Source organism: Nocardia sp. NPDC059236, assembly GCF_042754085.1.
Taxonomy (GTDB): Bacteria; Actinomycetota; Actinomycetes; order Mycobacteriales; family Mycobacteriaceae; genus Nocardia.
In genome coordinates, this window is sequence record NZ_JBHZAF010000001.1 from 224,891 (window position 1) to 280,151 (window position 55,261).

The 55,261-nt window shown below is 67.4% G+C and carries 54 protein-coding genes, 3 tRNA genes and 1 riboswitch (1 of these 58 only partly in view); of the genes, 18 read left to right on the forward strand and 39 right to left on the reverse strand.

Annotated elements, in window-relative coordinates; genetic code table 11:
• Nucleotides 1-93 precede the first annotated feature (93 nt).
• The 7 genes from ACFXIV_RS01205 to ACFXIV_RS01235 form a co-directional block, all read right to left on the reverse strand.
• A tRNA-Gly gene (locus ACFXIV_RS01205) sits at nucleotides 94-166 on the reverse strand.
• Nucleotides 167-316: 150 nt separating this feature from the next.
• Nucleotides 317-1,510 carry a hypothetical protein gene (locus ACFXIV_RS01210; RefSeq protein WP_379395563.1) on the reverse strand — a complete coding sequence of 398 codons (1,194 nt, stop codon included), beginning with the start codon at nucleotides 1,508-1,510 and terminating at the stop codon, nucleotides 317-319.
• The gene (locus ACFXIV_RS01215; RefSeq protein ID WP_379395561.1) at nucleotides 1,507-3,189 is read right to left on the reverse strand and encodes a cutinase family protein; all 1,683 of its coding nucleotides are present in this window, start codon (nucleotides 3,187-3,189) and stop codon (nucleotides 1,507-1,509) included. Before ACFXIV_RS01215 ends, ACFXIV_RS01210 begins: the two co-directional genes overlap by 4 nt.
• A gap of 17 nt (nucleotides 3,190-3,206) precedes the next feature.
• A complete protein-coding gene (locus ACFXIV_RS01220) occupies nucleotides 3,207-4,103 on the reverse strand; it encodes a hypothetical protein (protein ID WP_379395559.1) in 897 nt (298 codons plus the stop codon).
• Nucleotides 4,100-5,077 (reverse strand): MinD/ParA family protein, encoded by a 978-nt coding sequence (locus ACFXIV_RS01225; protein ID WP_379395557.1) that lies wholly within the window; start codon nucleotides 5,075-5,077, stop codon nucleotides 4,100-4,102. The genes ACFXIV_RS01220 and ACFXIV_RS01225 overlap by 4 nt, the downstream gene beginning before the upstream one ends.
• A 3-nt stretch (nucleotides 5,078-5,080) precedes the next feature.
• The gene (locus ACFXIV_RS01230; protein WP_379395555.1) at nucleotides 5,081-5,746 is read right to left on the reverse strand and encodes a hypothetical protein; all 666 of its coding nucleotides are present in this window, start codon (nucleotides 5,744-5,746) and stop codon (nucleotides 5,081-5,083) included.
• Between the two features lie 1,177 nt (nucleotides 5,747-6,923).
• Nucleotides 6,924-8,255: a hypothetical protein gene (locus ACFXIV_RS01235; protein WP_379395553.1), complete on the reverse strand. Its 1,332-nt coding sequence runs from the start codon at nucleotides 8,253-8,255 to the stop codon at nucleotides 6,924-6,926.
• 362 nt (nucleotides 8,256-8,617) lie between these two features.
• On the opposite strand from ACFXIV_RS01235, the gene ACFXIV_RS01240 reads away from it, so the two are divergent.
• Nucleotides 8,618-9,274 carry a hypothetical protein gene (locus tag ACFXIV_RS01240; RefSeq protein WP_379395552.1) on the forward strand — a complete coding sequence of 219 codons (657 nt, stop codon included), beginning with the start codon at nucleotides 8,618-8,620 and terminating at the stop codon, nucleotides 9,272-9,274.
• Between the two features lie 3 nt (nucleotides 9,275-9,277).
• Here the strand turns inward: ACFXIV_RS01240 and ACFXIV_RS01245 are convergent, their stop codons facing one another.
• From ACFXIV_RS01245 to ACFXIV_RS01255, 3 genes are all read right to left on the reverse strand, one after another.
• A complete protein-coding gene (locus ACFXIV_RS01245) occupies nucleotides 9,278-9,592 on the reverse strand; it encodes a DMT family transporter (RefSeq protein WP_379385777.1) in 315 nt (104 codons plus the stop codon).
• A 9-nt stretch (nucleotides 9,593-9,601) separates the two neighbouring features.
• A riboswitch (guanidine-III (ykkC-III) riboswitch) is annotated at nucleotides 9,602-9,664 on the reverse strand.
• A gap of 85 nt (nucleotides 9,665-9,749) precedes the next feature.
• Nucleotides 9,750-9,944: a DUF397 domain-containing protein gene (locus tag ACFXIV_RS01250; protein ID WP_379395550.1), complete on the reverse strand. Its 195-nt coding sequence runs from the start codon at nucleotides 9,942-9,944 to the stop codon at nucleotides 9,750-9,752.
• Entirely contained in the window at nucleotides 9,941-11,071 is a 1,131-nt protein-coding gene (locus ACFXIV_RS01255) for a helix-turn-helix domain-containing protein (RefSeq protein WP_379421196.1), read from the reverse strand. Before ACFXIV_RS01255 ends, ACFXIV_RS01250 begins: the two co-directional genes overlap by 4 nt.
• On the opposite strand from ACFXIV_RS01255, the gene ACFXIV_RS01260 reads away from it, so the two are divergent.
• The 3 genes from ACFXIV_RS01260 to ACFXIV_RS01270 all read left to right on the forward strand — a co-directional run bounded on the left by ACFXIV_RS01260 (nucleotide 11,019) and on the right by ACFXIV_RS01270 (nucleotide 12,519).
• Nucleotides 11,019-11,222 (forward strand): hypothetical protein, encoded by a 204-nt coding sequence (locus ACFXIV_RS01260; protein WP_379395546.1) that lies wholly within the window; start codon nucleotides 11,019-11,021, stop codon nucleotides 11,220-11,222. The genes ACFXIV_RS01255 and ACFXIV_RS01260 overlap by 53 nt on opposite strands.
• A gap of 4 nt (nucleotides 11,223-11,226) precedes the next feature.
• On the forward strand, nucleotides 11,227-11,451 hold the full coding sequence (locus ACFXIV_RS01265) for a hypothetical protein (RefSeq protein ID WP_379395545.1): 225 nt from the start codon (nucleotides 11,227-11,229) through the stop codon (nucleotides 11,449-11,451).
• A 312-nt stretch (nucleotides 11,452-11,763) separates the two neighbouring features.
• Nucleotides 11,764-12,519, forward strand: a complete 756-nt coding sequence (locus ACFXIV_RS01270; RefSeq protein WP_379395543.1) for a type 1 glutamine amidotransferase domain-containing protein — start codon at nucleotides 11,764-11,766, stop codon at nucleotides 12,517-12,519.
• Nucleotides 12,520-12,626: 107 nt separating this feature from the next.
• Here the strand turns inward: ACFXIV_RS01270 and ACFXIV_RS01275 are convergent, their stop codons facing one another.
• Genes ACFXIV_RS01275 through ACFXIV_RS01285 form a run of 3 tightly spaced genes read right to left on the reverse strand, consistent with a single transcriptional unit; the run spans nucleotide 12,627 to nucleotide 15,541 of the window.
• Nucleotides 12,627-13,640 (reverse strand): hypothetical protein, encoded by a 1,014-nt coding sequence (locus ACFXIV_RS01275; protein ID WP_379395541.1) that lies wholly within the window; start codon nucleotides 13,638-13,640, stop codon nucleotides 12,627-12,629.
• Nucleotides 13,637-14,971, reverse strand: coding sequence for a Dyp-type peroxidase (locus ACFXIV_RS01280; protein ID WP_379395539.1), 1,335 nt, complete (start codon nucleotides 14,969-14,971; stop codon nucleotides 13,637-13,639). Before ACFXIV_RS01280 ends, ACFXIV_RS01275 begins: the two co-directional genes overlap by 4 nt.
• 9 nt (nucleotides 14,972-14,980) lie before the next feature.
• Nucleotides 14,981-15,541: a hypothetical protein gene (locus ACFXIV_RS01285; RefSeq protein WP_379395537.1), complete on the reverse strand. Its 561-nt coding sequence runs from the start codon at nucleotides 15,539-15,541 to the stop codon at nucleotides 14,981-14,983.
• 199 nt (nucleotides 15,542-15,740) lie between these two features.
• Between ACFXIV_RS01285 and ACFXIV_RS01290 the strand changes: the two genes are divergently transcribed.
• Nucleotides 15,741-16,448: a hypothetical protein gene (locus tag ACFXIV_RS01290; protein ID WP_379395720.1), complete on the forward strand. Its 708-nt coding sequence runs from the start codon at nucleotides 15,741-15,743 to the stop codon at nucleotides 16,446-16,448.
• Nucleotides 16,445-16,918: a hypothetical protein gene (locus ACFXIV_RS01295; protein WP_379395535.1), complete on the forward strand. Its 474-nt coding sequence runs from the start codon at nucleotides 16,445-16,447 to the stop codon at nucleotides 16,916-16,918. The genes ACFXIV_RS01290 and ACFXIV_RS01295 overlap by 4 nt, the downstream gene beginning before the upstream one ends.
• Nucleotides 16,919-17,682: 764 nt before the next feature.
• On the opposite strand, the gene ACFXIV_RS01300 is transcribed toward ACFXIV_RS01295, so the two are convergent.
• From ACFXIV_RS01300 to ACFXIV_RS01310, 3 genes are read right to left on the reverse strand one after another with little or no spacing between them, the layout of a single operon-like run.
• Nucleotides 17,683-18,504 (reverse strand): YceI family protein, encoded by an 822-nt coding sequence (locus ACFXIV_RS01300; RefSeq protein ID WP_379395533.1) that lies wholly within the window; start codon nucleotides 18,502-18,504, stop codon nucleotides 17,683-17,685.
• Entirely contained in the window at nucleotides 18,501-21,191 is a 2,691-nt protein-coding gene (locus tag ACFXIV_RS01305; protein WP_379395531.1) for an MFS transporter, read from the reverse strand. Before ACFXIV_RS01305 ends, ACFXIV_RS01300 begins: the two co-directional genes overlap by 4 nt.
• A complete protein-coding gene (locus ACFXIV_RS01310) occupies nucleotides 21,188-21,712 on the reverse strand; it encodes a MarR family transcriptional regulator (RefSeq protein WP_364619058.1) in 525 nt (174 codons plus the stop codon). Before ACFXIV_RS01310 ends, ACFXIV_RS01305 begins: the two co-directional genes overlap by 4 nt.
• A gap of 189 nt (nucleotides 21,713-21,901) precedes the next feature.
• Here ACFXIV_RS01310 and ACFXIV_RS01315 point away from each other — a divergent pair, with 189 nt between their 5' ends.
• The gene (locus ACFXIV_RS01315; RefSeq protein WP_379395529.1) at nucleotides 21,902-22,216 is read left to right on the forward strand and encodes a hypothetical protein; all 315 of its coding nucleotides are present in this window, start codon (nucleotides 21,902-21,904) and stop codon (nucleotides 22,214-22,216) included.
• A 9-nt stretch (nucleotides 22,217-22,225) separates the two neighbouring features.
• Here ACFXIV_RS01315 and ACFXIV_RS01320 read toward each other — a convergent pair whose 3' ends face one another.
• Entirely contained in the window at nucleotides 22,226-23,350 is a 1,125-nt protein-coding gene (locus tag ACFXIV_RS01320; protein WP_379395527.1) for a PucR family transcriptional regulator, read from the reverse strand.
• Between the two features lie 141 nt (nucleotides 23,351-23,491).
• Here ACFXIV_RS01320 and ACFXIV_RS01325 point away from each other — a divergent pair, with 141 nt between their 5' ends.
• A complete protein-coding gene (locus tag ACFXIV_RS01325; RefSeq protein ID WP_379395718.1) occupies nucleotides 23,492-25,036 on the forward strand; it encodes a long-chain fatty acid--CoA ligase in 1,545 nt (514 codons plus the stop codon).
• A gap of 12 nt (nucleotides 25,037-25,048) precedes the next feature.
• Here the strand turns inward: ACFXIV_RS01325 and ACFXIV_RS01330 are convergent, their stop codons facing one another.
• From ACFXIV_RS01330 to ACFXIV_RS01345, 4 genes are all read right to left on the reverse strand, one after another.
• Nucleotides 25,049-26,560 (reverse strand): serine hydrolase domain-containing protein, encoded by a 1,512-nt coding sequence (locus tag ACFXIV_RS01330; protein ID WP_379395525.1) that lies wholly within the window; start codon nucleotides 26,558-26,560, stop codon nucleotides 25,049-25,051.
• Nucleotides 26,561-26,764: 204 nt separating this feature from the next.
• On the reverse strand, nucleotides 26,765-27,076 hold the full coding sequence (locus ACFXIV_RS01335) for a hypothetical protein (RefSeq protein ID WP_364619070.1): 312 nt from the start codon (nucleotides 27,074-27,076) through the stop codon (nucleotides 26,765-26,767).
• Nucleotides 27,077-27,144: 68 nt separating this feature from the next.
• Nucleotides 27,145-27,600, reverse strand: coding sequence for a hypothetical protein (locus tag ACFXIV_RS01340; RefSeq protein WP_379395523.1), 456 nt, complete (start codon nucleotides 27,598-27,600; stop codon nucleotides 27,145-27,147).
• A 274-nt stretch (nucleotides 27,601-27,874) separates the two neighbouring features.
• Entirely contained in the window at nucleotides 27,875-28,684 is an 810-nt protein-coding gene (locus ACFXIV_RS01345) for a PIG-L family deacetylase (protein WP_379395521.1), read from the reverse strand.
• A 291-nt stretch (nucleotides 28,685-28,975) separates the two neighbouring features.
• On the opposite strand from ACFXIV_RS01345, the gene ACFXIV_RS01350 reads away from it, so the two are divergent.
• Nucleotides 28,976-29,734 (forward strand): dienelactone hydrolase family protein, encoded by a 759-nt coding sequence (locus ACFXIV_RS01350; protein ID WP_379395519.1) that lies wholly within the window; start codon nucleotides 28,976-28,978, stop codon nucleotides 29,732-29,734.
• Nucleotides 29,735-30,075: 341 nt separating this feature from the next.
• Here ACFXIV_RS01350 and ACFXIV_RS01355 read toward each other — a convergent pair whose 3' ends face one another.
• Nucleotides 30,076-30,702, reverse strand: a complete 627-nt coding sequence (locus ACFXIV_RS01355) for a hypothetical protein (protein ID WP_379395517.1) — start codon at nucleotides 30,700-30,702, stop codon at nucleotides 30,076-30,078.
• 358 nt (nucleotides 30,703-31,060) lie between these two features.
• Nucleotides 31,061-31,597 carry a winged helix-turn-helix transcriptional regulator gene (locus ACFXIV_RS01360; RefSeq protein ID WP_379395515.1) on the reverse strand — a complete coding sequence of 179 codons (537 nt, stop codon included), beginning with the start codon at nucleotides 31,595-31,597 and terminating at the stop codon, nucleotides 31,061-31,063.
• Nucleotides 31,598-31,655: 58 nt separating this feature from the next.
• Between ACFXIV_RS01360 and ACFXIV_RS01365 the strand changes: the two genes are divergently transcribed.
• The 3 genes from ACFXIV_RS01365 (at nucleotide 31,656) to ACFXIV_RS01375 (ending at nucleotide 33,284) form a co-directional block, all read left to right on the forward strand.
• Entirely contained in the window at nucleotides 31,656-32,300 is a 645-nt protein-coding gene (locus ACFXIV_RS01365; protein WP_379395513.1) for a dihydrofolate reductase family protein, read from the forward strand.
• Nucleotides 32,301-32,377: 77 nt separating this feature from the next.
• Nucleotides 32,378-32,758: a VOC family protein gene (locus tag ACFXIV_RS01370; RefSeq protein ID WP_379395511.1), complete on the forward strand. Its 381-nt coding sequence runs from the start codon at nucleotides 32,378-32,380 to the stop codon at nucleotides 32,756-32,758.
• Between the two features lie 163 nt (nucleotides 32,759-32,921).
• Complete coding sequence (locus ACFXIV_RS01375; RefSeq protein WP_379395509.1) at nucleotides 32,922-33,284, forward strand: hypothetical protein; 363 nt, start codon at nucleotides 32,922-32,924, stop codon at nucleotides 33,282-33,284.
• A gap of 15 nt (nucleotides 33,285-33,299) precedes the next feature.
• Here ACFXIV_RS01375 and ACFXIV_RS01380 read toward each other — a convergent pair whose 3' ends face one another.
• Nucleotides 33,300-33,914 carry a TetR/AcrR family transcriptional regulator gene (locus ACFXIV_RS01380; RefSeq protein WP_379395507.1) on the reverse strand — a complete coding sequence of 205 codons (615 nt, stop codon included), beginning with the start codon at nucleotides 33,912-33,914 and terminating at the stop codon, nucleotides 33,300-33,302.
• A 52-nt stretch (nucleotides 33,915-33,966) separates the two neighbouring features.
• Between ACFXIV_RS01380 and ACFXIV_RS01385 the strand changes: the two genes are divergently transcribed.
• Nucleotides 33,967-34,905, forward strand: coding sequence for an alpha/beta hydrolase (locus ACFXIV_RS01385; RefSeq protein WP_379395506.1), 939 nt, complete (start codon nucleotides 33,967-33,969; stop codon nucleotides 34,903-34,905).
• A 90-nt stretch (nucleotides 34,906-34,995) separates the two neighbouring features.
• On the opposite strand, the gene ACFXIV_RS01390 is transcribed toward ACFXIV_RS01385, so the two are convergent.
• The 8 genes from ACFXIV_RS01390 to ACFXIV_RS01425 form a co-directional block, all read right to left on the reverse strand.
• Entirely contained in the window at nucleotides 34,996-35,721 is a 726-nt protein-coding gene (locus tag ACFXIV_RS01390; protein ID WP_379395505.1) for an esterase/lipase family protein, read from the reverse strand.
• Nucleotides 35,722-36,012: 291 nt separating this feature from the next.
• Complete coding sequence (locus ACFXIV_RS01395; RefSeq protein WP_379395735.1) at nucleotides 36,013-36,168, reverse strand: hypothetical protein; 156 nt, start codon at nucleotides 36,166-36,168, stop codon at nucleotides 36,013-36,015.
• Between the two features lie 21 nt (nucleotides 36,169-36,189).
• Nucleotides 36,190-36,672, reverse strand: coding sequence for a DUF4126 family protein (locus ACFXIV_RS01400; protein ID WP_379395504.1), 483 nt, complete (start codon nucleotides 36,670-36,672; stop codon nucleotides 36,190-36,192).
• A gap of 170 nt (nucleotides 36,673-36,842) precedes the next feature.
• Nucleotides 36,843-37,352 (reverse strand): MaoC/PaaZ C-terminal domain-containing protein, encoded by a 510-nt coding sequence (locus tag ACFXIV_RS01405; protein WP_379395502.1) that lies wholly within the window; start codon nucleotides 37,350-37,352, stop codon nucleotides 36,843-36,845.
• Between the two features lie 137 nt (nucleotides 37,353-37,489).
• Complete coding sequence (locus ACFXIV_RS01410; protein WP_379395500.1) at nucleotides 37,490-38,629, reverse strand: acyl-CoA dehydrogenase family protein; 1,140 nt, start codon at nucleotides 38,627-38,629, stop codon at nucleotides 37,490-37,492.
• A 32-nt stretch (nucleotides 38,630-38,661) separates the two neighbouring features.
• On the reverse strand, nucleotides 38,662-40,812 hold the full coding sequence (locus ACFXIV_RS01415) for a 3-hydroxyacyl-CoA dehydrogenase NAD-binding domain-containing protein (RefSeq protein WP_379395498.1): 2,151 nt from the start codon (nucleotides 40,810-40,812) through the stop codon (nucleotides 38,662-38,664).
• A 31-nt stretch (nucleotides 40,813-40,843) separates the two neighbouring features.
• Nucleotides 40,844-42,064: an acetyl-CoA C-acetyltransferase gene (locus ACFXIV_RS01420; protein ID WP_379395496.1), complete on the reverse strand. Its 1,221-nt coding sequence runs from the start codon at nucleotides 42,062-42,064 to the stop codon at nucleotides 40,844-40,846.
• A gap of 73 nt (nucleotides 42,065-42,137) precedes the next feature.
• Nucleotides 42,138-43,940: an AMP-dependent synthetase/ligase gene (locus ACFXIV_RS01425; protein ID WP_379395494.1), complete on the reverse strand. Its 1,803-nt coding sequence runs from the start codon at nucleotides 43,938-43,940 to the stop codon at nucleotides 42,138-42,140.
• Between the two features lie 141 nt (nucleotides 43,941-44,081).
• Here ACFXIV_RS01425 and ACFXIV_RS01430 point away from each other — a divergent pair, with 141 nt between their 5' ends.
• Nucleotides 44,082-45,335, forward strand: a complete 1,254-nt coding sequence (locus tag ACFXIV_RS01430) for a PucR family transcriptional regulator (protein WP_379395492.1) — start codon at nucleotides 44,082-44,084, stop codon at nucleotides 45,333-45,335.
• A gap of 287 nt (nucleotides 45,336-45,622) precedes the next feature.
• Here the strand turns inward: ACFXIV_RS01430 and ACFXIV_RS01435 are convergent.
• The 4 genes from ACFXIV_RS01435 to ACFXIV_RS01450 all read right to left on the reverse strand — a co-directional run bounded on the left by ACFXIV_RS01435 (nucleotide 45,623) and on the right by ACFXIV_RS01450 (nucleotide 47,316).
• Nucleotides 45,623-45,697: transfer RNA gene (locus ACFXIV_RS01435), tRNA-Val, on the reverse strand.
• A gap of 15 nt (nucleotides 45,698-45,712) precedes the next feature.
• A tRNA-Gly gene (locus ACFXIV_RS01440) sits at nucleotides 45,713-45,788 on the reverse strand.
• A gap of 114 nt (nucleotides 45,789-45,902) precedes the next feature.
• Nucleotides 45,903-46,775 carry a DMT family transporter gene (locus tag ACFXIV_RS01445; RefSeq protein WP_379395490.1) on the reverse strand — a complete coding sequence of 291 codons (873 nt, stop codon included), beginning with the start codon at nucleotides 46,773-46,775 and terminating at the stop codon, nucleotides 45,903-45,905.
• A gap of 91 nt (nucleotides 46,776-46,866) precedes the next feature.
• On the reverse strand, nucleotides 46,867-47,316 hold the full coding sequence (locus ACFXIV_RS01450; RefSeq protein WP_379395488.1) for a MarR family winged helix-turn-helix transcriptional regulator: 450 nt from the start codon (nucleotides 47,314-47,316) through the stop codon (nucleotides 46,867-46,869).
• Nucleotides 47,317-47,435: 119 nt separating this feature from the next.
• Here ACFXIV_RS01450 and ACFXIV_RS01455 point away from each other — a divergent pair, with 119 nt between their 5' ends.
• Nucleotides 47,436-47,972: a DUF1772 domain-containing protein gene (locus ACFXIV_RS01455; protein WP_379395486.1), complete on the forward strand. Its 537-nt coding sequence runs from the start codon at nucleotides 47,436-47,438 to the stop codon at nucleotides 47,970-47,972.
• Here ACFXIV_RS01455 and ACFXIV_RS01460 read toward each other — a convergent pair.
• Complete coding sequence (locus tag ACFXIV_RS01460) at nucleotides 47,945-48,628, reverse strand: CPBP family intramembrane glutamic endopeptidase (protein ID WP_379395484.1); 684 nt, start codon at nucleotides 48,626-48,628, stop codon at nucleotides 47,945-47,947. The two genes, ACFXIV_RS01455 and ACFXIV_RS01460, sit on opposite strands and share 28 nt — an antisense overlap.
• Nucleotides 48,629-48,755: 127 nt before the next feature.
• Here ACFXIV_RS01460 and ACFXIV_RS01465 point away from each other — a divergent pair, with 127 nt between their 5' ends.
• Entirely contained in the window at nucleotides 48,756-50,501 is a 1,746-nt protein-coding gene (locus ACFXIV_RS01465) for an amidohydrolase family protein (protein WP_379395482.1), read from the forward strand.
• A 112-nt stretch (nucleotides 50,502-50,613) separates the two neighbouring features.
• Here ACFXIV_RS01465 and ACFXIV_RS01470 read toward each other — a convergent pair whose 3' ends face one another.
• Entirely contained in the window at nucleotides 50,614-51,660 is a 1,047-nt protein-coding gene (locus ACFXIV_RS01470; protein ID WP_379395480.1) for a fused (3R)-hydroxyacyl-ACP dehydratase subunits HadA/HadB, read from the reverse strand.
• Nucleotides 51,661-52,006: 346 nt separating this feature from the next.
• Between ACFXIV_RS01470 and ACFXIV_RS01475 the strand changes: the two genes are divergently transcribed.
• Nucleotides 52,007-52,954 (forward strand): LysR family transcriptional regulator, encoded by a 948-nt coding sequence (locus ACFXIV_RS01475; protein WP_379395478.1) that lies wholly within the window; start codon nucleotides 52,007-52,009, stop codon nucleotides 52,952-52,954.
• 358 nt (nucleotides 52,955-53,312) lie between these two features.
• Nucleotides 53,313-54,380, forward strand: coding sequence for an FUSC family protein (locus ACFXIV_RS01480; RefSeq protein ID WP_379395476.1), 1,068 nt, complete (start codon nucleotides 53,313-53,315; stop codon nucleotides 54,378-54,380).
• Between the two features lie 36 nt (nucleotides 54,381-54,416).
• Here ACFXIV_RS01480 and ACFXIV_RS01485 read toward each other — a convergent pair whose 3' ends face one another.
• Nucleotides 54,417-55,261, reverse strand: the 3' portion of a protein-coding gene (locus ACFXIV_RS01485) for an FdhF/YdeP family oxidoreductase (protein ID WP_379395474.1). It continues 1,453 nt past the right edge of the window; only the last 845 of its 2,298 coding nucleotides appear in the window; the start codon falls outside the window, past its right edge; it ends in the stop codon at nucleotides 54,417-54,419.

Genomic DNA, 55,261 nt, shown 5'->3' on the forward strand with positions numbered 1-55,261 from the left:
GAAATCGGGCCGATATGGCTGCGAATGTGCTCGGGATCTACTGCGTAAGAACAACTTTCGCGGCTCGGGCGCTGCGTCTCGTTGTCTGTGTTGAGCGGATGACGGGATTCGAACCCGCGACCCTCACCTTGGCAAGGTGATGCGCTACCAGCTGCGCTACATCCGCATCGCTTCCATCCGGCCCGTTTGGGCCCGTCCGGCTGCGAGAGAGAACACTAGCCCACCCGCCCCACATTTCCAAAACGCCTGGCAAACCCTGAGTTGCCCCGACGTGCCGCCGTGGCGGGGTGGCGGTGTTCCGGTTGTGGCGCGGCGGCTATTTGGGGGTGTCCTCGTTCATGGGCACGATGGCGGAGATGAGGGTCGCGTCTCCGATCTTGGTGGTGATGACCAGCTGCGGGGACCAGGTGCGTTTGGTGGCGTCGGGGTGCTGTTCGGTGACGACCATGATGTGCTGGCCGTCGAAGGGGCCGGGCATGATCTGCACGCAGTAGGTGGTGCCCACCGGGATGCTGTCGATGCCGGCCTGGATCTGGTCGATGGTCGGCGTGGGTGCGTCGGGCGCGAACATCTCACGGACCGCCTTGCCGGAGCGGTCGACGTAGTAGCGGTTCTGCAGCGCGAGAATGGCGTCCGGGCCGGACTTGGTGCTGCCGGGCCCATTACCGCGGACATTGCCGCCCTTCACCTCATTGGGGCAGAGGTTGGCGGGCAGACCCGACGCCGGTTGGTCGGTGGGTGAGGCTGCGGCGGGCGTGGATGCGGCGGGTGCGGCCTGAGGCGTGGCGACATGGGGTTTCGCGGGTGCGTCGCCACCGGTGACCTTGGCGATCTGGACCGCGATCGCGGCCGTCACCGCGAGGACGGCGAGCAGGCCGAGCAGGGGGACGGCCCACTGGCCGCCGTTCAGCGTGGGGAGTGCGAATCTTGGTCGCTGCCTGGTCGGCCGCGCGGCCCGCTTCAAGGGGCGGCGGGCGGTCGGGTAGCCCGGCGGGGGACCGTCGGTGCCCGCGGCGTGCCGGGCGGGGTCGAAGGCCGTGAGCGCCCGTGGCGGATCGCCTGCCCGGGCGCGGCCCAGCCGGGCATGGGCCGCGCTCGCCTGCCGGGGGCCCGGCGGGTCGTCGATCGACCGAGCGTGGGACGAGCCGGAGGCCGGTCGGGTGCTCGGCCCGCTGTTTTCCGAAGCGGCGGCGGCCCAGCCGATCGACTGCTGAGGATTCGATTCCGCGGACCGCGGCTCGTAGGACTCGTCCTCGTCGAAATCGTCGTACTCGTCGTCGAATTCGTCGGCCTCGTACTCGTCACGGCCGGCCGCGTAGCTCCCGTGGCGCGCCGCGCTGACCCTGCGGTCGCCGGACTGCTCCGGGTACTCGCCGTATCCGGCGCGTCCCGGCCCGGCCGCGCCGGTGATCCAGTCCGACCAGCTGCCCGTGTACGCCTGCGCGCCCTCGTGCAGCGGGGTGGGCGGCTCCGATTCCGTTGTCCGCGAATCCGATTCGGTGGTGCTCATGGCGTCGCCCGCGGGCTGAGGTCGGGGATCAGTGGCGCCCCGCTGGTGGTGGGTGTGGTCGGGGCGGGGGAGAAGCTCAGTACCGGGACGCCGCTGCTGGGCGTGCCGGTGTCGGTGCCGCCGCCGAGCGGGAACTGCCCGTTGGGTGCGACGCTGGTGGGCGTCGTCGAGGTGCCCGCGAAATCCATTCCCAGCGTTGGTTTGTCGCTGCCACCGCTCGGGACGGCGCCCGGGGTGGCGGCCCCGGACAGGTCGTGGGCGACGGCCGCGAACCATTGGCCGACCCAGTCGGTCGGGCTCTCGCCGAATCCCGCGCCCTGGGCGTGGGTGTAGTCGTGTTTCTGAGCGGTGTCCCAGTACCGCACCCAGGTGGTGATGTCGAGCAGATCCTTGTTGTCGGTGACGTTCTGGGTGACGGCCGTGAATGCCTGGGTGGTGAGCCGGCTGATGGTGGTCGGCGGCACCAGGTTGGTGACCGCGCCGACCAGTTTGGCCCCGAACACCGCGAGCCCGGCGAGGGGGTTGGCCAGTCCGGCGGTGGCGATCTCGGTGATATTGGCCGGGGTCAGGATGTCCTTCACCACGGCCACAATGGAATTGATGGCGATGGTGCCGACCTTGAGCAGCGCCTGGAACGCGCCCGGGACGTCGACCTGGTTGTTAGGGTTGGAGGCGTCGGCGATGCGCTGCGAGATCGACTTCTGCGGCTGGTACGACAGGTCCGTCAGCGAGTTGCCGGACACGTCGTTGTTCACCACCGAGGTGGCGGTCTTGATCGAGGTGTAGGCCAGCGCCTCCGCGATGGATTTCAGTGACCCGATCGGGTCACCAGCCGAAATCTCCACCTGCCCAGCAATATTGGCGACGGTCCGCACCAGCGGCGCGCCCACCGGAGTATCGCAGGCCAGATCGCCCTCGGTGCAGAATTCGGCGACCCGCCCGACCAGGGTCCCGAAGTTCTCCAGGGTGGCGCTGTCGGGGGCGATGCCCGCCCCCGATGCGGTCTTGGTGGCGGGCGGATCCCCCAGTGCCGCCACTGATTTGCCGTCGGTGCCGGGTGCGGCGGTGGGCAGCTTCTGATCCGGCTTGCCCGGGAACAGCGGCGCGTTGGCATTGCGGTTGGGATCGCCGAAGAGCGCGACGGCCGCGATCCGGTCGGCCGGGACGGTGCCCTGGCCCGCGCCGACCTCCTGCGCGAACTGCGAGGCCACATGCGCGCCCTGCGAATAGCCGGCGATGGCGAGTTTCGTGCTGGGGCAGCGGTCGGTGACCTGTTCGGCCATGGACCGCAGCCGGTCCAGGCCGCCGGTGACGGACTGGCTGTAGGTGGTGGTGGACACCGACACCGCGCCGCCGAAGGACGCCTCGTAGGGCACGTAGGCACGGTCCACCAGACCGGTGTCGCTGGCGGCGGCCATCATGGGCCGGAAGACTTCCGACAGCATGCCGGTGTCGGTGGTGACGGCGGCGTCGGGGGAGGATTCGCCGGTGCCCTGGACGCCGAGCGCGAACAGCGCCGGGCATTTGTCGATGGGGACCGTGGTGTCCGGCGGCCCGCCCCGGGCTTCCGCCGTATTCAGCACAGCAGGCCCGACGGCGGCCGTCGCCACGATGCAGACGGCCGCGGTCAAGAGTGCCGAACTCCGAAACCCCACGCTGGGCAGCAGTTTTCGATGCACGTCGCACCTCGTTCAGGTTATGGACTGGCTGATTCCGCGCCGTGCTGCGCGCGTTCGGTGATCCGCGCCCCGGCAATGCGCGCCGCGGTGAGGATCTGCTCGGCCAGAAGCCGAACCGGTTGCGGGGGAGTGCGAGTGGGATCCCCGTCGTCCACCGGTGAGCCACCGGCGGCGGGATCCCATTCCGCCATTTCGTAGGGTTCGAGGGCGCGCCACTGTTCGAGCCAGCCCAGCCGCCAGGTGCGGGCGCCGAGCGCGACGGCCAGGCCTTCCATCTCCTCGCGCCGCTGCGCGACCGGAATCGGCAGCGGCCGAGCCGAATCCGACACGGTCACCACGCCGACCACCTGGCTGCCGGCGGGCGTGGCCCGGGCCTGATGCGCCAGCAGCGCCCGATGCAGGGCATTCACCCCGCGCAGATGACTGCGCCCGACGAGCACCACCAGCGGCGAATCCAGATCTCCCGCCAGCCCGATCCGCGCGGGCCACCGCTGCCCCGCGTCGCCTGCCCAGCTGAGACTGGCCGCGAGACTGCTGACCCCCGCGCCGCCGTGCACACCCACCAGCCACACCAGTGGCGGCCGCGGCGGCCGATTCGGCACCGCTCGATGCCACATCGGCACGGGAGGAGCCGTGGGCGCGGGCTGACTCGGTGCAGGCGCGTCGGAATATGCTGTGCCGCTGCGCCATTCGCCGCCGCCCAGTGGTTGCCATGCGGTGCTCGGCATGGAGGGCCGACCAGGGGCCGTCTCGTCGGCATCGAAGGGACTGTGGGCGGTGTGCGGTACTTGATCTGTGTTGTCGGTGGCGCGCGGTGCCGGGGTGGGGGCGTCGTGCGATGCCGGGGTGTGAGCGGCGTGCGGTGTCGGGTCTGGTGGTGGCGCGGCGCGGCGCGGGTCGTCGAGCGTGGTCATCGCAGCGCTCCGAGGAGGGTGAGGTAGGCGTCGCGGGTGGGTGCGGTGAGGTGGTGCCAGGTGATGGGGCCGCCGGTGGCGAGGTGGAGGTCGAAGGGGATCGGGACCACGGCGCGGACCCAGGAGCCGAGGTGGGTGCGTACATGGTCGAGAACCGCTGCGGCCGAGCCGGGTACCTGTTCGGTGAGGACGATGACCGCGTCGCCGACGACGAATTCGCTGAAGTTCTCGTCCAGCCAGGTGAGGGCGGGCTGAAGGCGGTTGATGGCGTCGGGGCGTGCGGCCACGGTGATCACCAGCCCGACCCGGGGGTCCGCGAGCAGCGGGGCCGCCAACCGGCTGGTGACCGGTGCGCCCGCATCGAAAACCCCCAGCAGTCCGGCATTTTCGAGATGACGCGCGACGGACACCAGGGATTCCCTGCGCGGCAACGGATCCGGCGTCCGGCCCAGCACCCGCACCCCGGTCGACGTCTGCCCCGAGCACGCGCCCACACTCGATGCCAGCCCCGGATACGGTGTGCCGAGCCAGTTCTGCAAGCTCCCCACCGGAGCCGCTGCATCACACCCGCGCAGCGCCACGTCCCCGCCCCCGAGCGTGGCGTCCACCACCACAGGCCACACCTCGCCGTCACTGTCCACGGCCGCCGCCGCGGCCAGCCCCAGCGCCGTCGTACTGGCCCCCGACGCCCCCGACCCACCCAGCACCAGCACCGGCGGCACGGCGGCCCGCACCAGCCGCCCCTGCCCACCCCGCAATGGCACGCTATCGGTGGGCGAACCGGCGGGCCCGGGCTGCATCAGCTCACTGAGCCCCGAATTCCCCTCGCCCCCAGCCGCACTCGCCCGCACGGCCTCCGCCAGCCGCGCCTCCACCTCCGGACTCGTGTTCGGGTGTTCGAGACCGGGCCGGGGTGTGGGGGTTGCGGGGGGACCGGAAGGAGTGGAGCGGAGCCGGTCGTCGATGTCGACCATGGCTCACCGGCTTCCGGCGACGATGGAGGTGATGCGGACCTGGCCGTCACGGGCGGCGGTGGTGATGACCTGCTGCCAGGAGGTCTGGGTGCCGTCGGGGTGTTTCTCGTCGACGGTGACGTTCCAGCGGTCGGCGTCCGCGCCGGTAATGGTGACGCAGTGCTTGGTGCCGGCCGGGGTGGCCGAAATCGCGTCGCGGGTGGCCTGTTCCGGGGCGACGCGGGCGTCCGGGGTGAGCAGGGCGCGCACCGCGCCCACGTCGCGCAGCACGTACCAGGCGTATTCGAGGTGCATGATGACGCCGGGCCCACTGAGGAGGTCGCCGGCGGTGTCGCCGCTCACCCGCTGCGGCGTACTGACCTCCTGGCACCAGGTGACCAGCCCCGGCTGATTCCCGCCGGACGTGCTTGTACCTGCCGCGTTGGTCGCCGGAACCGCCTGCGGCGCCTGCGAGTCACGCGGCGTGAGCGCCAGCCACCCGACCACCGCCATCAGCACCAGCGCCAGCGAAACTCCGGCAATCGCGAGCGCCCGATTGCGGATCCGCAACCGCCGCTGCGTCTGCGCCGCCCGCCGCCGCGCCTCGGACACCAGCGCCGCCATCGGATCCTCGGCCCGCAACTCGTCCGCCCGAACCGACTGCCGCCCCGCCTCACTCGCCGCCGGCACCACCCCCTCCGTCAGCCACGAGGCCCACCCCGGCGCCTCCGCCTCCACCGCCTCCGTCGGCTCCCCACCGCCTGGAGCCAGCACCGGCATCACCGGCCGCCCCCCACTCGCCCCCGAACCCCCCACGCCCCCGCCCATATTCCCGCCGTCCCCATCCCGGTCCGCCGAGAACCCTTCCCAACCTTCCGCAGCCCGATGCCGCCCCGCCCCACCTCGACCGTCCATACCTTCACTCCCAACCCGACCCAAGCCACCCTCGCCCACGCTCACGTCGCCCCCACCGGCAGTACCTCGAGCGCCCCCGCTGCCGGCCGAAACAACTCCCGAATGCCCCACGCCGATCACCCGCTCAGCCGCACCCCGCCTCGGCCGACCATCGGGTTCCCACCGACCCGTATCGGGTTCGCGTTCACCAGTGCCGGTTCGGCGCTGAGCTGTAGCGGATTCGCTTCGAGTTGTGCCGGATTCGGGCCGGGCCGTGTCGGGTCCGTTTCGAGCCGAGCCGGGTTCGTGCTGAGCCGTGCCGGGGCCGATTCGAACCGAAACGGCTCGAACCGAAACGGGTTTGCGCTGCATAGTGCCGGGCTCGAGCTGAGCCGTAGCGGTTTCGTCTTGTACTGTGCCGTGTTCGCGCGCTGTGGCGGACTCGCGCTGAGCCGTGCCGGGTCTTCGGTGCGCCGGGTCGGCTGCGCGTGGAGTGGTACTGCTTTCGGCCCTCGCTACGCCACTTTCGACCCGGGGTGTGCCGTGTTCGGTCCTGCGGGTGCCGCTTTGGGTCTGGGCTGTGGTGCCGTTGGAATGGGGTGTGGCGCTGCTGGCCGGGGCTGTGCTGCCTTCGGTTCGAGGTGCGGCGCTATCGGGCCGGGCTGTGCCGTTTTCGACTCGGGGCGCGCCCCTGTCTGGCTGCGGTGTGACGCTTTGGGTCTGGGCTGCGCCGTTCTTGCCTTGGGGCGCGCCGCTTTCGGCCTGGGCCGCGTGACCTTCGGTCCGGGCCGCGGCAGATGCCTGGACGGCGGGATCGGGGTCGAGGGCGAGGAAGTCGTGGGCGCGGTCGCTATGGGTCAGGTCGGGGTACGGGGGTGTGGAGGTGGGGTCGGGGGTGGCGGGAGGTAAGTGGCCTGGGGTGGAGTCGGCGGCGTTGGTGTCTGGAGTCACGGCGTTGCCCGTGCCGTTCCGGTCACGCACCCGGCTGGGCGGGTTGCAGGGCGGCCATGAAGGCTTCGGGGGTGAGCGGGGGCATCTGCGCCACGGCGGTGCGGAACGAGTCGACCTGCGCGTTCACGCCGTCCACCACTTGCTCGACGACGGGTGCGGCCTGCGGCGCCACCGCGGCCACCTGCTGCCCGACCCCGGTAGCCGCTTGCTCCACCGCCGGCGCAACCTGTTGCTCGACCGTGGTGGCGACCTGTTGTGTGACGGGCGCGACCTGCTGTTCAACCGTGGTGGCAACTTGCTGCGCGACCGGCGCGACTTGTTGCTCGACCGTGGTGGCAACTTGCTGCGCCACCGGCATGACCTGCTGCTCGACGGTCGTGGCGACCTGCTGCACCACGGGCGCGGCCATCTGCGCGATCGGCGCGGGCAATCCGGCGATCGCCGAAACCGACCGTACCCCGGGAAAACCCGTCACCGGATCCGAAACCGGCACCTGCGCAGCGGTATCGATCAAAGCTGGGGGAGCAGGAGGTGCTGGCTGCGTCGCATCGCCCCCGCTGAGTGCACCTGCGCCGAGGGCAGCGAGTGCGCCGCCGCCGACTACCAATGGGACGCTGACGAGTCCGCCGAGCGAGCCGCCGCCCACACAACCCGCGATGCCACCGACGATCGCGCCCGCAGGCGCTCCGACCCCGGCAGTTGGAATACCGGCGATAGCTGCACCGGCCAGCGCTCCGACTACCGCGCCAACGCCGCAGCCGATCGGCGCCAGCACTGCTGGCGCAGCCACGCCAACCGTGCCCGCACCGAGAAGCGCACCCATCGAGCTCGAGGCCGCCATTCGGTCGGAATCGTCTCGCGAGAAACCCATTCGGTCGTAAGCGGCCGCAATCTGCCACTCCGCCATATCGAGATAGGCCTGGGCCTTGTCGCGAGTTTTGGTGTCGATCCAGTCCGGCAGCTCGACGCCGCCCGTGCCCACTCGCAGCTTGTGCGGGTCCGCAGGCATCACTTCGGGCGCATTCGCGGCGGGCTGACCAGGCTGGGTGTCCTGCGGTTCAGTCGGCTGGACCTGTGGCTGGGTCTGCGGCTGAATGATGGTGTCCTGCTGCGGCGTTGTCTGCTGCTTCGGCCGGGGACGGTTCGGGGGTGCGATGGGCGGATCCGGGATGTAATCCGCAGGGCTGGGTGAGGAATTCGCGGGCGGCTGCTGCGGCTGGGTGCTCAGGCCCGGCTGCCCGTCACCGGGTACGGCGAGGCCCGGCTGGCCCGGGGCCGCGGCGGCGACGCCCTGGCCGGCCACCAGCGCGATGGGCAGCATCGACAACAGGATCGAAGTTCGTGTGGTCTTCATGTCCCCAATTCCCCTTCCCCGAATGGACAGCACCGGGCGCACGGCCCGAATCCCCCGGATGCCATGGCATTCCGCACCCCTGGCCGACTACACAGGTGGCCCACCGGAACCAGGTCCCGATGATCCCTCATGAACCCCACCACCTGCGATGATCATGTTGCGGCCCTGATCTTACCCGGATCGTGAGCCCCCACAACCGGTTCCGTTACGGGAGTGACGAATTGTTAAACCGAGCCGAGCAACACTCGTAGATCAGCGCCCGGCACTCGTAGGATCACGACACGTCGCCCGCCCGCGCGTCATCCGAACCGGCTTCACCGCAACACTTCTCGACCATCCCAGGTCCACCCGGAGGAATCCTCATGCGCGCCAAGTCAGCACACCACGCGCAAACTTTCGCCGCCGCGGCCGCGACCCTGCTCGCCTCCGCGGCCGTACTCAGCGTCGCTGCCTGCGGAGTCAGTGATCAGAGCGCCGCGAAAACGACTACCACACCGGTCGATCCGGCCCGCGCGCCCGCCGACGTGCACTGGGAGAACTACCAGGGAGTCCAACTCCCCATCGGCAGTCACGACGGTCCCAGCAAACTCGGCACCACCGCCGCGGGCTTCTCGCACACCCCGCAGGGCGCAGCGCTGGCCGCCATCAATCACAGCACCCGGCTATCACTGGCCCCGGACGGCGCATGGCCGCAGGTGGCGGCCATTTCGTTGATTCCCGGTCCGGCCAAGGACTCCTGGGTACTGGCCCGCGCGCAGGTCTCGATCACCGCCCCCGCCAATCCGGTGGTGGCCCCGCGCATCACGGCCTACAAGCTCACCGCCTACACCCCCGACCGCGCCGATCTCACCGTCTATGCCACTTACTCCGACGCCAGCATCACCGCGACCGCCGAGACCGTGCTCTGGGCGTCCGAGGATTGGCGGCTGCTCCTCGCGGACCCCGCCGCCAAAACCCAGACCGTGCAATCGGTTCCCAGCGTCCCCGCGGACGCGGTCAAGCTGGAACCTCCGAAATAGCGGCTACCCGACCAGCTTCAACCCGATCACGCACGCCACGATCCCGCCCAGGAACAGCAGCTTGACCGCACTGACCGCGTCCCCGCCGGTAGCCATGGAATAGACGACGGTCAACACCGCTCCGATCCCCACCCACACCGCGTACGCCGTCCCCACGGGCAGCCCCCGCATGGCGTAGGCCAGCCCCGCCATACTCACCACGAGCGCCACCCCGAACACCGCGGTCGGCCCGAGCCGGGTGAACCCCTCCGACTTCCCGAGCGCGGTGGCCCATACGGCTTCGAAAACCCCGGACACGACCAATACCAGCCACGACATGACAACCTCCGAAGGCCGTCTTGTCGCACACCGGGTACGGCTCCCTCGTCCGGGCCCCCAACCGGGGACTACCTACACGATGGCAAATATTCAGCGACCAGGGCAAATTCTCCGCTGGTGATCTCCGCCTCCATCCACCGAGATCACCAGCTGCATCTCATCCCCAGATCCCACTACCGAGGAATCGATCCCACTGCTCACCGGAGAAGACGAGCACCGGCCCGCCCGGATCCTTCGAGTCACGCACCCCGACGAGCCCGGCATCGTCGGCGAAGGCGATCTCGACACACTCCGAAGCGTTCGGGGACTTGCTGGACTTGAACCATTGGGCGTTGGAAAGGTCGAAGCTCACGCGGTGCACTCCTTCGCAATGCGCCACACCAGATCGCGGCTGGCGTCCTCACTCAACGCTACCTGCCGGAGAGTGTCGATGGCCCGCCGATGCCGTGCGATGACCTCCCGTTGTTCGAGATAGATCGCGCCCTCATAGCCTTCGATGTAGACGACCGGCGGTTCAACCAATCTGTTTGTGAGTGGCGGGAATTCGAGCAGCGTGAATGACCGCACCACCAGACCGCAGTTGTTTTCGGTGGCGGATGGCACCACTCGAATCGATACGTTCTCGCGCTCGCCGGCCTCGCTGAGCCGCCGCAGCTGTGCGGCCATGACGGACGGCCCGCCAGGGCGATGTCGCAGTACTGCCTCCGACAACAGGGCGTCGAGCCGGAAGTCGTCCTGTTCGAGCCGCGCCTGCCGCCGGGCGGAGAACTCGAGGCGGCGGTCGATATCGACGGCGGACAGTTCCAGCTCGGCGAAGCTGATGAGGGTTCGGCGGTACTCAGCGGTCTGCAACAGGCCCGGTACCAGCGAAAGTTGATGTGTTATCAGGTGATCCGCCTCTTCCTCCAGTCTCAGGTAGTGATCGAAGTGCGCATCCAGCTGATCGCTGTAGGCCCGCCACCAGCCGGCGGTGCCGCCCTGCGCCTTCATGATGAGATCCTGTTGCTTGACCTCCTCCCACAACCGCAGCACCTCGTCCCGTTTCGGGCTCGGATTGGGGACGCCGTAGAACTCGAGTAGGTCCCTGATCTGTGCGGTGCACATCTTGACCCGCTGGCCGTCCTCCAGTCGTCCGACGCTCTGGGGTGACATCTCGATATGCCGACCGGCCGCGAGTTGCCCCTTTCCGGCCTGAAGGCGAAAGGTTCGGAGCGCACGTCCAAATGCCCTGCGGGGCAATGTCGATCCCGCCATTTCGTTAGCCTCTCTATCTGGGAAGCTCCGTACTGGAATAGCCCTCGGTGGATGTCCAACGAATTGGAATGAATTGCACGATTCGATGGTGTCAATTCGTCCCGCGCAGTGTCTACTGAATACGGCGCGCCACACCGAATCTCGAAGAATTCCTCGCAAAAGGGAGTCCGAAATGCCCTGGGACGCATGGGCGCTGCTGTCCATCATCGTGGTCTGCACCGCCATTACCGCCCGCACCGCGTGGGACTCGTACCGCCTCGGCCGCGAGTCCCGCCACACCACCCTCCGCCTGTCCCTGACCACCGGCGGCCACCTCGACATCCCCTGCCCGCCAGGCCATTCCACCGGCCGCCATCGCCCCCAAACCCTGAGGTGACCCGATGACTCCCGCCGAAGTAGCGGTGCTTACCGCCCTCCACCCGGATCGCACTCTGACCGCCCCGCAAATCCAGCAGTCCGCCGCACTGACCAGCTGGCGCACCCGAAATGCCCTCTCCTGCCTGGAATCCCGGGGACTCATCACTCCTAGTAGCCCGCGTGGCCGCTACCGCATCACCCCGCGCGGCCGAGCTGCCCTCGTCGCCAAGGCCCGCCGCTTCGCCTGACCCGGCTCGTCTGGGGCGAGGCGGGAAGGGGTGAGTCGATTTCCCCGGGCCGAGTGGCAGCGTCGGCCCGGCGGGGCGGCCAGGGTCTGTTTGGTCACCGATCGCAGTGCTGTGAACGAACAGCGGCGGTGCCGAGGTCGAAGACCTGCGAAGCGCATAGTGGCTGTGCCGTATCGGCGATATCGAATATTGGGCTGGTCGAAAGATGCCTCGTGCCGTAGTGCACTCGGCGGCAGCCCGGCGTTGAGAGCTATCTCGGCAGCGTAGGTTGCTCGATCCGGCCACGGAGACGAAGCCTGTAATAATGCCGTCATGCGCGTACTGATGCCGCTCCCCGACAGCGATTTCGATGTCACCGAGGTGGCGGTGCCCTGGCGGATTCTCACCGACGCCGGACACCAGGTGGTATTCGCGACCGAGCGTGCCGGCACCGTTCCCCACGCCGATCCACGGCTGCTGTCCGGAGTGCTGTTCGGGCAGCTGGGGGCTGAGGACGAGCCGAAGCAGTACTACCGGCAACTCACCGAATCTCCCGAATTTCGGGCGACCGTGTCCTGGTCCGACCTCGAGGTCGAGGAATACGACGGGCTCCTTCTGCCCGGTGGCCACGCACCCCGCATGCGGCAGTACCTCGGTTCCGACCTGCTACAACAACAGGTCGCCCGGTTCTGGGCGCTGGAGCGTCCGGTCGGCGCGATCTGCCACGGAGTACTGGTGCTGGCCCGCGCCAACGACCCGTCTACCGGCCGTAGTGTGCTGGCCGACCGCAGCACCACCTGCCTGCCGAAATATATGGAACGAACCGCCTACTTTCTCACCGCTTGGCGCTTGGGCCGCTATTACCGCACCTACCCCGCCTACGTCGAGGACGAGGTTCGCGACGCCCTCGTCCATCCCGACAGCCAATTCCAAAGGGGACCAATCGAACTCGTTCGACGCGGCACTGCCACCGACGACAACCCCGCGTTCGTCGTCCTGGATGGCAACTACCTGTCCGCCCGATGGCCGGGCGACGCCTACCTTTTCGCTCGCCGCTTCCTCGACCTGCTCGCCGCGACTGCACCTTAACCAACCCGGGCGTCGTAGGCGGTGCAGATCGTGTGGTCGTCACGGCGCGGCGCTCGGGATATCGAGCATGTGGGGTCGGCGCACGACGAGTGAGGTTGTGCCCCAGGTCATTGCATGGTGGCGAGGTTGTGCCAGAGGTGTCTGAGGCTGTCGGTGCCGCCGAAGAGCGTGGTGAAGTTGGTGGAGTCGATGAGCAGGATGTCGCCCGCGCGCCGGCCGGCGGGCGGCATCCAGATCAAGGTGTTGAATTCGGTGTTTCCGGCGGTGGTGAAGGGGTGCGGTCGGTGGGGGTCGACGCGCTGGCTGGCCAGCACGCGGAGCGAGTCGCTTTCGGGCGCGGTGAGTTCGTAGTGCGGCAGATGAGGGTGGAAGTTGAATGTGGTGACCTGGTCGAGCAGCCGGGGTGTGTCCAGGTCGCGGAACGCGGTGACGGGGGCGATCTGATCGGTGCCTTCGACGACGGCCGGGCGTAGGCCCCAGATGTTGTGCACCGGTACGTCGAGCGCTTTCATCAGCGAGCGCGTGTACTGACCGAATCGCTGCTGGCGGGGCACGAGTGGATCGCCGTGATGTTCGTATTCGATCTGTCGCTGCGCGTTGTCGTCGGTGAAGCCGACGTCGTGGTGTGGCGCCAGCAGCAGGCAGGTGCCCTCCCGTTGCAGCCACTCGCGGATGGCGTCGATCTCCTCGGGGGCGGCCTGCTGTTCGGCGAGGACATGGTCGAGCCCGAACACCATCAGGGTGTCGGTGTCGGCCAGGATGCGTTCGTCGATGGGCAGGAAGTAGCCGGCCTGGTCGATGCGCTGGAAGACCGCGACGGGATGACCGGTGGCCTGCCCCGCCAGCTGTTGGAAATCCAGTGTCGAGCGGTGGAACAGCTCGAGGGTGCCGGCGATACCCTGCAGGAAATGGTCCTTGTCGTAGTCGCGGGTCTCGTAGGCCGGCCAGGTGACGTTGCGGACCTCGGTCATCGTGGAGAAGCGGTTGTAGATTTCGGCGGGGTCGCGCTGAGCTTCCCAGGGGTAGCTCCACGTCCAATAGATGCTGACCCGCCGCCGCCCGTCGGCCGTGCGCGGAATGTGGCTCTGGTTGTAGGTGCGTGCCATCGGCAGGCTGCTCATGAGGTCACCTCTCGGTTCTCGAGCGTGGCCAGGTAGCGCAGGGCGCTGATACCGGGCAGGAAGAAGTACGCTCCGCCTTTGAGAGTGGTGAAGGCGGGCAGGCCCGTGAACACCTTCCGGATCGGGCGCTTGGGGATGGTGAATTCCAGTGTGCCGTCCTGGGCGCCGCAAATGGGGTCGTGCTCATTGCCGAGTTCGTGGAATGCCTTGTCGTTGATCCAGACGTTCTGGGCGAACTCGAACTGGCGAACCAGGCTGGCGCAGATGATGAAGGCGGCGATGCCCCGGTCCGCACCGTCGTCGGGCGCATCCTCGGGCAGCGCCGGTCCATAGGTGGCGCCGCGGCGAATCATCCTGCGCCGGTTCATATTCACCGCAGTGTCGCGCGGATTGAGTCGGCGCGCATGCGAGCCGAGCGGCACCGCATAACCGTGCGGGTCCATCTCTTTGTAATTGAAGTCGTTGTTGCGCAAGGGATCTGCACCGAGCTGTGGATCGTCGTGGTCCGGTGACAGCACCAGCGGCGCGCCGCTGCGCCACCGGCCCATGAGTTTGGCGGCGAGGAGTTCCTGCCCGTCCGGAGTGTCGGCGTTCTCCCGCAGGAAGTTCCGAAATGCACCCACGTGTTCTTGCAGCCGCCGGTAGGCCATGTAGCTGCCGTTGCGGGACAAGACCTCCGGCTGTGGCAGCCCGTGGGGTGGCCCGTCCTCGTCGGGGTAGCCCATGATGAATTCACCGGGTTGCAGCGGCGCGCCCGAGCCCGGGGTCGGTTCTTCCCCGGATCCTTCGATCACCGGCTGGGACAAGCGATCTCGAAACCCGAAGTGGTCGTGGGCGTAGTTGAACGGCGGTGTCGCGTTCAAATCCAGGAACGACAACACGCGCACACCCGGACAGCCGGCCACCAGTTTCTCGTGCTCGGCCGTGCAGCGCTGACGTTCTTCCTCGGTGCGGGCGAACAGGATTGCGATGGCGTGCAGGTCGGCACCGGCCAGTCCGCCCACCCAGTTGTCGGGATGATTGGCGCCGGTGTCACCCAGGATGTCGGCCCGGGCGGCCATGCCCTCGCGGAATTCGTCGGGAAAAGTGGCAAGGGCTTCGTCTGGAACCCCGAGCGCCCGCAACCCATTCCAGGTGAAGGCCAGTGTGACCCACCGCTGCGAACTGTCCATCGTGGCGCGCACGTCCGCGGCCGACTGCACCCGGTCCACCAGCGGCGTCAACCAGGCTCGGCCCCCGGCGGGGTCGTCGAAGGACAGGAACTCATAGCGGCCGGTCACCGCTGGGGTGCGGGTCAGCAGGATGTGCTGAATATCCTCGAGTTCGAGCATGGCGGCGGGCTACTGCATCTGATCGAGCATGTCGGAGAACGCCGCCTTCACCCGCAGCGCCTTCTTGATCTCGTCGGAGGTGGCGTAGGGGTACTCGCCGTACTCGAGGAAGCTCGGAAACTGGTGTTTACGAACGAATTCCACGAATGACTCCGGATTTTCCTTCCAGTCCTCCGGGAATCCCTCGAGGTTCGTGAAAACGGTGTCGATACCGGTCTGTGAGAACAGCGTCACGGCGTCTTCGGTGTACTTGTCGAAATCGGTATCGAAGATGCCCTGGTACTGGAAGTACAGTCCGAAGCCGACGTCGAACAGCAGCCAGCGCAGATAGTGCAGCCGGAGCGGTGCCAATACGTCCGGGCTTGCTGCCACCGCGTCCTGGATCCGCTGGCCGTGGGCGCGGATGGCCTCTTCCCGGCCGGGTTTCACCTTGGCGATGATCGAGAACCCGTAACAGGCCGGGGTTCGTGGATAGGTGGCACCGTATCTGCCGCGTTGCAGTTCGAAGTAGCCCTCCTTGGGGATGGCAAGCGCTGCTGGTTTACTCCAGTCCTGATCGGCGGATGGCATGTTGTCCACACCTTTCGCAGTAAGCCACCTATTGAGACCGTGTCGTAACCTGCATTCGGCACCGAATACGGATGCCGTGAATCGGCTGAGGCCAGGGCTGAAAATTGTTGTCGATTTGTTAGGCTGCTCGACCGCGATAGGCGGTGGCGATACCGCCGAATTCCCGGGGCAGGCAACCCATTCTGGCAGGATGACCCTTATGCCGACTCCGTCGCAACAGAGCAAGCCTGCGCCACCTCTGGGTCAGCTGTCAACGCCGCGAGCCGCTGCACTGGCCGGGGTGCTCTTCGCGATATTGCTCGGTACAACGCTGGTCCTGATTCGCATCCAAATGCCCGACCACGTCGAGGATTCGGCCCAATGGCTGCAGAGCCGGCGCGCCGCGCTCACCACGGCGACCGTGCTGATGCCATTCGCCGGAATCAGCTTCCTGTGGTTCATCGGCGTCGTCCGCGACGGGTTCGGACGCCACGAAGACCGGTTCTTCCTGACGGTATTCCTGTGCAGCGGACTGCTCTTCGTCGCGATGATGTTCGTCGCGACCGCCGGTATCGCTGGTCTTGTGGCGAGTAACAACAGCGTCACCGATCCGGCCGCCCGCACCGAGGTGATCAACTTCGCCAGGATGATGGTGATCTCGGCGAGCCAAACCTACGCACTGCGGATGGCCGCGGTGTTCATGATTTCGCTCGCGACTATTTGGTTGAAGACCAGGCTGATGCCCCGCTGGCTCGTCGCGCTCAGCTACCTGGCCGCCCTGGTGCTGCTGATCGGCAGCGAGATGAGCCGGTGGCTGACCTTGGTGTTTCCGGTCTGGGTGCTTGTGGTCAGCTGCTTGCTCCTGGCCCGCGCCGGACTGATCGGCGAGCGGCGCGACGAGGGCGATCAGTCTCGGAGGCCTTCGTGAACGAGCCACCTTCGCCGCGTTCGCCTGATTTGGAGCTGGTCTACTTGGCGGTGGCGGACCGGCACCTGCAATACGAGACTCTGCTCTGGCAGGTGCCGGCGCTCAGTCTGACCGCTCAGGCCTTCCTGTTCAGTATCGCGATGGGAGCAGGCAACGACCCCGTCGCGCGGATCGCCTCCTCGCTCCTCGCATTGATCGTCTCGATCATCTCGATCATGTTGATGGCAAGCCATCGCCTCGCCGTCCGCAAGGATGAACTCTGGCTGGAGCGCTTCGAACAGAATGAACTCGACGTGGGAACCTGGGGTGCACACGGCACGGCATTCGCGAGGCAACAGGACATCGCCGACCTGGACGCGGGGCTTGCGGGCAAGCTGATACCGATGCGGCAGATGTTCAAGGTATGGGTCGTCGGACTCGGTTGCTTCGGCATAACCGCCGTCTTCATGATCCTGCGGACACTGATCTGATCGGTCTCGGCCGTTGAGCAGTCTCAGCTGGTCGGCATGCTGGACCCACGAATGAAGACTTCTGGCCCCTAGCGGATGCTGGCCGATCGCGGTTAGCCTGAATGACGTCCTTTCTCCAAAACTGTGAAAAGGACGTTGCTTCGGTCGACACAGCTACCGGAGCCGCCAGGTCGACGCGGACGTGACAGTGCCTGGCACCGGACCATTCCGCACAGGATCTGGTTCGGCAACTTCATCGTGGCTATCGCTCGTCATCTAGGACCATGACAACCGGTCGGGGTCGAGAACGGACGAAGGGCGTCATGAGCCGCTTCCGAGAGCGGCGAAGCGAGCGACAGCAGTCGTACCACTGTCTGCTTCGGCAGACTTCGCCGCTCAATCACCAGCGCAGCGGCTCGGCGGCAATCACTGAGTTGCCCGGCTGCACTGGACAAGTCACTCGACATCGAGGAACAGATATGTCCAGCAAAATGATCAAGTTCGTGGCCGCAATCGCTATTGCCCTGCCTCTGGGCGCTATCGCAGCTCCGGCAGCTTCGGCCGCGACGCCTAGTTCGACATCGACCGCGGTTACCCCCGCTGATGGATCAATTGCTATCTGCTTCCCCCTGGGCAGTGTGGTCTGGTGCATCTGAGACCACGGGGCTGACGCCTCCGCATAGTTGGAAGGAGCTGCGAGGATACTGTGGCATCCCCGGATTCCGGCTTCCCGGGGCCGGGGATGTCCCCATACTCACCGGACAGACACATTGAACGCGTCCACGCTACATCGCGGGTAACCGGTCTCCCTGGACGAGCTCTATGTCCAGTTCGATACGCACGGTGGTGCCCACCGCGGCGATGCCCGCCTGCACCATGACGTTGTAGTCGAGCGCGAAATCCTCCCGGTGCAAGAGGGTTTCGGCGTGGAAGGCCGCGCGGACGCCGCCCCACGGGTCGGGGCCGTAGCCCCCGTAGGTGACCGTGAGTTCGGTGGGGCGGGTGCGGCCGTGCAGGGTCAGGGCGCCCGGCATCGACCAGCCGGTAGGGCCGGTGCGGTGTAATCCGGTGCCACGGAAGGTGATCAGCGGATAGCGCTCGACATCGAGGAAGTCCGCCGACCGCAGGTGGTCGTCGCGCATGGCGATGCCGGTGTCGACGGTGGCGGCCTTGATTTCCGCGTATCCGGTAGTGCGCTCGAAGATCTCGGCAATGTCGAGTCGGCCGCCGACCTCGGCGAAGCGGGCCTTGATGCCGGCGATACCGAGGTGGCGAGCGGTGACCAGGACGGTGGAATGCGCCGGGTCGATGGTCCAGGGCCCCGGGGGCGGGGTGGTGACCGCGTCGGCGGAGCGTTCCAGGCGGATTTCGCCGAGAGTGCCCGCGCCGGTGGCCGAGATGCGGGCGATCAGCGCGACCGGCTGGTGGCCGGGTGCGGTGACGACCGCGGTGTGCGTGCCCGGGGGCAGCGGCGCGGTGGCCGCCGCCCCGGTCGCATCGGCGGCGGCCCGGGCGAGCTGGTGGCCGTCGAGGTCGGTGACGGTGAGTACCGCCCCTGCGACCGGCCAGCCCTCCGGATTGCGGATCTCGGCGGTCAGGCCGGTCACGACAACTCCGCGGCCGGATCGGAACTCGTTGCGTCGAGCTCGGTTTCGCCCTGTTCCGCCGGAACCCGTTCGGGCTCGGTGCTTTCCAGGTGGTAGCCGAGTTCCATGGAGTGCTCGACCTCGCCGCCGAGCACGGTCACCCGGCTGGTCACCGGCGGATAGCCGCGGGCGACGACGGTGTACGCGCCCGCGTCCAGATCGGTGAGCGTGTAGTGGCCGTCCACGTCGGTGCGGGTGGTCCCGACCGGCGTGCCCGCCGCGTCCAGCACGGTGACCTCAGCGTTCGCCACCGCCCGGCCGTCGCCCCGGACCGTGCCGGTGAGCGCCGCCGTCGGGGTCAGTTCGAGGTCGTAGCGCAGCAGGCCACCGGCGGGCACCACCAGTGCCGTGGCTGTCGGGCGCAGGCGTTCGGCCGCAGCCACCAGGGTGTACGTACCGGATCCGACGCCGTGACAGACATAAGCACCGTCGTCACCGGAGATGGCCGCGCCGACCACCTCGCCGTGCAGATCGGTCACCGTAATGGTCACGCCGGCAAGCAGTTCGCCGCCCGCGGTGCGCACGGTGCCGGACAGTTCGCCCGAACCCTCCAGCGTGAGATCCAGTTCCGGCGACCGCCCGTTGATCGACACGTTCACCGCGGTCGGCATGTGCCCGTTCGCCGAAGCGATGAGCACATAGCTGCCGGTAGCGGGCGAGTCGATGCGATAGCGGCCGTCGTCACCGCCGGTGGCGCGCGAAACCTGATGCCCGCGTTGATCGATCAGGGTGAGCGCCGCAGCGGGGACGGGGCTGCCGTCCGTCCGCTGGATCCGGCCGCCGATCGACGAGCCGTCCGCCCCGCCGAGTGCGGCGGTCGCGATCCGCTGCGCCATCGGGTCGTCGGCCGTCGCAGCCTGCTCACCGGCGAGCAGAGCGCGACCGTTCGCGATGACGCTGTGCCCATTGGCAATCGAGCTGTGCGCTGCCGCGGCCGCGGCCAGCACCGGCTCGGGCTGGGAGATCGCCTGGGCCGCACCCTCCCACACCTGGTCCTCGGCCCACTCGGCCTCGGCCTGCTGCGCCGCGATCGCCGGATCGGACTGCGCGGCCAGGGGATCGGTGGCCTGGGCCGGAGCGGCCGGGGCCTCCTGGAGCGGGATCTCCTTCATGAACAGCAGCACTATGCACGCCACCAGGGCCACTCCCGCCGCGGCCCAGAACACACCGTGCATCGAGTTGGTGAACCCGATCAGAATGGGGTCGCGCACCTGCGCCGGCAGCGCCGCGATGCCCGCGGTATTGGACTGCACGCTGGAGAGCTTGTCGGCCGAGAATCCGGGCGGCAGGTGTCCGCCGAACGCGTCGGTGATCTTGTGCGGCAACAGGTTGAACAGGATCGTCAGGAAGACCGCGACGCCCAGCGTGCCGCCGACCTGACGGAAGAAGGTCGCCGCCGCGGTCGACACACCCATATCCGAACGCGGCCCGGCATTCTGCACCGCGATGATCAGCGTCTGCATGCAGCCACCCAGGCCGAGACCGATGATGCCGCCGTAGACCAGCGGCTGCCACAGCGCGCTGTCGTACTGCACCGTCGCGTACAGCGCACCGCCGCAGGCGATGATGAACGTGCCCAGCACCGGCAGGATCTTGTACCGCCCGGTGCGCTTGGTGACCTGACCGGAGACCAGCGATCCGATCATGATGCCCGCCACCAGCGGCAGCATCAGCAGACCCGCCTTGGTGGGCGAGAAGCCGCGCACCACCTGCATGTACAGCGGGACCATGGAGATCGCGCCGAACATGGCGATACCGACGATGAAACCGCCCACGATGCACACCGTGAAGGTGGAATTCTTGAACAGCCGCAAGGGAATCAGCGCGGCGTCCGCCATCAGATGCTCGACGACGAGGAACAACACGAGGCCGACGAGCCCGATGGCGTAGCAGACCAGCGCCCTGCCCGAACCCCAGCCCCAGCCGCGGCCCTGTTCGGCGACGATGAGCAACGGCACCACACAGATGGCCAGCGCCACCGCGCCGCCCCAGTCCACCCGCAGGTCACGCCGCTGGTGCGGCACGTTCAGCACGCGCGCCACCACACCGAGCGCGAGTACGCCGATCGGCACGTTCACCAGGAACACCCAGCGCCAGCCCTCGATCCCCCACAGGTGGTCGAAGCCGGAGAACCAGCCGCCCAGCACCGGCCCGAGCACGGTGGCGATACCGAAGGTCATCATGAAATAGCCCTGGTAGCGGGCTCTTTCGCGGGGCGGAACGATATCGCCGATGATCGTCATGGCCAGCGACATGAGCCCGCCCGCGCCCAGGCCCTGGAAGGCTCGGTACCCCGCCAGCTCGTACATGGAGGTGGCGAAGGTGCAGGCCGCGGAGCCGATGACGAACAGCCCGATCGCGGTGAGGTAGAAGGACTTTCGCCCGTAGATGTCGGCCAGCTTGCCATAGAGCGGGGTGCTGATGGTGGCCGTGATCAGGTAGGCGGTGGTGGCCCAGGCCTGCTGGTCGAACCCGTGCAGGCTGTTGGCGATCTTGACGATCGCCACGCTGACGATGTTCTGGTCCAGCGCGGCCAGGAACATGCCCAGCAGCAGGCCGGACAGGATGGTGAGGATCTGCCGATGCGACAGTTGGGGTGGAGCGCCTGCCGGTGCGCCTGCGTGCGCGTCGGTCGTCGCTGTTGTCATGTGTCGATGCCCTGTTTCGAATCGATTGTTGCGGTGGTCTTTTCGATGCCGTCCACGAGCCGCGCCAGCAGACCGGTCAACGCTGCCCGGTCGGCGGTGGACCAGTCGGCCACCATTTCGGCGATCCAGAGATTGCGCAGCCGCCGGTTCTCGGCGAAGACGCGCTCCCCGTCGGCGGTGGCCTTGAGCACGCACGCGCGTCCGTCGATCGGATCGGCGCCGCGCTCGACCAGCCCGTGGCGCACCAGGTTCCGGCTCTGCCGGCTGATGGTGGAGATCTCGGCGTGCAGCAGCTCGGCGAGTTTCCCGGTGCGTTGCGGCCCGTCGTGGACCAGGGTGAACAGCATGGCGTAGGCCAGCTGTTCGAGTCCTTCGGGACCGTGTTTGATCACCCGATGCTTGGCCCGGCCGACGGCTCGGAGGAGCCGAACCAGTTGCGCCCCCAGCGCGTCGGCATCCCCCAGAGCCCCGGCGTCCGACAGGTCGGTGCTGGTATCAGGATCGTGGGTGGTGTGAGCCATTTTCGGTTCCTTCTCACACTTACTTAGCACGTGCAACTACTTGCGTGTGCCAACTATACCCACGTTCGCCCGCCGGATTCCAGTCCCGAGTTCGACTGCCATGGCTCCGGACCAGAAGCACGGCCGGGAAATTCGTGCGGTTGCAAACCCGCCAGGTGGAAACCGCCGGGTAGTGACAGACTTCCGATCATGAGTGCACAGGACGATTTCGAGCGGGTTGCGGCGGGGCTCGCCGACCGGGGCGTGACAGTCGCAAAGGTCTTCGGAAAGCCCGCCTACAAGGACGTCAACGGCAAGGCGTTCGCATGCCTTTTCCTGGATGCTCTGGCCTGCCGCCTGCTCGAAGGGACCGCCGAGCACAAGGAGGCGTTGGAGTTGCCCGGTGCCGAGCTGTTCGATCCGTCGTCGCGGCATCGGCCGATGAAGGACTGGGTGTGCGTGCCGCACGCGAACGCTGGTCGCTGGCTGGAATTCGCCGAGGCCGCCTACGGTCGTCCGCGCTGAGTAAGGCCCTCAACCGGTGGCGCGGCGGTGCTGGATCGCCCACCAGACCTGTAGTGCGGTGCCCGCGCCGCGCAGATCGGTCGCGGCGAGTTCCTCGAAACGGGACAGGCGGTAGCGAACGGTGTTGGGGTGCACGATGAGTCGCTCGGCGGTGGCGTCGACCCGCATGCCGGTGTCGAGGAAGCACTCGGCGGTGTCGATCAGGGTGCGAGCGGCCTCGCCGGAGCCGAGCGGGTCGAGGTAGCGGCGCACGAGTTCGGCGCCCAGCTCGGTGTCGGCGGCGATGGCGGGCAGCAACCCGACGCGATCGAGGTCCAGCGGGCCGGTGAGGTCGAACAGCTGGGCGGTGGCGAGGACCCGGGTGGCCAGGCGGAAGGAGCGGTCCAGGTCCGCGATGCGCGTGGCGGGGCCGTAGGCGATCAGGCGGGACCCCTCGAGCCTGCTGGAGTTTTCCACAAAGCCCGCGAGATCGCCGTCCACCGTGGTGGCGAACCCGCGTACGGTCGAAATACCTTGCAGGGCAGGAACTGTCGGTCCCTCATCCGCGCGGGACCGGTACGCGCGGTACTCACCGTCGACGTCGAGACCGAGCTGCTGGGCGCGAATCTGCAGCTCCGCGGGGCCGATCGTGCCCAGCAGCAGGGCGCGGGTGACCTCGGCGCGGAACTGCTCGTCATGGCGGGCCAGCGCGATCTCGACCTCGCGATGAGCGGAACTGAAGGCGATGGAGGCCTGGTCGACGAGGTCGAGGAGGTCGGTGATGGACTCCAGCAGCACGCGGTCGGGAACCTTGCCGGCATGGGCGGCCGCGGTCAGCTCGGCCAGGATCTCGCGCACCGCGATGCGCCAGCCGCTCTGCACATCGGCCAGTGAAACGCCCTGGCGGGCACGGGTTTCGCCGAAATCCCGCAGGGCGTCGAGATCGTCGGCCAGCAGCGGGCGGGAGTCGAGCAGTGCCCGGGCCAGCCGCTCCAGGATGGTTTCGGTGCTGCGTACCACGGTCGTCGCGGACAGGCGGGCGTAGACCGGCATCTCGGCGCGGGCGCGGGCGACCACGCGCTCGGACGCCTCGGGGACCCGGTCCAGGACTCCGGTGATCATCCGTTGTTTCGCGCTCACGCGACTCGAACTCATGGTGTCCCGACCCTACGACCGGTGTCTTGGAGAAATCAACAATCCGGCGACCTGGAATTGAACCCCATCTCCATGGCGCACGTCACAGTGCCCGCGAATACTCGTGACACCGACCACAGTTGTTCGACGAAGGGTTACCCGATGTACCTGACCCAGGGGCTGCACCGCGCCGCCCAGCAGCGGCCCGACGGCGTCATGACCATCTGCGGCGAGCGGACGCGCACCAATCGGGAGGTGCTGGATCGCGTGTCCCGGCTCGCCGGGGCCCTGCGCGGGCTGGGGGTCGCGCCGGGGGACCGGGTGGCCATGCTGTCGCTGAACTCGGACCGGTACCACGAGTACCTGCTCGCGGTGCCCTGGGCGGACGCGGTGCTCAACCCGGTCAATATCCGCTGGAGCGCCGCCGAAATCGCCTACAGCCTCGCCGATTCCGACAGCCGCGTCCTCCTGGTGGACGACGCCTTCGCGGCCCTGGTGCCCGCGCTGCGGGAGCGATACGACGGACTGGCCACGGTGATCCACTGCGGTGAGGGCGCGACGCCCGAGGGCATGGAGTCCTACGAGACGCTGATCGCCGCGGCCGAGCCCATCGCCGACGCCCGGCGCGGCGGTGACGCGCTGGCCGGAATCTTCTACACCGGCGGCACCACCGGATTCCCCAAGGGCGTCATGCTCAGCCACGCGAATCTGATGACCTCCGCGCTCGGCGGCGTCGCCACCGGCTACCTGATGTCCCAGGACACGGTGTTCCTGCACGCCGCGCCCATGTTCCACCTGGCGGATCTGGCCGGTTGGCTGGGTGTGCTCATCGTCGGCGGCACCCACGTGACGGTTCCGGCCTTCGACCCCGTGGCCGTGCTGAGTTCCATTCGGCAGCACCGGGTCACCTCGAGCGTGCTGGTGCCGGTCATGATCCAGCTGCTGGCCGATCACCCACAGGCGGCCGAATTCGACCTGTCCAGCGTCGAGCACCTCATGTACGGCGCGTCCCCGATCTCGGAGGCGGTGCTGGAACGGGCCATGCGGCTGTTCCCGCGCGCCGGATTCACCCAGGCCTACGGCCAGACCGAGGCCTCGCCCATCATCACCCTGCTCGGCCCCGGCGAGCACCGGGCCGGCCGATTGCGTTCGGCGGGAAAGGCGGTGCCGCACAGCGAAATCCGCATTGTCGACGGCGACGGGCAGGACGTGCCGGCGGGTGCGGTCGGCGAGGTGGTGACCCGCGGCGGCCACGTCATGCTCGGCTACTGGAACAAGCCCGACGAGACCGCCGCCGCCCTCCGCGCGGGCTGGCTGCACACCGGCGACGGCGGCTACCTCGACGCCGAGGGGTTCCTCCACATCGTCGACCGGTTGAAGGACATGATCGTGTCCGGCGGTGAGAACGTCTACTCCGCCGAGGTGGAGAACGCCGTCGCCGCGCACCCGGCTGTGGCCGCGGTCGCCGTCATCGGCGTCCCCGATGATGAATGGGGGGAACGAGTCCACGCGGTCATCGTCTGCAAGCCCGGCCATGCCGTGACCCCGGCCGAGATCCGCGATCACACCCGGCAGCTCATCGCCGGTTACAAGGCCCCGCGCAGCGTCGAGATCGTCGACGCCATGCCGGTGTCGGGAGCCGGAAAGATCCTGAAACGCGACCTGCGCGAACGGTATTGGGGAGACCACGCGCGCCTGGTCAACTGACGAGCCGAAACTCTAGTGGGTCGGCGATGCATCGCAGGCCGCGGGGCGGTCGGCGGCGGCGGTGAAGAACTGGCAGATCCAGCTCGGAACGATCTGCCAGGCACCGTCTTCGGGAACGAGCGGAATCTCGAGCGGCAACGCGTGCGAACCGAAACTCATGACGCCGGTCGCCACCAGCAGGCCGTGACGCAGGCGGTGGACATCGTGGATCTGGTAGCGGGTCGGTTGGATCGAGTTGTCGTTCGCCCACGCTTTCCTGATGTCGCCGTTCCTGTCCCCGGCGATGCGCAGTGTGGGCGTTCCCGCGACAGGATCGGTCCGCGCGGTGTCGCTCAGTTCCTGGTCGAGCTCCGCGGCCGTCGGGGCCGGTGGCTCAACGGCTTTGGGATCGGCGACCGGCACCGGTCCCGTGCCCGGGTAGAGCGCGTCGACGAGGTCGAACCACAGCAGGGCGGCATCGACCGGCAACAGCTGCCAAGTACCGGGACCAAATTGATTGATCGCGACCGCCACGGTGGCGTGCTTGTCCGGAAGGTAGCCCAGCTGGTCGGTGAATCCGAGGACCGCTCCGTTGTGCCCCAGCCACTGGCCCATTCGGGCGATGCCGAGGCCGTAGCCGATGTCCCCGCCGTCCAGCTGCGTGAATCGTGTTCGGGCCTGGAAGGTTTCGGGTTTCAGCAGCGTGCCGGTCGCGAGCTGGGGGCCGTAGGCGGCCAGATCCGAGATCGTGGAAACCATCGATCCGGCCGCGCCGTACAGCGACGGCGGCACCCGGTCGGTGACGTCGACGGCGGTGTTCTCGTCGAAGGAGTACCCGTCCAAGTGCGGTTCGGGGACGGTTGTATCCCGGGTATAGCTGGTCTCGCGCAGCCCGAAATCCTGTGCGGTGCTGTCGAGTACCGCCGCGACCGGTTTGCCGGTGACCTTCTCCAGGACCAGGCCCAGCAGGTAGAACTCCGAATTCGAGTAGCTGGTCTGCTGATTCGGCGGTTTCGCGCGTTCCGGATGCACGATGAGCGCGCGCAGGGTGTCACCGTCGTTCCACGCCTTGTCCGGCGTGTGCGCCAAAGCCTGGATGCCGAAATCCGTGTCGCCGTCGAGCTTCCAGACCCCGCCCCGCATCCCCAGCAGATCGGCGAGGGTGATGGTCGTCCCGTTCGGCACGCCCGGGACATACTGCTCGAGGGTGTCGGTGAGCCGCAGCCGCCCCGCGTCGGCCAGCCGCAGCACGGCCGCGGCCGTGAACGTCTTGGTGATGCTCCCGATCCGGAAATGGTCCCGCACCTGCGCCGTGCGGCCCGTCGCGGTGTCGGCGACACCGTACGCGTGGATATAGGTGCCCTTCGCCGGATCGACGATGGCGACCTCCGCGCCCGGAATCAGCCCCGCCGCCATATGCGTGGCCACGATCTCGTCGATGGTGCGCACCAGATCCGTATCCAGCGCCCGCTCACCGCCCCGGGTGGGCGAGGTGCACGCCGCCGCCGTCGACACCAGGCACACCGACAGAATCGCGACCGCCATCCGCACGGCTCCGCACCGCTGTGAAAACCCGATCCGCACGTTCGACCCCTTCGACCGAAGGTTCAAACGTAGCGCGGAGGTGTATTGGGAGCCAAGAGAATTCGAGCCTTCAACGGGCAGTGCATCGTTGCCGGCCGACCCGCACACTTCGGGCCGGGACACCCTGCGTGTCCCGGCCCGAAGTGTGCTGCGAAGCAGAAAGAACTACTGGCCGGTCTGGCAGACGCCGTTCAGGATCGCCGCGTTGTTGCCGACCAGCGCGACATCGCCCTTGGCCAGCGCGTCTGCGTAGTTGTCGATCGCCCACCGCTCCTGGCCGCTGGCGTCGATGGCGTGCAGGCGGTCAGCGACCTCCTGCTTCTGCTGCGGGCTCGGGCCGAGCGAACCGTAGCTGGCGAGGATGTCGTTGGCGGCCTGGCAGGCCGGGGTGAGGGCATTGGCGGTGCCGGCGGGCAGCACCAGCAGGGCGCCCACGGCGCTGGCGGCCAGCAGGGCGGAAGGCAGGATCTTGCGCATTCATTCACTCCCAAGAGATCGTGTGCGGTTGGCGCCTCCGAGTTTGCCCGATGCCCGCCGAAAATCGATCATCGACATCTGCTCAACGACACACCATCGGGGCTGATTAGGGAGAAATCCCCCAATGGTGTGCAGTTTGCACCGGGGCGGATCGTCTCGAGGCGGCGGGTGCGGCACGGTCCCGCGGTGTTCCCCGGCGGACCGTCCGCCCCGTCCGTTCCCGTCTGCTGCTGCCGATCCCGTTCGGCGATCCGTGCGAACAGCCGCACCACGACCTCCTCGAGCCGCAGGCCGAGCGATTCGGCCCGCAGCGCGGCCATCTCCAACGCGAAATCCTGGTCGGCGGGTGACGGGTCGCTCAGGATCTCGTCCAGCGCCATCCCGTCGATGGCCTGCTCCCGGGTCAGATCCCACCCCGGCAGCCAGCTCAACACCCACGTACCACCGCCGGAACCGAACACCAGATGCGCGGTCTCGGGCGTCACATCGCTGGTAATCGCGCGACCGGATATACGGAGCGCCATAGCCTTTCACCCTCTCGATCCCCTCGAAATCTACGGGTGCAGCCTTGAAGATCTCTATCGAATTGCTTGCCCCGCATTACAACCGAAGGTGTCCTCCGGCCCTGCGGTAGCGTGCGTTCCCCAAGATCAAGACTACTTGCCGTGGGCCGATGCGTAAAAGGCGCAATGATGTGAGGCGGGTACGGGGCACAGCGTCGGCATATGTTGCCGAGTCCACCAGGTCACGACGGCCGGAACAACCCGCCGTGACGGTGTGGAGCAGGGACTATGCCGGTCATCGGAGGCCTGCGAAGAGGTCGGTTTCCCGGGTGGGTACGGCGACGCGGTTGAAGTGGCGGACGAAGGATTCGGTGGCGAAGATCGTGTGCTGTAGTTCGGCGGGCAGCTGCAGGAACGGCACGCTGTCGCTCTGACTCGCGTGGGCCTCGAGCGCCTTGATCTTGCGCCGGGTATAGGGGGCCACGTCCACGACAGTCGTGATCTGATCCATGGGCGTGCCGAAGTTGTCCGGCGGCTCGAAGTCGATCAGGCCTCTCACCCGCAGATCCGCGAACATTTCGCGAGAGGATTCACGCGGAAGCGCCGTGTAGTAGAGCTTGTCCGGGATATCGGTTGCCGCTGCCGCCGCCACTGCGACACGGTTGGCCTGGATGTGGTCAGGGTGGCCATAGTTGCCGTTTTCGTCATAGGTAACGACCACCTGGGGGCGGTAGTGCCGCATGAGGTCCGCGAGTCGTGCTGCCGCCTGCTCGACCGGAATATTCCAAAAGGCCTCGGGGTCGTGGTTGGCGTCCCAGCCGTCCATCCCCGAATCGCGGTAGCCGAGCAGCTCGACGTGCTGGATGTCCAGCAGCGCAGCCGACTCCTGAAGTTCGGAAAGTCGTTGCGCCCGTACCGCATTCGGATCATGGCCCGGCAGGCCCGGCTTGATCCCGCCGGGCGCATCGCCCTGCTCGCCATTGGTGCAGGTCACCAGCACCGTCCGGATTCCTTCGGCGGCATACTGCGCGAAAACCCCACCGGTGCTGAGGACTTCGTCGTCCGGATGGGCATGTACGGCCATGATCGTCAGTTGGTCGGTCATGAGTCCCCATCCGTGTGTGCTCGGTGATTCGGTGCATTCACTCTACGAAGCAACACCGCGACTCGGAGCGGTGATTCCCGTGCGTCGAAATTCGAACGGCGACCGGTGCAGTGATCGGCACATGTACCCCGCGGTATCACCGGATGTTCGACACCATGAGTTGGTGGCGAGGGGACGGGTGCTTGTTGTCGATGCGCGTGCCGCGTCATTCGCGCTTGTCCGCCGCCGAGTCGAATCGGCCGATCTTGCATGAGGTACGTTCGAAAGGGGCACGCGACAGGAGGATTCAACGTGACTGCTGTGCACGGGATGTCGGTCGACATTCGGACACCGGACGGTGTCGCGGACGCGTACGTCGTCCATCCCGATGATGGCGCACCCCATCCGGGAGTGCTGGTGATCCAGGACGGGTTCGGGCTGCGGCCGAGCCTGCGGGCGCTGGCCGATCGTATTGCCGCCCACGGCTACACCGTCCTGCTGCCCAACGCCTTCTACCGGCACGGGCGCGCACCGGTGATCGAGCTGCCGGACTTCATCGACCCGTCGGAGCGGCCGGAGATCTTCCAGCAGGTCTTCCCGATGATCCGCGAGCTGACACCGGAGCGAATGCGTTCCGATGCGGGCGCCTACCTCGACTGGCTGGCAGCGTCGCCGCAGGTCGCCCCGGGCAAGGTAGGTCTCACCGGCTACTGCATGGGTGCCCGGCTGGCTGTGGTCATCGCCGCCATGTTCCCCGATCGGGTCGCGGCGGTGGCCGGATTCCACGGCGGACCACTCGTCACCGACAGTCCGGAAAGTCCGCACCTGACCGTCGGAAACATCACGGGGGAGCTGTATTTCGCCCACGCCGGCGAGGACCACCACATGACTCCGGAGCACATTGCCCAGTTCGACAAGGCACTCGATGCCGCCGGCGTCCGCCACCGCACCGAGGTCTACGAAGGCGTGCAGCACGGCTACACCCAGGCCGACACCTCCGCCCACGACGCCGAGGCCGACGAACGCCACTACCGCGAACTACTGGACCTGTTCGACCGCAACCTGCGCTGACACCCGATTCAGCTGAGCCCCAAGACCCTCGGTCCCATACGCGCGCCGCGTCCCACGATCCGCCACACAAGGAAGGTCATCGCTGTCGCGGATATTGCCGAACGCTTCCACCGTGACCAGCCCAGTTCCGCATGACGTTCCCGCTTCGCCGACGGCCGGTGGATGCCGAGCACGTCTGTCCCCGGCGATTCTCACAGGCGCACAAGCACTTCCGGGCCGTTCCGGCTCCAGCAGTCGTGCTCGGCGCGGCGGCGATCGAGGATATTGGCAGGATGCCGGGTCTCCGACGGCCCGGCCGCTCGGACGGGCGGCGCCGGAGTGCCGGCGCCGCCCGGTGCGGGTTAACCCACCAACTCGGGGACGCGCAGGTGTGCGAGCGCGAGTTCGAACTCACCGACGTCGGTCACATCCACGCCGGCCTGCTGGGTCGTGGATGCCCGGAGATCCGCGGCCTCCATGCTGTTGCGAGCCATGGCCTCGGCGCTGTCGAACGAGGCACTCGAGACAGTGGTCCCGGTTGCCCGATTGACCATGAGACTGGCACTGCAGAAGCCTTCCAGCCCTTCCATGCCCGGCAGGGCAGCAGATCGGTAGACGTTGATGGCCGAGTCGAGCCGATCCGGGGTAGTTCGGGTCCAGATCGCACGCACGCAGGCACCCTCCTGTGCGAGGTGGTCCCGATGCAGAACGGCGATATCCCATTCCTCGACCAGCGGGCCGCCACCCCCGAACATTTCGACCGCGCGATCGCGAATCGGGCGAACCCGACCCTGACTGTCACGCATCGCCTCTTCCGTTTCCCACGCGGTCGTGGCGATGCACCGGCCGGAGCGTCGGTCGACCATGAGCGACAGGCCCACCCAACCGGGCATGTCCGCCAATTCGGACATCACTTCATCGCGCATGTAGGCAATCCCGGCATCAATAGAGGACAGCTGCGCTTGAATCGTGCTAGAGCGTGCGAACACGTTCGATCCACCTCCTCTGAGCGGGGGCAGCGCCTCGGTGACGCCACCGACGCCCCTCAGCCTGCCCCGGCAAGATCGCTGTGGCAATAGCCTGTCGGCAAACGCCCGGCAGCCATGGGTGAACAGTGGAAACAGATCACCCGGCGCCGCCCCGGTGTCTGAGCGGCAATCCCGACTTCCGGTGTATGTGGGCCGACGGCGGCGTGGTCGCAGTACCGCCGATTTGACGAATGCAGCTGCGAGACCTGGAAAAAGGCAGAGAGCGAACGGTTCTCGTGCAAACCGGCATGGTGCACTCCGGGCCGCACCGCGGCTGGCTGGTGACGCAGTTCTTGCTGCCGGTGAAGATCCGCGGCCGTTATCCCGCAGCTTCCTGCTCTCGGCGGACTGCGGCTTCGTAGGCGGCAGTCAGTTCCGATAGGACGCCGTCGGTTGGGGGCGGTGCGCCGTGTAGGTGGATGGCACGGAGTTCGGCCATGAATCGCTCCCACAGTGCGGGGCCGCCGGCGGCGAGGAGTTCGGCTCGCACGGTCAGCTCCGGGGTCGTATCGAGCCAGCGTGCGCCCCAACCGCCGAGTTGAGCCATGACCGGCACGAGCTGGATCGCCGCTTCGGTGAGGTGGTATTCCACCTTCTGCCGGTGGCTCGGATCGTTGTCGCGGGTGAGCAGGCCCGCGTCGACGAGTTTCGACAGGCGAGCCGCGAGGATGTTCGAGGCGATGCCCTCGATGGATCCGGAGAGCAATTCGCGGAAGTGAGTGGCGCCGCTGAACATGATGTCGCGCAGGACGATCAGACTCCACCGGTCCCCGAGCAGCTCGACCGTCATATTGATCGGGCAGCCCGACTTGCCCGGGGGCGTCGTCAGCTTGTCATGAGCAACTGGTTGCACCATGAGATCAGTCTAGGTACAGTCCGAACTGATTGCAGATTGCAACCAGAAGGGATTGTCGATGGCGCAGATGGTTCGGGTTCACAATTTCAATCTCTCCAGCGATGGGTACGGCGCCGGTGAGGGGCAAAGTCTCGCGCACCCGTTCGGTGATGCCGACGCGACCGCGCTGTTCTCCTGGTCCGGCGCCACCGCTCACGCGCCCACCCGGACCGAGCCCGGCGGCAGCTACGGCCTCGACGACTACTGCACCCGGGAATGGCACCGCAACATCGGCGCAGAAATCATGGGCCGCAACAAATTCGGTCCCCAACGCGGCCCGTGGGAGAACTACGAGTGGGAAGGCTGGTGGGGAGAGGAACCGCCCTTCCACACACCGGTATTCGTCCTCACCCACCATGTACGGCCGTCGATCACCCGGGGCGCCACCACATTCCACTTCCTGAACACATCGCCGAAGGATGCCCTGGAACAGGCGCTGGAGGCCGCCGACGGCAAGGACGTTCGCATCGGCGGCGGCGTGGCCACAGTCCGCCAATTCCTCGACGCCGACCTCATCGACACCCTCCATTTCGCCGTCGCACCAGTCGAATTCGGCCACGGCGAAAGACTGTGGACAAGCCCCGACGAACTCACCGACCGCTTCCACCTGGAGCAGATCCCGAGCCCGAGTGGCGTGACGCACCACTTCTTCTGGCGCCGATAGGTCGGATCAGCCGACGGTGCCGCCCGGGCGCATAGGGCGGCACCGAGTCCGACGCGGTCCCGCCGACAGCGGCAGCGGTGACGTTGCAGGACACTCAAGTGATGGCTAATCGCTGGGTTGGGGTGACCATCGACTGCGTCGACGTCGAACGGGTGGCGGGCTTTTGGAGTGCGCTGCTGGATCGGCCGCGAGGGCCCTCCGAACCCGGCTGGGTCTATCTCGGAGATCCCGGAGATCAGCAGCCTCGCGTTGTTTTCCAGCCAGTGGCCGAGCCCAAGCATGGCAAGGTGCGCGTGCATCTTGATGTCGCAGTGGACGATATCGATCAGGGGATCGCCCAGGTTGTCGCGCTCGGTGGAAGGTGGACAGGGGAGCGGCACGACTATGACGAGGGTGTAGTCGTCGTGATGGCTGATCCCGAGGAGCATGAATTCTGTCTGGTCCAGTACCGCTCGTAGTTCGGGGCTGACCCGACTGATCGCGGTTGAACGGATCATCCCACCGATGACGGATTCGATGACCAATTCAATGCCCTACTGCGAGATGCCAAGTCCCTGTTAAAGTTCGCCGCCGTCTTTGTTTCGGGGGTGGCGGGGATTCGACAAGAGGAATGGGTTGGGGATGAAGCGTGTGTTCGGGGTGGGGTCGGCCGGCGCGGCGGCGTTCGCGATGGCAGTGGGTGTAGCAGGTGCCGCTCCCGGCGATGTGAGCAACGGCGACCCGAATGTGCTTGCACAACAGCAGATCCGGCACGTGTCGGTAGGAGTGGACATCCCATCCGACATGTGGGTCTTCTCGCCCCCGGCCGCCGGACTCGCCTGCTACTGGGGTTACGTGCCATACCCCGGCTATGACGCCCAGGGCAAGCCGTATTCGCCGTGGACGGACACACTTCACGTGGTCGGCCCCGGCGGCTGGACCGAACACCTCGACCCCGGTTCGGTGATCGAAACCAACTGCTACATGCACCGATCCGGAGTGTAAACCGGCACCGGTGGATCAGGTGGCCTGTGCGGCGAGTGCTCGCGTCCAGAACTCGATCACGACCTCGACGGAGGATTCGATCGTGTGGCCGTCGAGTGGCTCGAGCACGACACCGTGGATCTGCGCCTCGACCGCTTGAATCAGTAGCAGCGCGGTCAATGCGGGATCGGCTCCGGCCGCACCGAGACGGCTGAGGTGAAAAGCGACCTCGCCGGCCAGCATTTGCTCGAACTGTCGCAGCTTCGCCGTGCTGGCGGGAGTGCGAGGCGCCTGCTCGTAGAGCAGCCGATGCATGTGCGGCGCGGCAGTGTGCAAGCGGGCGACCGCAGTGATCAGCCGTCGTACGGTGTCGGCCAGAGGTGGCTGCTCGCTGCGTAATTGGGCTGCTTCGGCCAGCAGGTCCTGGGCGCCGTCGCGGAGATGGCGTTCGGCCAGGGCGTAGAGCAGCGCGTCCTTGTTGGGCACGTAGTGGTAGAGCGTCCCGATGGACACGCCGGCGAGCTCTGCCACCTTGTTGGTGGTGGTCGCGGCGTAGCCGTGCTGCTGGAAAAGTCGAGCAGCCGCATCGAGGATCGCGTCGAAGGTGAACTCCGATCGCTGCTGGCGCGGTGTATTACGGGGTGTCGACATGGGCTCCCGAAACCGAGTTGTCAGAACCGAGGATTACTCGAATTATTGTGACATGCACGGCATCTACCTCGCCTTTCTTCCCGCTGACCTCCGGCACGGCCTGCAACTCCGACCCGGGTCGACATGGTGGCGATGGCGTGGCGCGCGCATCCACATCGAGCGCGTTCCCCGACCGCAGGCGCGCGTGCGGATGCTGCTGGTGCACGGTGGTGGCGGACATTCGGCGCTGATGTGGCCGTTCGCTGCCTTGGCCATCGCTCAGGGCTTCGAGGTATCGGCGCTAGACCTGCCGGGGTATGGCCGCACCGAGGTGGGATCGCCTCGGGCAGTGCGTTATTCGGACTGGGTGGACTGCGTTGCCGACCTGGTCCGGGCTGAGAAGGCGGCCGATCCGCGCCCGTTGGTCGTGTTCGGGGCCAGCATGGGCGGGATGCTCGCCTACGAGGCGGCGGCCCGCACCGGGATGGTCGACGCGATCGCTGCCACCTGTCTCCTCGACCCTCGATCGCCGCGAGTCCGTAGCTCTATCGGGAGATACCACTGGCTCGGCCGCTACGGCACACGGCTGCTCGTCCCCGCGATCGACCGTGTCCGGGTGCCGATGCGATGGGTCGCCAACATCACGGCAATGTCCAGCCTTCCCGACCTCACCGCCACCGTCATCGCGGATCCCCGGGGCGGGGGAGTCCGGATACCGCTGGGCTTCCTGCGCACCTACGTGCGAACAGCCCCACTGGTCGAGCCGGAGAACTTCGCCGCCTGCCCGGTGTGGCTGCTGCACCCGGGCGCAGACCGCTGGACACCATTGGCGCTCAGCGAAACGTTCTTCGACCGACTCGCTGCCCCGAAACACCTTGTCGTCCTGGACGATGCAGGCCATTACCCAGTGGAAGACCCCGGAATCCGCCAGCTGACCACAGCATTGGCGGACATCCACCACCAGATTGCCGCCGCACCTGACCGAGATGGCATCGGAACACCGGCCAGCTGACCGCCACCGAGGAGACGGACTCGATTCCGTGGCTCGCGACTCCCCGCCGACGGACCTACCGTGATCTTCCTCGACCGTTTACCTTGGCGTTCAGGGGCAGTTGGTGGCCAATGGCGCACCACGCAGCGCGGAATCGATCAGCTGCTGCAATGCACCGTCGATCGGCTCTTGGCCGTGGGAGACCGTACGGCCGGGGCAGAAGGATTGGATACTGACATTGGTCGCACCCGGCAGCGGGCTCTTCTCCGCCCCAGCGTTGTCGGAGGAGAAGTGGTAGGCGATCAGGCCCGACGGCACCGCGGGATCCGCATTGAGCCGAGTCAGGAATACCGAACCCGGCACCAGATCTTGGCAACCCGGGGACACCCCGGAGCATAGGGTTCCGAGGTCGTCACCTTGTTCGGGTGTGCCGTAGTCGATGTAGGTTCCGACCGAATCGAATCCGCCGAGGAATTTCACATAGGCCCGCTGTGCGAGACCGCCCATGGAGTGACCGACCAGATCCACCCGTCGCGCCCCGGTCTGTCGACGGATATCGGCGACCTTGTCGGCGACGGCCTGCGCTGACTCCGAGATCGGTGCTGTCCCCGTAGGATTCCCGGCCAGCACCATCGAAAAGGTGGAATATCCGCGTGCATCGAGCCAACCCTGGAGGCTCTCCAACCGCGCCTGATCCGCATAGATGCCGCCGATCACCAGGACCGGGTCCCGGTCACCGCCTTCGGCTGCCGCGGTCCCGACGTGCCCCGTGACCAATCCTGTTGCCGCGCACAGCAGGACGATGCCTGTGCGTGCGATCTGCCTGAAGGAGTACATCGGCCCGCTTTCGTTGAAGATCTGACTGCCGTTCTACCACCGCAGTTATCAGTGTGCCGGGTCGGTGCAGTCCATCCGAATTTCTCGAGTGCGTTGCAGTGTGACGGCTTGGCTTCAGAGCCTAGGCATCGACCTGACGGCCCAACCGGTCGCCGAGATCCTGTGCAAACAGCAGAAAGGCCCGGCGGAAGCCGGGCCGGATCTGGTCGAACTCTGATACGCGATACTGGGATCGAACCAGTGACGCGCACGTCAGCTGCATACCCGATGTACAGCGAAAATAGCTTGCTGTCAGTAACTTTCGCGAAGATGCGGCGTTGCACCGGTCTGATGGGTACCGCCAACCAGCTTCCGCTCCACCACGGCGACGGTCTGCCCAGCATCGACGAGCCGGCCAGGGGGCGGTCCTGCCTGCCCCGCTCCGACGATGATGGCGTCGAACGCCATTGCCTCAGTCGACATTCGGCCTTACAGGCTCATGGCCAGAGCGACGATGACGAAACCGCCGCCCACCGCGAGGACGTCTTCAGCCAACGCCACCGGAAGGTCGCGGCCGCCGGTCCGCTCGACCAGCAGTCGCCGCGTGTGGAACCCGCCCAGTGTCCCGATTACCGCGCCGACCACGCCGCATACCAGCCCGGTGAAGGTGTGGTGCCACCCGGCGCCAACGACAGCACCGGCGAACGCGCCGGTGACGATCCGGGCCAGGAACTGCGACGATACCGTCCGCGGCGGGGTCGAAGGCAGTTGACCGGTGACCAGCTCGACCACCAGCAGGATGGTCAGCACGGTCACGGCGACCGGGTGTGCGATCCAGCTGGCCCAGGTATCCGCCACCGGCAACCAGCCGAGCGCGGCACCCCAGGCCACCACCGCGGGTGCAGTGAGCGCCCGCAGGCCCGCAACTACACCGATAAGCAGGGCTGACAGCAATACCAGCGCGTGTGTCATGTAGCCCTCTTCTCGTGCAAGTGGGTGAAGGAGTATCCGCCGTTGACCGGGATCGTCTGGCCGGTGACCCAGCTGGCCGCGTGCGAACGGGATGCGAGCGGGTCTGCTAACACGTGAGCAGCCCTGCTGAGATGACCACGAGCGACCGAGCGCGGTGCGTCGTATGCCGCTCAGACCTGCGAATCTTCCACCCCCGACGTCGTCGGCGCCGCAGGTGCGGCGGCGTTGCCTCGGCAGTGGACGTAGCCATCGAGTTCGATGATCATGACGCGCTCGTCGTGCTGGTTCGAGAGTTCCCCCTGGACGCGGACTTTCGCTCGCCCGCTCCGCCTCGGCGCGACCTCAGCGATCGTGACCCGGCCCGTAAGGGTGTCTCCGGGGTGGACCGGTTTCGGCAGCGTCATGCCCCTGATGTCGCGTCCGGCGACGACGGCCCATCGCGAGTAGACGCCGGCCACGGCGAGTCGTTGGAACACGCACAGAGTGTGTAGGCCGCTGGCGATCACACCGCCGAAGTGTTCGCCATCGCCGACATGGATCGCCAGCGGATCCCACTGCTGCGCGAACGCGCGGATGGCCTCCTCGGTCAGGCTGTATCGGCCGAGTTCCTGCGTGACACCGATTATCTCGGTGAGGTCCTCGGCGTAGAGGCGCTCGCCGGTGGACTGGTTTCCGTTCATGGGATATCTCCTTGGCGTGGCTCAGTGAGGAGACACGGTGGACGGCGGTGACGTCGACGGCGAGGATCACTTGGTTGGCGGACCACTGACCACAGCAACCAGATGATCCTCGCCGGCCTATCCGGCAGGCGCCGTCGTCACCGGGTGTACAGATCGCGGGCGATGATCATCTTCTGGATCTGCGGTGTGCCGTCACCGATCTGGTAGCCCGACACGTCGCGCAGCATGGCCTGCAACGGCATTTCCTCGGACCAGCCGATGTGGCCGTGCAGGACGACGCAGTCGTTGACGGCGGCCATCGCGACCTGCGGAGCCCACCACTTGAGCATCGCCGCCTGGGCGGTGTGCGGCTCGCCCGCCATGCGCAAGCCGAGGGTCTGATAGGCCAGCGCCCGGACCGCGGTGATGTAGGTGCTGTGCTCGGCCAGCGGGAACTGCACACCCTGGTTCACCGCCAACGGCTGCCCGAAGGTGGTGCGCTGCTTGGTGTATTCCACTGTCATGTCGACGGCGCGCTGCGCGGTGCCGATCACCATGAGCCCGATCAGAGTTCTGGTGAGGTCGAATTCGCGCATGATCCCGTGGAAGCCGGTGCCCGGTTCCATCATCACGGCGGAGTCGGGCACGAAGGTGCCGTCGAAGGTGAGCGCGCCGCGGCCGATGGGCTTGCAGCCCGGGTCGTGGAACCCCTGACGCGCGATGGTCGGATCATCCAGCGGCACCACGAAGGCGCCGATTCCCTTGGCACGCTTGCCCGGATCGGTCTGCGCGATGACGGCGGCGACATCGGCGTGCGGGGCCTGGGTGATGGAGGACTTCTCGCCGTACAGTTTCCAGCCGCCCTCGACCCGCTCGGCGCGGCAGGTCAACGCGGAGGCGTCGGAGCCGGTGCCGGGTTCGGTGAGTGCGGTGCAGCCGATGGCTTCACCGGAGATCAGTTTGGGCAGCCACTCCTCGCGCACCGCCGCCGGGGCGTGTGCGGCGAAGAAGCTGGTCTGCACATTGACGAAGAAGTACGCCAGCGCCATGGTCGAGCAGGCGTAGCCGATTTCTTGGGCGCCGATCCCGAGGGCGAGCAGGTCCGCGCCCTGTCCGCCGTATTCCTCCGGCACGGCCAATGCGGTGAGACCCGCGGCGGCCAACTCCCGCAGCTCCGCGCGCGGGTATTGCGTGCTCGCGGCCCGTTGCAGCTGGCCGGGAGTGAACTTCTCGCGGGCGAACTTGCGGACGTTGTCGCGGAAGACGAGGTGATCCTCGTCGAGGATGAATGCGTTCATGATGGTCCGATCTGGTTGCAGGAGTAGGTGATTCAGCGGCCGACGAGGCTGCCGTTCTCGGCGGCGGCCACCACCGAGGCGGGCGGGGAGAATCGAGGGCCGTAGGCGGCGGCGAGTTCGCGGGCCCGGGCGACGAATCCGGCGGGGCCGCCCTGGTAGGTGTTGATGAACGACAGCGCACCGCCGGTTCCGGCCGGGAATCCGCCCATGACCGAACCGACATTGGCCGTGCCCGCGGATTCGACGATGCCCTCCTCGAGGCAGGCGACCACCTCCAACGCCACCCGGAACAGGTAGCGGTCGCGCAGATCCTGGAACGGGATGTCCCGGGCAGGTCCGAACGCCTCGCGCAAACCCGGCCACAGCCCGAGGCGCTTGCCGTCCGCGTAGTCGTAGAAGCCCGCGCCGGCGGCACGGCCCAGGCGCCCGAATTCGTCGACCATGCGGACCACGACGCCCTCGCCCGCGGTGCGGTTGTCCGCGCTACCCGCCGCGGCTTCCCGGTCGGCGATGATCTGCCGGGACAGCGACAGGCTCACCTGGTCGAGCACCAGTAGCGGCTGGGTCAGCATGCCGTTCTGGAGCGCCGCCTGTTCGATGGAGGTGGCAGGCACGCCATCGGCCACCATCTCGCACGCCTCGAATGTGGCCGCCATGAACAGGCGCGTCAGGTAGAAGCCGCGACCGTCGTTGACCACGATCGGTGTCTTGTTGATCATGCGGACGGCATCCACCGCGCGCGACACCGTTTCCCGGTCGGTCAGAGCACCCTTGACCACCTCGACCATCGGCATCCTGTCCACCGGCGAGGAGAAGTGCATGCCGATGAACGCCTCCGGCCGGGTGACTCCCTCGGCGAGTCCGGTGATCGGAATCTGCGAGGTGTTCGACGCCAGCAGCGCACCGCCGTCGAGGACCGGCTCGACCTGGCCGTAGGTCTTCTTCTTCAGTTCGGGGTCCTCGAACACGGCCTCGATCATCAGATCCGCACCGGCGAGGTCGGCGTCGTCGGCCGTCGGGGTGATGCGGGCGAGCAGATCGTCGGCGCGCTGCTGGGTCCAGCGGCCCTTGGCGACCGCGGCCTCGACCAGGGTGCGAGAATACGTCTTGCCGTGTTCGGCTGCCTCCAGCGAGATGTCCTTGAGGGCTACGGCCACACCGGCTTTGGCGTATTCGTAGGCGATACCCGCGCCCATCATGCCCGCGCCGATCACCGCCACCTTGGTCGGACGGAAAGGCGCCGTCCCGGCGGGGCGATCAGTGTTCCGATTCACCTGCTGCAGGTCGAAGAATGCCTGAATCCCGTTGGCGGTCAGCGGATTCATCGCCAGGTTGACCAGGTACCGGGTCTCGATCGTGGACGCTGCGGTGAAGTCGACGAGGCTGCCCTCGACCGCGGCGGCGATCAGGTTGCGTGGGGCCGGCAGATCGGCGCCCTTGAGCTGCTTGCGCACGGTGGCCGCCAGCGCCAGCACCTGCTGCGACAGCTCGGCCTCGGTGGCCCGCCCGCCCGGGAGGGGGTAGCCCTTGCGGTCCCACGGCTGTACGGGAGCCGGGTTGGCTGCGATCCACGCCCGCGCGGCGGGCAGCAATTCGGCATCGGTGCCGACCACCTCGTCGACCAGCCCGGCCGCGAGCGCCTTGCGCGGGCTGAACTTGGTGCCCTTCAGCAGCACGTTCATCAACGCGCCCGCCAAGCCGAACATGCGCACGGTGCGCACCACGCCGCCCGCGCCGGGAATCACACCGAGGGTCACCTCGGGCAAGCCGATCTGAATTCCTGAACGGTCCACAGCAATTCGGTGGTGTGTGGCCAACGCGAGTTCGAGGCCACCGCCGAGCGCGGTGCCGTTGATTGCGGTCACGACCGGCTTGCCCAGGCGCTCCAGGCGACGCAGCAGCGCCTTCGCCCCGTCGAAGAAGGCGGCGATCTGTACCGCGTCCGCGCTCTGGAACAGTGGCCCGACCTCCTTGAGATCCGCTCCGGCGCTGAAGATTTCTTTGCCAGAGGTGATCACGACACCCGCGTAGGTCTCCCGTTCGGCCTCCAGGCGGTCCACGGTGACGGCCAGCGACTGCCGGAAGGCGGCATTCCAGGTGTTGGCGGTCTGGGAGGGATCGTCCACAGTCAGCACCACGATGCCGTCCGCACCGAGTTCCCAGCCGATGATCTTCTCGCTCATTGTCTTTCAAGTCCTCTCTGGTGCAGGCGGATCAGCTCAGGCGCTCGACGATGGTGGCGATGCCGATGCCGCCGACCGCGCAGAGCGTGACCATGCCGTAGCGTTTGCCGGTGCGCTCGAGTTCGTCGATGACGGTGCCGAGCAGCATGCCGCCGGTCGCGCCGAGCGGGTGCCCCATGGCGATGGCGCCACCGTTGACGTTGATCTTGTCCACGTCGATGTCGAACTGCCGGGCGAAGGTCAGCACCACGGCCGCGAACGCCTCGTTGACCTCGATCAGGTCGATGTCGTCGATGCTCAGTCCGGCCTTGTCCAGCGCCTTGCGGCAGGCCGGGTAGGGACCGGTGGAGCCGATCGACGTATCGGATCCGTGGACCGCGGTGACCACGATCCGGGCGCGCGGGGTGAGCCCGAATTCCGCACCGACACGGGCGTTTCCGATAGCGAGCAGCGACGCGCCGTCCACGATGCCCGAAGAATTGCCCGCGGTGTGCACGTGCTCGATGCGCTCGAGCTCGTGATAGCGCTGCAGCGCGACGGCGTCGAAGCCGCCGTGCTCACCGATGGCCGCGAACGCGGGCTTCAACGCGCCCAGCGACTCCACGGTGGCGTCCGGGCGAATCAGTTCGTCGTGGTCGAGCACGACGACACCGTTGAGGTCCGCGACGGGCACCACGGAATCCTTGAACCGGCCTTCGGCCCACGCTCGGGCGGCGTTCTGGTGCGAGCGCGCGGCGAAGGCGTCGAGATCGGTGCGGCCGAACCCGTATTTGGCCGCCAGCAGATCCGAGGCCGGTCCCTGCGGAATGATCGGGGTGCGCTGGTAGGCATTGGGATCCGAGGCGACGACCATGCCGCCGTCGGAGCCCATCGGAACCCGGGACATGGATTCGACGCCACCGGCGAAGATGAGGTCTTCCCAGCCCGAGGCGATCTTCTGGGCGGCGGTGTTCACCGCTTCGAGTCCCGAAGCGCAGTACCGGTTGAGCTGCACGCCCACCGCGGTCTCGCCCAATCCCGCACGCAGTACCGCCATTTCGGCGATGCCGAAACCCTGCTCACCGACCGCGCTGACACAGCCCAGGATCACGTCGTCGATCCGGTCCGCGTCGATGCCCGCATTGCGCCGCAGCAGTTCCCGGATCAGGCCGGTGGCGAGCTCCACCGGCGCGATCGTGTACAGCCCACCGGTCGGCTTGCCCAGACCTCGCGGGGTGCGAATCGCGTCGTACACGAATGCTTCTGTCGTCATTGCTCTCTTTCTTCCGTTCTGTCGCTTCGACGCGACGGTTCATACGATTGGAAATGCCTGAGCGGCAGCATGTTCAGGTCCGGTCGCGCGTGTAGAGCCCATCGATCTCGCTCGCGTATTTCTCGGCGATGACGGCGCGGCGCAGCTTCATCGTGGGAGTGATCTCGTCGCTGCCGAGTGCCCAGAAGACCGGCAGCACGGTGTAGGCCTTCACCTGCTCGACCCGTGACAGTCGCGCGTTGGCGACGGCTACGGCCGCGTCGAGCCGGCGGCGAACGGCCGGATCGGCCGCCAGCACCTGCGGCGACCCCTCGACGCCGTGCTCGGCGGCGAATACAGCCGCCGCCTCAGGCTCGAGGGTGATCAGCGCGGTCACATATTTGCGCCGATCGCCGATGGCCACCACGGAACCGACCAGCGGGCTCGCCGCACGGATCGCGTTCTCGATATTGGTGGGCGACATGTTCTTGCCCGCGGAATTGATGATCAATTCCTTCTTGCGATCGACGATGCTGACATAACCGTCGGCATCGATGACTCCGATATCGCCGGTGTACACCCAGCCGTCGGCGTCGACGGCCTCGGCGGTGCGGACCGGGTCGTTGCGGTAACCCTTCATCGATCCGGGGGTGCGGACCACCAATTCACCGTCCTCGAGGCAGCGCACCTCGACCCGGTTCAGCACCGTGCCGACGGTGCCCACCCGCTGCGCACCCGGACGATTGGACGTCGCCAGACCGATCTCGGACATACCCCACGCCTCGGCCACCGGAATCCCCAGCGCCAGCAGGAATTCCAGGGTCTCCGGGGTGATCGGCGCGGCACCGGTATAGGCAATACTCATCTGGTCCAAACCGATTCGTTCCCGCAGCCGCGTCAACACCAGACGCTCGGCCAGCAGATACCGCAGCCGCAGCGTCACGGAGATCGATCGGCCCGCGAGATCCGCGGCGACCTTGCGCCGGCCGACCTCGAGCGCCCACGCGGCCACCGCACCGCGCCGGCCGGTCTGTTCGGCGAGTGCGGCATGCACCGCCGCCTCGATCTTGTACCAGAGCATCGGCACGGTGATGAACACCGTCGGCCGCACCATCGGCAGAGCGGCCGCGAGGTTCTTGCTGTCGGCCACCGTGTACACCGCCGCACCGGTGACGGCGGGCATGTAGTGGGCTACCCACCGGTTGATGGCGTGCGCATCGGGAAGATAGGACACGACCCGCCCACCGCAACCCGCCGCGAACTCCGGGATCCCCAGCATCGCTTCGGTGCCGAAGACGGCGTTGCGATGCGACATCTCCACACCCTTCGGCGCCCCGGTGGTGCCGGATGTGTAGATGATGGTGATCGTGTCGTCCGCTCGAACCGCGCGCCACCGGGATTCGAAATCGAACTCGGGATCGCCCAGAGCTTCGAGCTCGGCCAGCGTCATCGTGCCCGCCGGGGCGTCATCGAGGCAGATCACGTGCTCGACCAGGCTGTCCGCCTTGGCCTCGAGCACACCCGCCAGGAACTGTTTTTCGCACACGACGACACGGTTCGCCGCATTTTCGAACAGGTAGGCGATCTGCGCCGGAGCGTTGGTGTTGTAGACCGAGAAGGGGATCGCGCCGAGGTGGTACGCGGCGGCGTCGATCAGGTGGAACTCGGGCCGGTTGGTGAGCATGATCGCGACCGTGTCACCGTGCTCGACACCCAGTGCCGCCAGCCCCGCCGCGAGCCGGCGCACGCGAGCACCGTATTCACCCCACGTCAACGCGGTCTTGCCGTCGAGTGTGCGCAGCGCGAGATCTCCGGCCCGAGTCGCGCAGGTGCGCTGGAACAGCTCGCACAGCGACTTCGCCTGCGACAGCTGTGAAGGGGTGTCCGTGGTGCTCATGACGGTCAGTGTGCTGTGGTAGCGGAACTGCACGCTTGTACCGTGAGTCACAAGGCGACCGGCTGCGGTTGTGCCGCCGCGGCAGTCTGTAATGTGCCACCGCTGCCATCTGTACATCGACGTACGCTCGGGAGAATCGATATGCGTCAACCCCGTGACCTGGTTGCGGAGGCCAGAGCCTGGTTCGAATCCTTCGCCAACCGTGAAGTGGCCGAGCCGGAGTTGACCACCCTGTCCGGACGGATGATCGACGCCATCGCCGCCGACGTGCCCGAGATCGGATCCGACGCCGCGCTTCGGCAGGAATTGCGGGTCGCGGTGCACGACGGCGTCGGCGCGTACTTCAGCCAGGGCCCGCACGAACGCCCCGGCGATATCCATCTACCCAACGCCGCCAAAGCCCTGGGGCGCGGACTGGCCCGGCGTGGCTATGACATCGCACTGCTGCAACGCTGCTACCGGACCCTGCAACGCATCAGCTGGGCCGAGATCATGACCTCCGCCTGCCGTGAGATCACCGATCCGGAGTTGTTGCCGGTGGTGCTGGATCTACAGTGGGATCACTTGAGCCGCACCATATCCGGTGCTACCGAGCGCGCTGAAATGGCCTTTCTGGACGAGACGCGGCGGCAAGCGAGCAGCGCGCTGACCCGCAGGCGCGAGCTCGTCGAGGCAATCCTGCACGAGGACAGGGTCGATATCGAGCGCAGCACACGGCAACTCGGGCACAACCTCTACATCCAGCAGACCGGCCTGATCATCTGGACTCTGGACCGCACCGAGGACGACGTCACGGCGATGCTGGAGACACTGGCCGTCGACATCGCGACCGCCCTCGGCGCTCCACGTCCGCTGATGCTGCCCGCCGGCGGCCGGATGCTCTGGGCCTGGCTGGCCACACCGGAAGTGCCTGACCTCCGGAAGATCGCTCACCTGAAGGCATTTCAGCAGCGTCAACCAATCGTTCAGTTGGCCGCCGGGGTCCCCGCGACCGGAGTGGAAGGATTCCGCGTCAGCCACCAGGAGGCCCTGCGGGCCTACCGGATCGCCGCAGAGACCGAGCCCGCGCCGGTCACCCTGTACCGCGATGTCGAACTCGTCAGCTGTCTGGCCGCCGACATCGCCGCGCTGTCGCGGTTGGTGCGCCGCGAACTGGGCGGCCTCGCAGAGCGGGGCGCGGCCACCGCACGGCTGCGCGACACCGCCCTGGTCTACCTCGAACAAGGCAGCATGGCCAAGGCCGCCGAATCACTGAACGTGCACAAGAACACAGTGCTCTACCGGATGCAGCAGGTCGAGGAATTACTGCCGCAGCCGCTCGACGAACACAGGATGGCCTTGGAGGTCGCTCTCCGGGTAGTGGCCACCCTCGGTGAACGGGTGCTCCCGGAGTGAAGACCGACCGGCTTCGGCACGAAAAGCCGGCGGCCGTCGATAGTCGGGGTGGGCACAAGTCGAGCAACAACGGCCTGTCCGCCGAGTGCACACGCGGACGCAAGATCCGGGTATCCCGAACTACTTTCGAGGCCGGACTACTGCGGCACCTGCGGCGGCGAGTTCGTGGTCGAGGGCGAACCTGAGAACCGGACCTCAGTTCAGATCGAGTTCACGGACCTCAGTTCACGTTGAGTTCACGACAGCAGAAAGGCCCGGCGAAAGCCGGGCCTGATCTGGTCGAACTCTGGTGCGCGATACTGGGATTGAACCAGTGACCTCTTCCGTGTCAGGGAAGCGCTCTCCCGCTGAGCTAATCGCGCCGACAAAATCCCCCGTGGAGCGGATGACGGGATTCGAACCCGCGACCCTCACCTTGGCAAGGTGATGCGCTACCAGCTGCGCTACATCCGCGTGCTCACCCGGCCTTGTGGGCCGATCGGCTTGCGGGACAGAACATTAGCCTATGGGTGGGTGGTTAATGCAAATCGCCAGGAAAACGGGGGATTTCGGGCGTGGCGGCGATGGTCAGTCGGTGGCGGGCCGGGGTTCGGTGGCGGGTGCGGCCTGGGCGCGGGAAAGGCGCACCGCCGCAACGCACATGACGACGACCGCCGCGGCGACGAAGGCGGTGCCGACGGGGCCCGAGCGTAGCCGCTCGTCGAGGACGGTCATGCCGAGGAAGGCCGCGCCCAGCGGTTCGGCCACGGTGAAGGCCGGCAGCGAGGCCGACAGTGGGCCGACCTGATAGCCGCGCTGTTGCACGTACAGGCCGAGCATGCCGCACGCGGCCAGGACGTAGAGCTCCCAACTGGTCAGTGCGGTGCCGATGCCGACCCGGAACAGCTCGGTGACATTATCGGTGAGAGCGGCGGAGATGCCGAACAGCAGACCCGCGGCCGTGCCCAGCAGCAAGGCTTGCAGGGTCGGCACCCGCACCGTGGTTGCCACCGCGATGCCCGCGACGATCACACCCAGCGTCAACCCCAGCGGCAGCATCCATCGATGCCAGGGCGCGTCGGCCACTCCTTCGGTCGGGTCCCCGACCACCAGGAAGCAGGCCAGCGCGATCGACAGCGCCGCCGCCTGCATCCACATCACCGCCGTCACCCGGCGACCGCTGTAGTGTGCGGCCAGCGGCAGCGCGAACACCAGCGCCGTCACCAGGATCGGCTGGACCACCAGCACCGAGCCCAGCGCCAGCGCCGCCACCTGGAACGCGAAACCGCCCGCGTCCCCGATCAAACCCGCCAGCCACCGCGGATTCCGAATCAACTTGGCGACCAGCGCATCCCCTTCGGGCACATCCGCTGCGGCGCGCTGCTGCGCCACCGCCGACACCGCGAACAAGATCGCACCTATGAACGCGCAGACCATCGATGCCACAGGTAGGTTTCCCACCCGGCCAGTCTGCCCGACCATCCCATGCTGGTCGGTCACCAGGGGCCCGCTACCAGCGGAATGCGAGGCGGTCGACGGTAGGGCAGCACCGTCAGCGGTCGATTTCCTCGGCCCAGGCTTGCAGGCCGGCCAGGAAGCCCCGGCGTTCCTCGGCGCCGAGCCGGGACATGGCACGCAGCAGGGCGTCGGAGCGGCGGTTGATGAAGGTGGCCACATCGTCGCGGCGGTCGTCGGGGAGCGACAGCAGGGTGCGGCGATTGTCGTCCGGGTCGTTGTGGCGCTGCAGCCAGCCGGCCCGATTCAGTTCTCCCGCGAGCTGACTCGCGTTGGTGAGGCTGATGCCGAGGCGACGGGCCAGCTCGCTCACGCTGATGCTGCCCGCGGCCAGCACCTGGGCCAGGACGGCGCCGTGGCGATTGCCCAGCCCATCCGCCTCGAAGGACGTGCGCAGGGACGAGGGCATATCGCCGTGGGCGCGGCGGAAATGCGTGGCGATGAGCGGCGCCAGCGCCTCGAGCCGCCGCTGTTCCTCGGCGCTCACCGGTGCGCCTGCGGTGTCCGCCGCTCGCGGTGAACGAGGCACGAACCCTCCGATCGATGTCGAACCGCCGTCTTGACAGAGTCAGGATACGGGTTCAAAAATCAGAACTGTTCAGAAATATGAACTATCTGCGCACCACTGACCTCTCGAAAGGCTCGCCCATGCGCACCCGCCTGCTCACCGCAGCCGCTCTGCTCATCACCGGATACCTGTGCGGCGCATTCGGTTACGGCTTGATCAATGTCGCCCAGGCATTCAAGACCGTCCCCCTGGACGTCCGCTTCACCTTCCACACCGCCCTCATGAAGGTCAACGGTCCCGTCATGCAATCGGCCATGGCGCTGGCCGCGCTGACCTCACTGCTGCTGGCCGTCTACAGCGGCGGCCTCGTGCGCCGTTTGGCCGCCACCTCGTTCGGCCTCGAGGTGACGAGCTTCGTCATCACGCGATTCGGCAACGTCCCCATCAATGGCAAGATCAAGCAGTGGGCGGTCGGCCCGGTCCCCGCCGACTACGCCCAGCTGCTGCACCGCTGGGAGCTGTTCCACATCGCCCGCACCACGACGGCACTGCTGGCCTTCGTGCTCATCGTCACCGTGGCGGTCTTCGCCCAGCCCGCACCATCGCGTCAGGCGGTTCTGGTGGCCCCCAACTGAATTCGGGCGGCCGGGGCGGCGCCGTGATAGAAGTACCGTCCCAGTCCGACGGAGAACACCAGCATCCCGTACAGCGCGTGCTCGACCGAGGCGGTGAACAGCGACTGCGTCCGCATGTACCGCGCGGCGAACAACCACCCGCCGACGCTGCTCGCCGCCACCGAGAACCAGCTTCCGAACACGATGTGCACGTAGCCGAATGCCGCGGCACTGGCCGCCACCATCGCCCGCCCGTCACCGAACACCGGCTGGTAGCGGTGGAACAGGAACGACCGGAAGATCAACTCTTGCGGATACACGCTCAGGGCGGGATACAGCACCATCACCGCCAGCCAGATGAGCGGATTCCGCCGCGGCAGATCGAACAGATCCTCCCGCCGCAGTGCCGCGGTCACGGCGGTCAATGCCACCGCGTTCGCCCCGGCGGTCACCGCCATCGACCGCGCCTGCTCCGGAAACGCCTCCGCCCGCCACAGCGACCCTCGATCGAATCCCTTCGACCGCCGCAGATAAACCGTCACCCCGGTCCCCAGCACCAGCAGCGCCGGAATCGGCGGCTTCCCCCGCAGTACCGCGTTGTAGAGGGTCGTCCCGCCGAAGAACAACGCCGCGTACTCGGCAGCCAGATAAACCGGCCGCCACCGCCGAATTCTCATGCGCTCCACCATAATTTCCCGCGCGTGAACGCGCTGATCAGAACCGATTCTCCCGATTCCTACTTCGCTGACGACATGTCTAGTTAGTCTGTGCAGTGTTAGCGAATCTGGATTGCTAGGACTTCTCGTGAGCTACTCACTCATCATCGGCAACGGCACGATCGTCGACGGGACCGGAGCGGAACCGTATCCGGCCGACCTCGCGGTGGAGAACGGACGGATAGCGGTGATCGCCGCGCCCGGGGCGCTCGCGAACGCGGTGGCGCAGAACCGGATCGACGCGACAGGGCTGCTGGTCACCCCGGGCTTCGTGGACATCCACACGCATTACGACGGGCAGATCACCTGGGACCCGCAGCTGACGCCGAGCTGCTGGCACGGCGTGACGACCGTGGTGATGGGGAACTGCGGAGTCGGGTTCGCCCCGGTCACCCCTGAGAAGCGGGAGTGGCTGATCGGGCTGATGGAGGGCGTCGAGGACATTCCGGGCGCGGCGCTGTCGACCGGAATCCGCTGGGACTGGCAGTCTTTCCCGCAATTCCTCGACGCGCTGGACCGGCTGCCGCTGGCCATCGATGTCGGCACGCAGGTGCCGCACGGCGCGGTGCGCGCGTATGTGATGGGGGAGCGGGGCGCGAAGAACGACCCGGCCTCGCCCGAGGACATCGCCATGATGGCCAAACTGGTGCGCGAGGGCATCGAGGCCGGGGCACTGGGCTTTTCGACCTCCCGCACGATCGTGCACCGCGCCATCGACGGCGAACCCGTGCCCGGCACGTTCGCGGCCGAGGAGGAGCTGTTCGGCATCGGCCAGGCGCTGGCCGACGCGGGCGCGGGCGTCTTCGAACTCGCCCCCGCCGGCATCATGGGCGAAGATCTCGCCGCCCCGGATCGCGAACTGGCCTGGATGCTGCGCCTCGCCGAACAGACCGGCCGCACAGTCAGTTTCGGTCTCCTGCAGCACGACGGCGCACCCGACGACTGGAAACGCCTGCTGGACGCGGCCGCCGCCGCCTTCGACTCCGGAATCCCGGTGCGCCCACAGGTTTCCGCACGGCCACTGGGCCTGCTGATCGGCCTGCAGACCTTCAACCCGTTCTCGTTCCGGCCCTCCTACCAGGCCGCGGTCGAGCGCGCGGGCCAGAACCTGGACGCTCTCGTCGCCGAACTCCGCGATCCCGCGCTGCGCGAGACGATCCTGACCGAGGCCGATCTCCCCGACAATCCGATGGCCTTCATCAGCATGGGACTCGACCGCACATTCACCCTCGGCGACCCGCCCGACTACGAACCGGACCCGGAAACCAGCCTGGCCGGCGACGCCGCCCACGCGGGTGTCGAACCGTTTCACTACATCTACGACCAGCTGCTCTCCCGCGACGGCCGGGCACTGTTCTACCGACCGCTGCTCAACTACTCCCGCTTCACGCAGGATCCGATCCGTGAGATGCTCCTGCATCCGGCCACCGCGGTGGGTCTCGGCGACGGCGGCGCGCACGTCGGCGCGATCTGCGACGCCTCCAACACCACCTACCTGCTCACCCACTGGGCGCGCGATCGTGCGCGGGGCGAACGCATTCCGCTGCCCCTGGCGATCCGGAAGATGACCTACGACACCGCCCAGATGTACGGCCTGGACGACCGCGGCGTCATCGCCGTCGGTAAGAAGGCCGACCTCAATGTGATCGACTTCGAGGCGCTGCGCCTGCTGCCGCCCGCCATGGCCTACGACCTGCCCGGTGGTGCTCGCCGATTGCTACAGCGCGCCGAAGGCTACCGCGCGACCATCGTCTCCGGCGAGGTCGTGCTCCGCGACGGCGAGGACACCGGCGCCCGGCCAGGAGCCCTCATCCGTTCCCAGCGTTCACACTGATTGCCGGACGTGACCGCCGCGTTCACCTTCGGCGACGGGTGAACGCCCTACATCGAGCCCAGGACTGCAGCAAGTAGGTGATATCGGCCATGATGCCGGTGATCGTCGCCGGTCAGCTCAGCTGGACCACGGCGGTGGCGCGGCCGAATACCTTGCGGCCCTCGTGCATTGCGGAGATCGCGACCGCGGCGGTGCCGGCCACCGGATCGATCGACTTGACCTTGCCGGTGAATTCGATCGCGGTCGGCCCCTCGCTGCCCACGTAGACCGGATTGCTCATGCGCACACTCAGCTGCTTCAGCGCGCCCGGATCACCCAGCCAGGACGTGACGAAGGCGCCGGCATAGGCCATGGTGAGCATGCCGTGCGCGACCACGCCGCGCTCCAGACCCACCATGCGGGCGGCGTCGGGGTGCCAATGGATGGGATTCGCATCGCCCGCCACCCCCGCGTAGCGGACCAGATCGCCGATGGTGAGAAAGACTGTGCGACTGGGCAACTCATCGCATTCGCGGAGCGAGCCGACCGCCCGCGAGTGGGTACTCCGGTACGTGGCCGGCGTGGCGATCCAATCGACGAGCTCGACCCGTTCGGGCGAATGCCGCACGAACGTGTCCAGGCCGCGGTGCACCAGCGCCTCGATCCGCTGTGCCACCTCCGCGGTCTGTGCCGATCGTTCCGACCGCGAGATCATGCTGGTCGTCCCCGTGACCACCGCCTCGCCCCGCTGATCGGTGACGACATTCTCGAACACCAGCATGTCTCCGCCGAACGCCTGCCGGAACGACTGCAGCACCACATTGCTGGTCAATCGATCCCCGACCACAACCGGCCGATGGAATTCCAGCACCTGATCCGTGTGCACCGAAGCCCGCAGGTCATAACCCATCAGCAGCTCGCTCACCCCGTGCAGCACCGGGCCGCCCAGCAGCGCCACGAATGTCGGCGAAGCCGGCAAGGCCGAATACCCCAGCGCGGCTGCGACCTCGTCATCCCAATGCGCCGCATGCTCGTCCTGAACCGCTGCCGCGAACTCCAGCACCTTCTCGCGCCCGACCTCGTAATACCCGTCCAGCCGGAAGCGCCGCCCCGCCATCTCCCGCGCGTGTTCGACCGCATCGAACCCGTCTCGGGTATCCACGCCGACCCCGGCGTCCATTACCCCACCTCCTCCACCAACCGAAGCGAACATCTCGAGTCATCGATGTAGGGCAACAGCCGTGTGGTCCAGCGAACCCCGGGTCGATCGAACGTGGGTCGAGCGAAACCTGTAACGGCGTGACAAGGCAGAGTAACCAACTCGAGCCCATTTCTGTCGCAGCGACCCCGAAGCGGACAAAGACCCCCGAGTGAATAGACAGCTCGGTGACGGTGGGGATCCCGAGTCGATGCTCAGCGAGGGAAGCGGGCCTCCGACCGATCACCACGACCGGAATCCGCACGGCAGCGGCCCATGAAGCGAATCGGCCGCAGGCACCACAGGATCGGCGTGATCGAATAGGGCCATGCTGTTCCGCCAGCTCGAGTATTTCGTCGCGCTCGCGCGGGAGCGTCATTTCGCGCGGGCCGCGGCCGCCTGCTACGTGTCGCAACCGGCGTTGTCGGAGGCGATACGCAAACTGGAGAACGAATTGAAGGTGCCGCTCGTGAAGCGCGGCCGCACCTTCGAGGGGCTGACTCCCGAGGGGGAGCGGCTGGTGCTGTGGGCGCGCCGCATCCTGGCCGACCACGACGCGCTCAAACAGGAGGTCACCGCGCTCCGGACCGGTCTGTCCGGCGAGCTGCGGCTGGGTGTCATCCCCGCCTCCGCCGCGACCATCGCGCTGCTCACCGACCCGTTCTGCGCCGCGCATCCGCTGGTGCGGGTCCACGTGGAGACCAGCCTGGCCTCCGCGGACATCGTCGATCGGTTGCGCCGGTTCGAACTCGACGCGGGCGTCATCTACCCCGACGGGCAGGACACCTCCGGACTGACCGTCACGGCCCTGTACCGCGAAGAGCAGGTGCTGCTCGTCGGCGCCGACCTGGTCGCCGAGCGGACGAGCCCGCTCGACTGGATCGACATCGTGGAATTGCCGCTGTGCCTGCTGAATCCCGGAATGCGAGGCCGCCAGCTGGTCGACTCCGCCCTTGCCGCCCGGAATCTGGTCGCGCACCCGCGCCTCGAAACCGACTCGGTCGCAACCCTTTTCGCGCATGTCGCCACCGGTCGCTGGGCCACGGTCATCCCCTCGACGTGGCTGCGCACCACGCCGCCACCCGCCGGAGCCCGAGTCGTGCCCCTGCGAGACCCTGCAGTCGGCTCGATGATCGCGCTGGTCATCCAGTCCGACGAACCGGTCTCTACGCTGGCCCGGGCCCTGATCGAAACCGCCCGCGCCGCGCGCCCCGATATCGTCGAGCACGAGCCCACAGACCGCCCACCCACCCAGCGTGGTCCTGAAGCGAGTTGACCTTCGGGGAGTGCGGTGGTCACGAAGTGCGCTGATTGCCGGGCTGTGCACCGCCGTGCCGAGATGCGGTGGTCGCCGGGCCGGGTCGACCGGCGTTGATCGGCGTTGTTTATCGGGGGATAAGAATTGCCGTTTGAACTGGGCATTCATGATCGACGACAATGGGTTGGCGGACGAATACCCGCGGATCGGTGTCCCCTCCGTTGTCGGATCGTGAGCGTCGGTCCGCTCGTCCGTCACCACCTCGCGCGAACTCCGGCTCACACCGTCGGTGGGCGTGCCGTATTGCTATGCCCGGTGGCGCCATTGTCACCGGCGGGCGATGCGGAGCTGCTCGTACGACGATCGGAGACCGGCTGTGCACCTGATACGCGGACTGACACGCGAACTGCTGGTGGTCGGTCCCCGCGGCGACGACCACCACCATGCGGTGCGCGTCGCGTCCGGGCTGGCGATCCCGGGCACCGTGCTGGTGCTGACGGGCCGGACGGATCTGCTGGTGTTCGCGGTATTCGGCTCCTTCGTCGGCATGTACGGGCGTGGCCGCACCCGCCGGTCACGGCTACGGCACCAGCTGCTCGCAGCCGCACTGATCGGTGCGGGCGCGGCGATCGGCGTCCTGCTGGCGGCGATCCATGCCCGTCCGGTGCTCCTGGTCGCCGTCGAGACCGGATTCGCCGCTGCCGGTTCATTGTTCGCCGACCGCGCCGGACTGCGGCCCGGCGGGCCCTTCTTCGGATTGTTCGCGCTCGGCGCGCTGGCGTCGGTTCCCGCGTGTGCGGCCGCACCATTGCCGGGACTGTCGCTGTTCGCCGCCACCGCGGTGCTCTGCGTCCTGCTCGGGACGCTCCACGCCGACACCGTCGCGCCGACCGCAGAAGCCCGGGCATTCGAGCTGGGGGAGTCGGCGCGCCACGCCGGCCGCTATGTCCTCGCGGTCGCTCTCGCCGGTGCGGTCGGGGTGGGGTGGGGTGTGGCCCATGCCAATTGGGCGATGGCCGCCGCTGCGGTACCCCTGGCGGCCGGGAATGCGCGCGGCCGCGTCCTGCGCGGAATGCACCGCGTACTCGGGACTTTCGTCGGCCTGGCTGCCACCGCGGTCCTGCTGTTGCCGCATCTGCCCGCGGCTCTGCTCGGCGTGCTGGTCTTGCTGCTGCTGTTTCCCACCGAACTGTTCATGGCCCGCAATTACGCTCTCGCACTGGGCTTCTTCACCCCGCTGATCATGGTGATGACCGACCTCGCCGCGCCCGCCGACCCGGTTCGGCTACTGCTCGACCGGGGAACGGACACCATCCTCGGGGTCGGCGTCGGTATCTGCGTAGCCATCGCCACCCGGCCGCGGACGACTGCCGGGCCGTCGCAGCCCGAGCTCCCGGCCGAGGATTGGAGCGGCGTCGCGCCGGGGCCCACACCTCGCCCGTGAGCCGAGTGTCGAAAGCTCTGTATTCACGACGCCCGGTCAGCGACCCGAGGCCTCGACCCGTACATTGACGTTCTTCATGATCGGCTGGTCGCTCTGGGTGCTGTAGTCGCCGATCGCGCACAGCACATTCATCTCCGGCATGTACCCGGCCGCGCAACCCCGCGGAATGTCATAGGGAATGACCTTGTAGCCGCTCAGCTTCCGCGTGCTGCCGTCTCGGGCGATGCTGGTGATGTCGACCTCGTCGAACTCGCCGAGCCCACGCTCGCGCATATCGTCGGTGTTCATGAAGATCAGGGTGCGCAGATTCTTGATGCCCCGGTAGCGATCGTTGTCCGAATAGATGGTGGTGTTCCACTGGTCGTGCGAGCGCATGGTCGCCAGCGTCAGCACGTCCGCGTTCTGTGCCAGTTGCGGCAGCGGGGCCGCGGAGAACTCCGCGCGCCCCGATGGCGTGCGGAAGACGAGTTCGCGTGCGGGCTGGCGGATCCGGAAGCCGAGCGGCAACCGCACCCGGCGGTTGAAGTCCTCGAATCCGTCCAGGACGGCGGCCATGGTGTCGCGGATGCGGTCGTAGTCGCCGACGTAGTCCTGCCAGGGGGTGCGGCTGTCGGGCAGCGCGGCCCGCGCGATCCCGGCGATGATCGCCGGCTCGGAGAGCAGATGCGGGGACGCGGGCTTCTTCATGCCGGTCGACAGATGCACCATGCTCATCGAGTCCTCCACCGAGCTGGACTGGATCCCGTTGCGCTGCATGTCCTTCTCGGTGCGGCCCAGGCAGGGGAGGATGAGCGCACGGCGTCCGTGCACCAGATGGCTGCGATTGAGTTTGGTGCTGACGTGAACCGTCAACTCGCAGTTGCGCAATGCCTCGAAGGTGT

Bases quoted from the DNA above. Each gene is read 5' to 3' on its own strand.
- ACFXIV_RS01210 (WP_379395563.1), bottom strand. From the start codon at position 1,510: ATGAGCACCACCGAATCGGATTCGCGGACAACGGAATCGGAGCCGCCC.
- ACFXIV_RS01220 (WP_379395559.1), bottom strand. From the start codon at position 4,103: ATGACCACGCTCGACGACCCGCGCCGCGCCGCGCCACCACCAGACCCG.
- ACFXIV_RS01225 (WP_379395557.1), bottom strand. From the start codon at position 5,077: ATGGTCGACATCGACGACCGGCTCCGCTCCACTCCTTCCGGTCCCCCC.
- ACFXIV_RS01235 (WP_379395553.1), bottom strand. From the start codon at position 8,255: ATGAAGACCACACGAACTTCGATCCTGTTGTCGATGCTGCCCATCGCG.
- ACFXIV_RS01240 (WP_379395552.1), top strand. From the start codon at position 8,618: ATGCGCGCCAAGTCAGCACACCACGCGCAAACTTTCGCCGCCGCGGCC.
- ACFXIV_RS01245 (WP_379385777.1), bottom strand. From the start codon at position 9,592: ATGTCGTGGCTGGTATTGGTCGTGTCCGGGGTTTTCGAAGCCGTATGG.
- ACFXIV_RS01260 (WP_379395546.1), top strand. From the start codon at position 11,019: ATGCCCTGGGACGCATGGGCGCTGCTGTCCATCATCGTGGTCTGCACC.
- ACFXIV_RS01255 (WP_379421196.1), bottom strand. From the start codon at position 11,071: ATGGCGGTGCAGACCACGATGATGGACAGCAGCGCCCATGCGTCCCAG.
- ACFXIV_RS01265 (WP_379395545.1), top strand. From the start codon at position 11,227: ATGACTCCCGCCGAAGTAGCGGTGCTTACCGCCCTCCACCCGGATCGC.
- ACFXIV_RS01270 (WP_379395543.1), top strand. From the start codon at position 11,764: ATGCGCGTACTGATGCCGCTCCCCGACAGCGATTTCGATGTCACCGAG.
- ACFXIV_RS01275 (WP_379395541.1), bottom strand. From the start codon at position 13,640: ATGAGCAGCCTGCCGATGGCACGCACCTACAACCAGAGCCACATTCCG.
- ACFXIV_RS01280 (WP_379395539.1), bottom strand. From the start codon at position 14,971: ATGCTCGAACTCGAGGATATTCAGCACATCCTGCTGACCCGCACCCCA.
- ACFXIV_RS01285 (WP_379395537.1), bottom strand. From the start codon at position 15,541: ATGCCATCCGCCGATCAGGACTGGAGTAAACCAGCAGCGCTTGCCATC.
- ACFXIV_RS01290 (WP_379395720.1), top strand. From the start codon at position 15,741: ATGCCGACTCCGTCGCAACAGAGCAAGCCTGCGCCACCTCTGGGTCAG.
- ACFXIV_RS01305 (WP_379395531.1), bottom strand. From the start codon at position 21,191: ATGACAACAGCGACGACCGACGCGCACGCAGGCGCACCGGCAGGCGCT.
- ACFXIV_RS01310 (WP_364619058.1), bottom strand. From the start codon at position 21,712: ATGGCTCACACCACCCACGATCCTGATACCAGCACCGACCTGTCGGAC.
- ACFXIV_RS01315 (WP_379395529.1), top strand. From the start codon at position 21,902: ATGAGTGCACAGGACGATTTCGAGCGGGTTGCGGCGGGGCTCGCCGAC.
- ACFXIV_RS01320 (WP_379395527.1), bottom strand. From the start codon at position 23,350: ATGAGTTCGAGTCGCGTGAGCGCGAAACAACGGATGATCACCGGAGTC.
- ACFXIV_RS01325 (WP_379395718.1), top strand. From the start codon at position 23,492: ATGTACCTGACCCAGGGGCTGCACCGCGCCGCCCAGCAGCGGCCCGAC.
- ACFXIV_RS01330 (WP_379395525.1), bottom strand. From the start codon at position 26,560: ATGGCGGTCGCGATTCTGTCGGTGTGCCTGGTGTCGACGGCGGCGGCG.
- ACFXIV_RS01335 (WP_364619070.1), bottom strand. From the start codon at position 27,076: ATGCGCAAGATCCTGCCTTCCGCCCTGCTGGCCGCCAGCGCCGTGGGC.
- ACFXIV_RS01340 (WP_379395523.1), bottom strand. From the start codon at position 27,600: ATGGCGCTCCGTATATCCGGTCGCGCGATTACCAGCGATGTGACGCCC.
- ACFXIV_RS01345 (WP_379395521.1), bottom strand. From the start codon at position 28,684: ATGACCGACCAACTGACGATCATGGCCGTACATGCCCATCCGGACGAC.
- ACFXIV_RS01360 (WP_379395515.1), bottom strand. From the start codon at position 31,597: ATGGTGCAACCAGTTGCTCATGACAAGCTGACGACGCCCCCGGGCAAG.
- ACFXIV_RS01365 (WP_379395513.1), top strand. From the start codon at position 31,656: ATGGCGCAGATGGTTCGGGTTCACAATTTCAATCTCTCCAGCGATGGG.
- ACFXIV_RS01375 (WP_379395509.1), top strand. From the start codon at position 32,922: ATGAAGCGTGTGTTCGGGGTGGGGTCGGCCGGCGCGGCGGCGTTCGCG.
- ACFXIV_RS01380 (WP_379395507.1), bottom strand. From the start codon at position 33,914: ATGTCGACACCCCGTAATACACCGCGCCAGCAGCGATCGGAGTTCACC.
- ACFXIV_RS01385 (WP_379395506.1), top strand. From the start codon at position 33,967: ATGCACGGCATCTACCTCGCCTTTCTTCCCGCTGACCTCCGGCACGGC.
- ACFXIV_RS01390 (WP_379395505.1), bottom strand. From the start codon at position 35,721: ATGTACTCCTTCAGGCAGATCGCACGCACAGGCATCGTCCTGCTGTGC.
- ACFXIV_RS01395 (WP_379395735.1), bottom strand. From the start codon at position 36,168: ATGGCGTTCGACGCCATCATCGTCGGAGCGGGGCAGGCAGGACCGCCC.
- ACFXIV_RS01400 (WP_379395504.1), bottom strand. From the start codon at position 36,672: ATGACACACGCGCTGGTATTGCTGTCAGCCCTGCTTATCGGTGTAGTT.
- ACFXIV_RS01405 (WP_379395502.1), bottom strand. From the start codon at position 37,352: ATGAACGGAAACCAGTCCACCGGCGAGCGCCTCTACGCCGAGGACCTC.
- ACFXIV_RS01410 (WP_379395500.1), bottom strand. From the start codon at position 38,629: ATGAACGCATTCATCCTCGACGAGGATCACCTCGTCTTCCGCGACAAC.
- ACFXIV_RS01415 (WP_379395498.1), bottom strand. From the start codon at position 40,812: ATGAGCGAGAAGATCATCGGCTGGGAACTCGGTGCGGACGGCATCGTG.
- ACFXIV_RS01420 (WP_379395496.1), bottom strand. From the start codon at position 42,064: ATGACGACAGAAGCATTCGTGTACGACGCGATTCGCACCCCGCGAGGT.
- ACFXIV_RS01425 (WP_379395494.1), bottom strand. From the start codon at position 43,940: ATGAGCACCACGGACACCCCTTCACAGCTGTCGCAGGCGAAGTCGCTG.
- ACFXIV_RS01430 (WP_379395492.1), top strand. From the start codon at position 44,082: ATGCGTCAACCCCGTGACCTGGTTGCGGAGGCCAGAGCCTGGTTCGAA.
- ACFXIV_RS01455 (WP_379395486.1), top strand. From the start codon at position 47,436: ATGAACTATCTGCGCACCACTGACCTCTCGAAAGGCTCGCCCATGCGC.
- ACFXIV_RS01460 (WP_379395484.1), bottom strand. From the start codon at position 48,628: ATGAGAATTCGGCGGTGGCGGCCGGTTTATCTGGCTGCCGAGTACGCG.
- ACFXIV_RS01470 (WP_379395480.1), bottom strand. From the start codon at position 51,660: ATGGACGCCGGGGTCGGCGTGGATACCCGAGACGGGTTCGATGCGGTC.
- ACFXIV_RS01475 (WP_379395478.1), top strand. From the start codon at position 52,007: ATGCTGTTCCGCCAGCTCGAGTATTTCGTCGCGCTCGCGCGGGAGCGT.